Here is a 56,278-nt window from a genome sequence, read left to right on the forward strand (position 1 = left end):
CCCAGCATCTCCGCGGTCTCCTCGACCGAGTGGTCGAGGTAGAAGCGCAGGACGAGCACGGCGCCCCGGCCGCGGCGGCGACGCAGAGCCCGCGCAGCAGCCGGGCGTCGATCGTGCCGCCGCGCAGCTCGGTGCCGCGGCGGCCGGCGGCGTGCAGCTCGCGCCGCCGGGACCCGAGGATCAAAGCCGGTCCAATCCGCTAGATCTGCTCGATGCCGGTGGCCCACAGCGGCAGCCGGCCGTCGCACCGATCGCCGGTGGGGCCGGCGACGCCCGTCAGCCGCACCCGAAGCCGATCCCCAGCCGGTACGCATCGGCGGACATGCCTGCCAACCTAGCGGGCCAGGCCGTCGAAGACGATGGCGAGCATGCGGGAACGCACCTCCTCGTCGATCGCGGCCGCGCGGGACGTGGCGACCAGCAGGGCGTAGACCTCCGGCAGCTCGGCGTCGGCGCGGACGGCTCCGGCGCGCTGGGCACGCTCCAGCAGTACACCCACGGCCCGGCGCAGGCCGTTGGCGGCTTCGTGGGCCTCGCCGTCGCGGTCGCCGCCGGCGTCGAGCAGCGCCTCGCCGATCGCGATCTTCGTGGCCGCGTCGGCGACGAGGTGGCGGAAGAACGCGTAGAAGGCGGCGCCGGGGTCTTCGTGGCCGAGCAGCGTCCCGGCCTCGGTGCGCAGCCGGTCGTACCGCCGGATGAGCACGGCCTGCAGCAGTGCCGCCTTGGTGGGGAAGTGGCGGAAGACCGTCGCGATGCCGACCCCGGCCAGGCGGGCCACCTCCTCGGTCGACGCGGCCTCGCCGCCGCGGCCGAAGACGTCCTCGGCGGCGTCGAGGATGCGATCGCGGTTCGCCTTGCCGTCGCTGCGCATGCCCGTCCTTGCTAAACGAAGTCTGGACTCCGTAGCATCGGAGTCATGACTTCGGATCGTACCCCCCGTGAGGTCTTCCTGGCGCTCGTGGACGGCATCGCCGGGGAGCGCTGGGACGAGCTGCCCGGCCTCTACGCGGAGCGCACCGACGTGACGCATCCGCTCCACCCGCTGCGCGTACCGGCCCTGCGCACCCGCGACGACCTGCGCGAGCACTTCCGGCCGGCCGGCGCCGGCCCGCGGCTGCGGCGCCGGGTGAGCGACGTCGTCGTGCACGAGACCGCGGACCCGGAGGTGATCGTGGCCGAGTTCGCGTACCGCGGCGTCGTCGAGGACACCGGCGAGCAGTTCACGCAGCCGGCCATCCTGGTGCTGCGCGTGCGCGACGGGGAGATCGTCGAGTCCCGCGACTACCTCGACCACCTGACGTCCGCCCGCGTCCGCGGTCAGCTCGACGAGGTCATCGCGGCCGTCAAGATCGCCCCGCGTTGACGAAGGCGACGATCTCGTCGAGCGCGGGGCGGTAGTCGTCGCCGGTGTCGACGTCGATCTCGGGGACGTCGAGCCGGACGCGGTCGAAGCCGTCGTGCCCGGCCGCGTGCTCCTGCCGGGTGGCGAGGTGTGTGTCGGCGTGGGCGCGCCGCGTGGGGCTCTCGCCCTGCCGGCGCTGGATGCGGGCCCGGGCGGTCTCGGCCGGGACCTGGCAGTGGACGATCCGGATGTCGGCGAGTTCGCGCAGGGGTTGCAGGTGCGGGCGCCAGAGCCGGTCCTGGAACGCGGCTTCGGCCACCGTCGTGACGCCGGCGCCCAGGAGCAGCTCCAGCACCTGGAAGAACACCGGCAACGTGCGCCGGTTGAGCTCGTCGCCGGGCGCGGCGGCGTAGCTGCCGGTCGCGTGGACCATGCCCTCCTTGATCTCGTCCCGGCAGATCGCCGGGCAGCCGATCTTGCGGGCGAGCCGATGGGCCAGGGTGGTCTTGCCGGCGCCGGGCGGGCCGCTGACGACGACGAGGATCGGTCGTGTGCTCACTGCCTGGTTATAGCGGTGCTCGCGCCGTCCCGCTTGACACATTCGTGGCAAAATCAACGTTCGTCAATGGTATTCCATGGACGGAGGCCGCCAGTGTCCATCAACCGTCGTACCGTTCTAGCCGCCGGCGCGGGAGTCGCCGCCGGGCTGACCCTGCCGGGCGTCGCCCTGGCCGGAGACCGTGCCGTGGGCCTCACGCTCAACGCCGTGACGCTCGACGGTGGCGAGCAGGTCGTCTCGCTCACCCTCGACACCGCCCGGCTCGGCCCGATCGCCCCGGGCTCGCTGACCGCCGGGACGTTCACCGTGCACGCCAAGGCCACCAGCCCGATCCCGATCGCGCCCGGGGATCAGATCTTCAGCGAGTACGACCTCGATCGTGTCGTCACGGCCGCGCGCCTCGACCACCGCGGCAACATCGTGCTGGAGCTGAGCACCGCGGAGGGGCAGCTCGGCGGCGGCACGCTCGGCTACATCGCGAGCAAGGGCCGCAACGTGCGGCTGAACCTGGTGTACACGGTCATGCAGCAGGCGCCGCTGCGGCTGCGCAACGGCCGCGCGGTCACCATCGCGCGGTTCGAGCAGGGCCGGCTCGTCAACCCGGAGGTGGACGCGTTCAGCTACCACACCTCGGGCTCCGGGATGAAGTACCGGCTCTTCAGCGCCTCCGGGGCCGCCCGCCCGCTGATCGTGTGGCTGCACGGCGGCGGCGAGGGCGCGTCGCTGCCCGACAACTACTACGACAACGAGACCACGCTGCGGGCCAACCGCGGGGCGCTCGGGTTCGCCACGCCCGAGGCGCAGCGGATCTTCAACGGCGCGCACGTCGTCGTGCCGCAGAGCACCTCGTACTGGCTCGAGGACGGCGACCGCTTCGCCCCGCTCATCCGCGAGATCGTCGACGACGTCGCCCGCCGGTACGCGGTCGACCGGCGGCGCATCTATGTGGCGGGCTGCAGCAACGGCGGGTACATGAGCCTGAAGATGACGACGGTGTACCCGGACAGGTTCGCCGCGTCGGTGCCGATCTGCGGCGTCGTGACGGACGTGCTCACCGACGACGAGCTGCGCCACATCGACACCCCGACGTGGCTGGTCGCCTCGCGCGACGACGACACGGTGCCGCCGGAGGCCAACACGGTCCACGCGCACGATCTCGTCCCGCGGTCGCTGCTGTCGCTGTACGACCACGTGATCTGGAACGGGTATCAGTTCCCCGGGCACTGGTCGTGGATCTACGTGGCGCGCAACGATCCGAGCATCGGCGGTACCCATATCTGGCAGTGGATGTCACGGCAGCGCGGCTGACGGCAGGCGCACCACGCAGGCGCGCGGCGCGCCGAAGGGCTCCAGCACCGCCTCCTCGCCGAGCACGCCCCGGATCACGCCGGCGTGCAGCCCGCACATGGCGTCGGGCTGCGGCCCGACAAGTTCCAGGAACGGGCAGGTGTACAGGTGGATCTCTCCGGCGTGCCGCCGCGGCCCGAACCCCAGGCGGTCCAGGACCGTCACCAGCCCCGCCACCGGGTCCGCGGAAGCCGGCCCGGCCGCGCTCAGCTGCCGGCCCCAGTCGCGGCCGACCTCGCCCGCGCGGCTGCGGCCCTCGGCGTCGCGCGGCAGGTGCTCGAGCAGCGCGGCGGCGAGGGCCCGGTACGGCCCCGGGGCCGGATCCGCCGCGGCCGCCCGGTACCGCCAGGCCGGCCGCCCGGGCTGCCCGCCGCCGTCCCGGGCCTTGACCAGCAGGCCGGCCTCGACGAGCCGTTCCAGGTGGGCGCGCGTGGTGTTCAGGTGCTGGCCGGTGCCCGCGGCCACCTCGCCGGCGGTCAGCCCGCCCGCGGCCTCGCGCACCCGCCGCAGGATCGAGACCCGGCTGGCCGACCCGAGCGCGCGATGCCGGGGCGTGTCGATCGTCTCGCCGCTGGGCCCTTTCCACGGGGTTTCCATGGTGTTAGACGTTATAACGTCAGATGACGTCAAAACCAGGGACCCGGGAGCGCGCCATGTCACAGTCCGACCAGTCCGCCGCGGCCGCCATCGTCCGCCACTACGCCGAACTGTCCGCCGCACTCGGCGAGCTGGCCGCCGAGCTGATCATCGCGGCCGAGATCGGCGGCCTCCGGCCGGCCTACACCGCCCGCGACGCGCTGGTCGGCTGGGTGCGCGCCGAGCTGCTGCCGCACGCGTTCGCCGAGGAGGAGGCCCTGTACCCGGCCGCCGCCCGGCAGCCCGCGGGCCGGCTGCTGGTCGAGGGCATGCTCGCCGAGCACCAGGCGATCGCCGCGCTGGTCGACGAGCTGGAGACCGCCTCGTCGCCGGTGGTGGCGGCCGCGGCGGGCCGGGCGCTGCGCGCGGTGTTCGAGGCGCACCTGGCCAAGGAGAACGAGCTGGTCGTGCCGCTGCTGGCCGAGGCGCCCGGCGTCGACCTGGTCGGCCTGCTGGCGGGTATGCACGAGCTCATCGGCGAGGCCGAGGCCCCGGCGTCCGGCGGCTGCGGCTGCGGTGGCTGCGGCTGCGGCGGCGGCGATGTCCAGGTCCAGGTCACGGCCGGCCCGGGCCCGGAGTGACCGCCTCGACGCCGTAGGTGCTGGGGTGGTGACACAGCCCGCGTTCGCCCGCCGGTCGCTGTTCCTAGTGTCCTAGGATGGCTTACGCGCTGTGATGTCCAGCAGAACACAGGACGTGGGTCTGCGGGTCGCGGGTTCCGGACGCCGATCGTCCGGAACCGTCGGTACGGTCCTCGCCATGGCTATCGCACGTTATCCGGGTCTCGTGATCGACTGCCCCGATCCGGGGGCGCTCGCCCGCTTCTACGGGACGATGCTCGACTGGAAGGTCGACGTCACCGAGGACTGGGCCCACATCCAGGCGGAGTACGGCCACACCATCTCGTTCCAGCGGGTCGAGGGGTTCTCGGCGCCGGACTGGCCGGGGCAGGAGCACCCGCAGCAGATGCATGTCGACGTGACCGTCGACGATCTCGACGAGGGTGAGGCCGCGGTGCTCGCGCTCGGAGCGTTGAAGGACAAGCATCAGCCCGGTACGACCTTCCGGGTCTTTCTGGATCCGGCGGGTCATCCGTTCTGCATCTGTCTGCCGTAAGTGTGTACTGAGCCTTGTGGCTCGCCGCCGGCACCTTGAGGTCACCATTGTCATCGCCGCGCAGTGCGGGCTGGCGGCGGCGCTCTCGTGGATGGCGGCGCACCGGCTGTTCGGTGTGGCGATGCCGGTGTTCGCGCCCACCGCGGCGGTCGGCACCATCGTGGCCGCGCTCGGGCAGCGGGCGCGGCGCACGGCGGAGCTGCTCGTGGGGGTCGCCGGCGGCATTCTGGTCAGCGACGCGAGCAGTACGACCGCATCCGGGCGGCAGCCTGCGAGGTGGCGCGGCTGGCGGGGCGGGCCGACCGCGCCGGCGGCCTGGGGCCGTTCGGCGAGGGCATGGTGACGCGGCTGGCGACGATCGCGAGCGATCTGATCCGCGGTACGGGCGGCGGTCCGGCGACGGCCAACCGCATGGTCCGCGAGGCCGCCGCGATGTGAGTCAGGCGAGGGCGGCGCTCTTGCGGTCGGCGTACTCGCGCTCGGTCAGCAGTCCGGAGGCGTTGTCGTCGGCGAGGCGCTGCAGCACGGCGAGCCGGTCGGCGGTGCCGGGCTCGGCGATCGCGGCCCGGAGGCGGTCGTACTCGGCCTGGGTGAGCACGCCGGTGTCACGCAGCCGGCGCAGGTGGGCCCGGGGCGTGCCGGTTCCCGGATTGCGGCGCCGCCGGAGGAGTTCGCCGACGCCGAACGCGAGGCCCATCGGGATGAAGACGCCGCTCATGATGTATGCGCCGGAGCGTATGTCGGCCGCCATCGAGTCCTGCACGGCGGCCTTGATGAGCACGACCAGGCCGAGGCCGGCGAACCCGAGGGACCACAGCAGTTGCCCGGTGCCGGGTTGGGCGAGGCCGTGTCGGCTCAGGACGATTCCGGTGACCCACAGGAGGGTGGCGCCGATGAGCAGCAGGGTCCACCACATGGTGCCCGGGGGGCAGGTTCGGGTGCTGACGTAGGGGCCGCCGGAGCTGCAGCTACCGATGTTGAGCATATGATTCAGCCCGGCCGCGAGCAGGACGAGACCGGCCAGCCCGGCCACCATGCTCAGGGCGTCCCGCACCCTCGGTGTCATGCGGCGAGGGTCGCATACCGGGGTGCGGGAGCGCGCTGTCCGATTGGCGACCGCTATTCGAAGAACTTGAGTCCGAAGCCGGTGTCCGTGGTGGCGCCGGGGACGTTGGCGCGGCGGTACGTCACGCCGCCCCACCAGACGGCACCGGAGCGGCGGATGCGGGGCATGGCCGCAACATCTCCCAGCCCATGCATGCCTGTCAATAGAAGTCCACCAAACGGTAAGGTTCCCTTAACGAAGCATCGATGGGCTCGGGCCATGAAGCGTTTCGTCGCGCTGGCCCTCGCGCTGGCGGTGGTCGCCGTCCCCGGCACCGCGCAGGCGCACGGCCCGGCCCAGCCCGTCCCCAACTACACGACCAAGACGCCCTACGAGCCGCAACAGCGGCCCCGCGAATACCAGCCGGCCCCGCGCGGTTTCGTGCCGGTCTTCACCGAGAACGTCGCCCGGCACGGCTCGCGGGCCATGTCCGACAGCGACGACGGCGACGCGGTCCTGGCCGTGCTGCAGCGGGCCCAGGCCGGGCAGGGCCTGACCGGGCTCGGCGCCGGGCTCGTCCCGCAGGTGCAGGCGCTGCTCGCGGCCGGGGCCGCGGTCGGCTTCGGCAACCTCGCCGGCCTCGGCCGGCAGGAGCAGCGCGGGACGGCCCTGCGGATGGAGGCGCGGCTGCCGGGGCTCTTCGCCGACATCGCCGCCCGGCACCGGCCGATCGAGGTGCAGACCTCCGGCGTGACCCGCGCGGTGGACAGCGCGAACGCGTTCACCGGCGGGCTCACCGCGGGCAACCCGGCCCTGGCCGGGCTCGTCCAGGCTCCCGTCACGAACAAGGATCTGCTGTACTTCCACAAGCAGCCGCAGAACGCCGACTACCAGGCCTATGTGGACGGTGACCCCGACCTGGCGGCCGTGCTCGCCGGCATCGAGGGCCGCCCGCGCACCGCCGAGGTCGCCCGGCACGTCGTGTCGCGGCTGTTCACCCCGGCCTTCGCCGCGAGCCTGTCCACCGGCGAGCAGACGTCCTTCGCCCGGTCGCTGTTCGAGTTGTACTGCGCGCGCCCGGACCTGCGCGTCGAGGCGCCCGGCGTGGATCTGGCCCCGTTCCTGTCCGCGGCCGACGTGGCGTGGCTGGCGTACCTCGACGACGCCTCCGAGTTCTACGAGAGCGGCCCCGGGTTCGCCGGGCGCACCATCACCTACGCGATGGCCCGGCCGCTGCTCGACGACCTCTTCGCGCAGGTCGAGGCGGAGGCGGCCGGCACCAGCGCCAAGGGTGCGGTGCTGCGGTTCACGCACGCCGAGGAGATCGAGCCGCTGGCCGTGCTGCTGCAGCTGCCGGGCAGCACGAAACAGGCCCCGCGGGAGCGGCCGTACACGTACGACACCAACCCGTGGCGCGGCGCGAGCGTCGCCCCGATGGCCGCGAACATCCAGTGGGACCTGTTCGCGAAGGATGGGGTGTACCTCGTGCGCATGCTCTACAACGAGCGTGAGACCGGGTTCCCGCCGTCGTGCCGCCCGATCGCGAAGGGCAGCGTGTTCTACCGGCTGACCGAGCTGCGCCGCTGCTTCAACCGCTGAGCTGCCTGCTCAGTCGCGGCCTCGCCGCAGCTGGGTGAACACGGCCTCGCCGAGGGGTTCGGCGAGGGTGTAGCGGAAGTCCGCGGGCGCGCCGCCCGCGAAGAGCCGCTCGCCCTCGCCGGCCACGACCGGGAAGGTGATCAGCCGGTACTCGTCGACGAGGTCGGCGGCCGCGAGGGCGTGCACCAGGCTCAGGCTGCCGATCACGACGATGTCGCGGCGGGTGCGCTCGTCCTTGGCCCAGGCGATCGGGTCGCCGTCGATCGCGGCCGAGTTCGGCCACGCGGCGGCGTCGATGCCGGTGCCGGTGGCGACACGCTTCTGCGTGGCGTTCATGACTTTGGCGTACTCGCTGTCCCGGCCCGGCCACAGCCGCGCGAACTGCTCCCAGGTGCGCCGGCCGTAGAGCTGCACGCCGTGCTCCATGCGCTCGGCGAGCCGGAACTTGTCGTCGGTGACCGGCCCCGAGCCGAACCGGAACGCCCAGCCGCCGTAGCTGGTACCGCCGCGCCCGTCCGGGTCGGAGACCACGCCGTCGAGCGTGGTGAACTGGATGACGATGATGTCGCCCACCGTTGGGCTCCCCTCCGCTGTGCGGGCGGCGCCGGTGCGGCCGCCCTCACCCACCACGTACCGGCGGTGGCCGGCGAACTCATCGCTCCCGCCGGGAAAATGTTTGTAGGCTGCCCGGCGTGACGGAGTTCGAGGCGTTCCGCGGTGACCTGCTGGCGCACTGCTACCGGATGCTCGGGTCGTTCCACGAGGCCGAGGATCTGGTGCAGGAGACGCTGCTGCGCGCCTGGCGGGCCGCCGACCGGTTCGACCCGCAGCGGGCGTCGGTGCGCACGTGGCTGCACCGCATCGCCACGAACGCGTGCCTCAACGCCCTGGAGGGCCGGGCCCGGCGGCCCCTGCCGAGCGGGCTGGGCCCGGCCGGCGACGATCCGCACGCGCCGCTCACGCCGAGCCTCGACGTGCCGTGGCTGCAGCCGTTCCCGGACGACCCGGCGGCCACCCTGGAGCAGCGCGCCGGGCTGCGGCTGGCGTTCGTCGCGGCGCTGCAGCTGCTGCCGGCCCGGCAGCGGGCGGTGCTGCTGCTGCGGGAGGTACTGCAGCTGCCGGCGGCCGAGGTCGCCGAGGCCCTCGACACCAGCGTCGCGTCGGTGAACAGCAGCCTGCAGCGGGCCCGGGCCACGCTGCACGCGGCCGCCCCGGCCTGCGAGGACCTGCGCGACCCGGCCGACCCCGGTGAGCGGGCCGTGGTCGAGCGCTACCTGGCCGCGTTCGAGGCGGCCGACGTGCCGGGCCTGACGAAGCTCCTCGCCGACGACGTGATCATGGAGATGCCGCCGGTGGACCTGTGGCTGCGCGGGCGGGAGCACTACGGCACGTTCATGGAGCGGGTCTTCGCCATGCGCGGGCCGGGCTGGCGGCTGCGTCCGGTCGCGGCCAACGGGGGGCCGGCCCTGGCCGCCTACGCGCCGGACCCGGCCGGCGGCGGGGTGCGGGCCCACTCGCTGCAGGTGCTGACCGTGCGCGGCGGCCTGGTCCGGTACAACGTCACCTTCGCCGACCCGTCGGTGTTCACGGCGTTCGGGCTGCCGTCAGCGGTCGAGCGGTGCTGAGCGGGCCCACGGTCGAGCGGTGCTGAGCGGGCCCACGGTCGAGCGGTGCTGAGCGGGCCCACGCGGCCTTCACGGCATTCGGGCCGCCGTCAGCGTCCGGGCCGCGTTGACCAGGCCGACCATCCCGCCGGTGACGCCGTCGACGATGCATCGCGCAGGCGGAGCCACTCCTCGGCGATGACCTCGACGACGTGGGGCGAGAGCCGGCCGATCACCGGCAGGGCGACGGTCCAGCGGCCGAGGGCCAGGCATTCGGCGGCGAGGCGGCGCCCGTCGGCCGGGGGCACCAGCTCCGCGAGCCCGGCCAGTGCGTCGGCCCGGCGGTCGACGTTCGCGATCGACCGGGCGATGTCCTCGGCGGCCCGGTGGTTGCCGGCGGCCACGGCGCCGTCGAACCGGCGCTGCTGCTCCAGATCGAAGTGCGATCCGCCGGCCGGCGCGGCGGTGAAACGCGGCCGGCTGTCGTCGCCGGCCCGGCGGACGTCGGCGGCCGCACGATCGCGGGCGTCCGGATCGGCGATCAGTTCGGCGTACCGGCTCGCCCGGCCGAGGTCACCGGCCGTGACGGCGGCGCCCACGAGGTCCCCGAGCGTCCGGCCCGGCCACGCGGCGCCGGTGATGGCCACGGCCACGGCCTCGGCGCGGTCGTCGTGCCCCAGCGCGAACCACGCCAGGGCGACATCGTGCAGGACCCGGCCGACGCCGTCGGTGAGCTCGGCGCGCCGGGCGGTGCCCGCGAGCCGCTGGGCGACGTACTCGCAGTTGCGGGCCAGGTCCTTGGCCTGGTCGAGATCGGCCGCGGCGGCCGCGGCCCGGGCGGCGGCGAGCAGCGCGGCGGCCCGGTCCCCGTCGTCGGCGAGCCGGGCGATGAACAGCCGTGCGGCGTCGTAGGCCCGCCGGCGGGCGGCCCGTTCGCCGAGGTCGTGCAGGAGACGGGCGAAGGCGCCGTCGCCGCTGATGGTGTCGGCGAGCGTGCCGGCGACCGTGAACCGGCCGGCCGCCGCGGCCTGGCCGGCCAGCATGCCGATCGCGGCGACCCGCGCCGTGGGGTTGCGCATGAGCCCGACGGCCCGGACCGCATGGTCCTCCCGGCCCGCCTCGAGCAGCAGGGTCGCGGTTCGCTGGTGCTCGGGGGCGAACTCCGCGAGCACCGCGGATCGCAGGTCCAGGTCCGGCATCCCGTCGGCGATCTCCACGGCCGAGGCCAGCAGCGCCAGCGCCGCCTCGCCGTCGTCGGCGGCCAGCTCGGCCGCGTGCCCGGCGGCGGTCTTCGCGGCCAGGGTGAGCATCCGCATGCGGTACGCCGGGTCGGGGAGGCTCATGGCTACGGCCCGGGCCCGTCCGTGGCGTCCGTGGCGTGCGAACAGGCCGAAGAGATCCCGCCAGAGCATGGTCGCCTCGGTGGAGTCGCGAAGCTGCAGCGCGATCGCGGCCGCCTCGTCGAGCCGCCCGGCCGCGGCGGCCGCGCGCCCGACGGCGGCCGTGCGGCCCTGGGCGCCGGTGATGAGGTCGATGATGGGCCGGGCGTTGTCGTACGAGTCCCGCGCCGCCACCGCGACGGCCGTGTCGGCGAGCGCGACGTCCCGGGTCCGGGAGAGCCCGACGCCGGTGAAGAGCGCCACGGCGCCGGCGTAGTCGCCCTTCGCGGCGACCGCCGTGGCCAGGGCGAGCGCCGCGGAGTCCCGGTAGACCGGGTCGCGGATGTCGTCCAGCAGGCGCGGCCACCCGTCCGTCGATCCGTGTTCGGCCGCGAGGACGATGATGCTGCGCAGGCGCTCGTCGGCGGAGTACCCCGGCAGCCGCCGGACGACCGCCGCCGCCTCCTGCGGATCGCCGGCCACGGCCGCGGCCTGGCCCAGCATCTCGAGGAGCTCCCGCTCGGTCGCCGACGCCCACCGCCCCTTCCGCCCGAGCCCGCCGTCGAGGGCGTCGGCGGCCTCCCGGGCCATCGCGACCGCCCGGTCGCCCCGCCCGGCCCGGCCGAGTGCGGCGGTCAGCTCGCTGAACAGCCGCGATCGTACGGTCGAGTCGCCGACGAGCTCCGGCAGCAGCGCGGCCTCGTCGAGCTCGCCGAGGTCGACGGCCAGCCGGAACACGTCGGCGATCGCCGTGGTCAGATCGTCGGGTCGGGTGTCCCAGGGCCACCGGCGCACGGGCGGCGCGAGGGCGTCCCGGTGCGGCGGCAGGGCGCATCCGCGGATCAGCGCGACGCTGTGCGGCAGGTCCCGGGCGGCGACGGTCGCGCGTGACAGGCTCAGGAACGTCGCGCCGATCCGGTCGCGTTCACCGGCGGTCCGGATGAGCTCCTCGGCCTGCTGCGCCAGGTCCGTGGCCCAGGCGTGCTCGCCGGCGACGGCGGTCGCCCGGGCCAGCCGGGCCAGCGCGTGGGCCCGCTGGCGGCGATCCTCGATCGAGCGGACGACCGACCACGCCTCGTGGGCCAGGGAGAGCGCCAGCCGCTGCTCGCCGAGCTCGGCGGCCACCTCCACCAGGTCGGCGATCGCGCCGCTCTTGACCGGAGCGTCGGTGATCGCGGCGATGGCCGGCTCGGCGGCGGCGAGCAGCGTCGCCGCCGGCCGGCCGTCGTCGATGCTGCCGGCCAGGCGGGCCAGCGCAATGGTGGCCCGGGCGCGCCGCTGCGGGTCGTCGATCCCGGGCAGCCTTCGCCGGACCTCGCCGGCGATCTCGCCGGCCACCGCGGGGCTCGCCGCGTAGTAGGCGGCGGATGCGAGCACGGCCGGCCCGGCGCCCCCGAGGAGCTCGGTGGCCAGCGCCCTCGCCTCGGCCCAGGCGCCGATCGCGGCGTTGGCCCGCACCAGCGCCCCGGCGGTGTCCTCGTCGGCCCCCGGCCGGCCGCCGGGGTGCGGGCCGGCGGCGAGGAACAGTGTTCGCTGGCTGCGGTCGGCGAACGCCCGGGCGAGCCGGTCGTCCCCGACGTCGGCCATGGTGGCGGCGGCGATCGCCAGCGCCCGGGCGCGGGCCTGCGCCTCGGTGATCGCGTGCGCGGCGGTGGAGCTGTTCTGGGCGAGGGCGACGGCGGCTCGGTGCTCGTCGAGCAGCTCCAGCACGTGGACCAGGTGCTGGATGAGCGCCACCTTGGTGCCCGCGTCGGCGACCTGGTCCAGCGAGCCGATGCCGTGCTCGACGAGGATGCGCGCCCGCTGATGCTCGCCTCGCGCGGCCAGCTGCTCGGCGACGAGCGACACCGCCCGGCACTGGCGGGCCGGATCGCCGATGCTGCGCGCGACGGCCTCCGCTCGGACCGGGTTGCCGAGGTGTACCCACACCGAAGGCAGATCCTCCGGGAGATGGGTACTCCGCGCGGCCAGATCCTCGCGGTGCAGGGCGAGACGAGCGGCGGTGAGCAGGTCGGGATCGGGCCGGGTGCAGACCAGCGCCTCGGCGGCCGTGATCTCGGCGACGGCCAGCGCGTCGCCGCCCGTGACGTCCAGCATCCGGTCGTGCCGCACCGGGTCGATCGCCAGGCGCACCAGGCGGTCGACGTCGGCGCCGTCACGCAGCATTCGCGGGTAGCCCCGCAGCAGGTAGGCCGGCGTCGCCCCCGGCCAGCCCTGCCCGCGGTAGTGATCGCACCACTCGTGGACGCGGTCGCGGTAGCGGCCGAGCTGCTCGTCGCCGAGGTGCTCCAGGGCGCTGGCCCGCAGCGTCTCGTGCGTGAAGAGGAAGACCCGATCGTGCCGGCTGCTCTCCGGGTCCGGCCGTCCCGCGATCGTGCGCCCGACCACCCCCGCGAAGAGCGCGTCGAGATCGCCGCGCGCGCGGCCGGTGAGATGTTCGAGGTCCGCGCGGGTCAGCCCGCCCCCGCAGGCGGCGGTCAGGCCGATGACCTCACGCGCGAGGACGTTGCGGCCCGAGGCGTCCGGCGCCAGGATGCGATCGAGCTCCTGCCGGGCCAGCTCGGACTTGCGGCGGGCGTGCGGCGAGTCGGCGAGCGCACGGATCGGGGCGGACCGCAGCGGATGGTCCTCCGGGACGTCACCGGGCAGCTGGGGGTCGGGGCGGCTCGACACGATCACCCGCAGCCGCGGGTCGGGCCGGCGGGGCAGCAGCGACGCGACGCTGGCCAGGCCGGACAGCGGGTCGACGCCGCAGTCCTCGTCGAGCCCGTCCACGACGAGCACGAGCCGGTTGCCGGAGCGGGACGCCTTGGCGACCGCCTCCGACAGCCAGCGCCGGCGCAGTCCGTCGCGCGCGGACGGCAGGACCACCGACGGCGACCGCTCGTTGATGATCGCGGCGAGCTGGTCGAGCAGAGCGTCCGTGTATGCGGAGCTGTCGGCCTGGGCGGCCAGCCGGGCGGTCACGAAGAACGACAGAACCCAGGTCCGGGGCGGCGGATGCAGCGTGAACCAGGACATGAGCGCCGTCTTGCCGGCGCGGGCGTCAGCCCGCCACCAGACGTATGCCTCCTCGCCCGCGCAGAACGCGGCGAGCTCCGCAAGCTCCCGGTCCCGGTCGAGCAGCTCCGGGGGAGCGATCTCGTGGATCTGCTCGACGTAGTTCGAACGCAGCCACCAGTCGGGCGGGCCGGCCGGCGACTGGTTCGCCTCCAGCAGCGCCCCGCGGTACAGCCGCAGGCCCTTCGCGATCTCGTCGCTCGTGCCGCCGAGCGCTTCGAGCAGCTGCGAGGCCTGCCGGTCGTCGGTCGGCAGGGTCAGGCCGCGCAGCATCATGCCGACCCGCGTGGCCGCGCTCAGGTTCATCCGGGGCGCGATCGTGCGCTGGCTCGGCATCCCGTCCGCCCGGTGCAGGTGGTCCAGGCAATCGAGCCAGGCGCGCCGCGGTCCGGAAGGTGGCCAGGCCGCCCGATCGATCGGCTGACCTCGTCCCATCGACGCTCCCGCGGTCGCTGCAGGGTGCTGTCCACTGGTCGTCCACTGCCCGTCCTGTCCGGAATCGGGCCGGGCGCTGCTCAGACCATGTTCGTCCGGCCAGTCAAGCAGGTCAGCACGCGAGAGTACACGCACTCCCACCGACGGGGTCACACGCTTGGGCGGCGCCGGCGGCCCGGCCGGCGCCCTCGACTCCCGCAGTGAGGAGACTCCGATGTACCTGCAACAGTGGCTCGACCTCGGCGAAGAGGTGCTCCGGTTCGCCACGACCGGATTCGCGCTCACGCTGGCGGTGCTCGGGCGGCGGTCGCGTCCGCAACGCCCCGGCCGCCGGGCCGATTCCTTTCGGCGCCGCCGCCGGTCTACACCGGCATGGATGACATCTACACGCTGGACAGCTTCTACCGGCGCAGCAACGGCCTCTCCCAGGCCGACCCGCCGCTCACCTTCGAGCAGCGCCGGGTCGTCGACTCCCACTGGGGCGACGTGACGGCCGAGCCCGGCGGCGTCGACTACACCGAACGCGAGCTCGGCGGGGTGCCCGTGCTCTGGGCGGTGCCGCGGGACGCCGCGCCGGACCGGGTGCTGCTGTGCCTGCACGGCGGCGGGTACGTCGGCGGCTCGATCTACACCCACCGCAAGCTCTACGCGCACCTGGCCAAGGCCGCCGGCGTCTCCGCCGTGCTGCCGTCCTACTCGCTGACCCCCGAGCGGCAGTACCCCACCCAGCTCGACGAGGTGACCGCCGTCTACCGGGCGCTGCTGGAGCGGTACGAGCCCGGGCACGTCGCGGTCACCGGCGACTCGGCCGGCGGTGGGCTGACGCTCTCGGTGCAGCTGCGGGCCCGGGCCGAGGGCCTGCCGCTCGCCGCCGCGCTCGTGCCGATCTCGCCGTGGACGGACATGACCCAGAGCGCCGCGTCAATCGTCACGAACCGGCCCACCGACCTGCTCTTCGGCGACCCGTACCCGATGTCCATCGACGGCCTCGTCGCCATGCTCCTGCCCGAAGGGGTGAAGCCCGACGACCCGCTGGTCAGCCCGCTCTTCGCGGACCTGTCCGGCCTGCCGCCGATGTACGTGCAGGCGGGCGGGGCGGAGATGCTGCTCGACGACGCGGTACGGCTGCAGCGGGCCGCTCACGAGCACGGCGTCGAGGCCGAGCTGGACGTGACCGCGGGGGAGCAGCACACGTTCCAGATGTCGGCCGGGCGTAGCGCGGCGGCGGACGCGGCGATCGCTCGCGCGGCGGCCTGGCTCCGGGTCAAGCTGGGACTGTGACCGACGACCGGGAGGCGTTCACGGCGCGCGCCGAGCCGCTGCGCCGTGAGCTCCTCGCCCACTGTTACCGCATGCTCGGCTCGCCGGACGAGGCCGAGGACGCGGTCCAGGAGACATACCTGCGCGCCTGGCGGGCCTACCCGCGGTTCGAGGAGCGGGCGTCGATGCGCGTGTGGCTGTACCGCATCGCCACCAACGCCAGCCTCGACGCGCTCGACAACCGGGCCCGGCGGCCGCTGCCGTCCGGGCTCGGCGCGCCCGCCGACGACCCGCACGCCCCGCCCGGCCCGGCGGACCTGGACGTGCCGTGGCTGCGGCCCATCCCCGACGCGCTGGTCACGCCGGAGTCCGCGGACCCGGCGGTCGTCGCGGCGGCCCGGGCCAGCCTGCGGCTCGCGCTCGTGGCCGGGCTGCAGTACCTGCCACCGCGGCAGCGGGCCGTGCTCATCCTGCGCGAGGTCCTCGGGTTCCCGGCGGCCGAGGTCGCCGAGATGCTGGGCTTGTCGGTCGCGGGGGTCAAGAGCCTGCTGCAGCGGGCCCGGGCCCGCCTCGACGAGGTGGCCCCGTCGGAGGACGACGCCGACCTGGCCGAGCCCGCCTCGGCCGCGGAGCATCTGCTGCTGGAGCAGTACATCGCCGCCTTCGAACGCAGCGACATCGAGATCCTGGAGCGGGCCCTGCGGGCCGACGCGTCGCTGGAGCTGCTCCCGTCGCGGACCTGGTTCGCGGGCAAGGCCACGTGCGTGCCCTATCTGCGCACGGTGCTCGGCGCGCCCGGGGACTGGCGCCTGACGCCGACGCGCAGAAACGGACAGCCGGCGGCGAGCGTCTCGTACCGCGGCGTGCCGTTCGGGGTGGCCGTTCTGACCATCACGACGACGGGCATCCGGCGGATCGTCGCGTTCGGCTTCCCCGAGCTGGCGACGCCGCCGTGAGCGCTATCGTGCCGTGAACGCGGCCGGGGCCTGCCCGTACGCGGGGGGCAGCCTCGGCCACGCCAGCGGCGCGCCGTCGAGCCGCCCGGGCGGGGCGATGCCGCTCCACCCGTTGCCGAGCCCGACCCGGTAGGCGTCGGGGTCGACGGGCGCCCCGGCCCGGCCCGCGGGTTGTTCGAGCAGCCACCGGGCGGTACGGGCCAGGGACACCGACACGTGCGCGCCCTCGCCGGTGGCGAGCGCCCGGAGCACCCCCGCCGCCAGCAGGTACCCGGTCGCGTGATCGAGCAACTGGCACGGCAGCGCACCGGGCCGCTCCCCGTCGGGACTGCACCTCCAGCCGATGCCGGTCGCGACCTGCACGAGACTGTCGAAGCCCCGGCGATTTCCCCATTCCGCTTCGGTACCCCAAGCGGACAGCGTCGCCACCACCGTCCCCGGATACCGCTCGGCGATCTGATCCGGGTCGAGCCCGAGCCGGCGCATGGCCCCGGGCCGGTACCCGGTAACGATCACATCGGCGTCGCCCGCCAGCCGGTGGAGCGCCTCGGCCCCGCCCGGCGTGGCGGCGTCGAGCAGCGTACTGGCCTTGCCGATGACCCCGTCGACGGCGTGCAGCGGCAGCTCGGGCCGGTTGGGGTCATCGACGCGCAGCACGTCGGCGCCGAGTGCGCCAAGCATCCGAGTCCCGACCGGCCCGGCGATGACCCGGGTGAGGTCGAGCACCCGAGGCGTCGCCCGCGGCTCCCGGCGCCCGCCGGTCGGCCAGATCCCGATGAGCGGCCCGTCATCGCCGCCGCCGCGTTCACCGTGCGCCTGTTCGTTTCGGTGCACGGCGTCGGCGGGTCGGGCGGACTCGACCACCGCTCGTTCGGCGTGTTCCTGTTCGGTTGTGCGCGCGGCGTCGGCGAGTCGGCCGGATTCGGCCGCTGCTCGCTCGGCGCGCCATTGTTCGGTTGTGCGCGCGGCGACGGCGAGTCCGCCGGACTCGTACACCAACCGCTCGACCTCCAGCGCCGGCCGCTCGGCGATCGCGTGCTCGATGTCGTCGCCGAGTGCGCGTACGAGCGCGGCCCGGTGCCACGGATAGTTCGCGTGGGTGCGCACCCAGCCGTCGGCGGCCCGCCACAGCCGCGACAGCGGGGCGAATCCCTCGATGCCCCGCCCGGCCGGATCGCGTAACAGCGTCTCGCTGCGCACCGCCGCCGCCACGTGCGCAGGGTCCAGCGTGACCTCCGGCCGGCGCCCGCCGCGCGCCTCGGCCAGGTCCGCGGCCGCGTCCAGGCATGCGGACACGGCCGCCAGTGCGCATTCGTCCACTGCGAGCGGTGCTGTGTCCATTCGCTCATTGTGCGTTCACGACTTCCGGTCCGAACGTGAGCGACCTTCGTGGGCGCGGTGTTCCTGATCACCGGAAGGCCGTTCCTGCGGGTCGGTGGCGGAGCCGGACGCGCTGTTCCGGATTACGGACACGCCGTTGCGTTGGTCGGCAAGCAGTGACGTGCGCGCTCGGAACGGGACCTCAGATGTGGGTGAGTCCTGGGCGGCGTCGCCTTGCTGATCATTGGTCGTGTGCCGTGGCCGGAGATGCACCGGCCGCCGCTGCCGGATCGCTGTCCGCCGCCGCGGCGGGCTCGTCGTCGACCGGCGCCGGCGGCATCGGGAAGGCGTAGCAGCGGATCCCGACCTCGCGGGTGTCCGCCTCCGGGTCGGGGTGCAGCAGCCGGTACCGCGAAACGAGCTCTCGGTATTCGACCGCAAATCGCGCCACCTCGTCGGCGCGCAGGTGCGCGACGACGCGCTGGCCGTAGCCCCAGGCGCCGAACTCGGCGCGGTGCGTGTCCGCCCAGGCCAGCAGCTCCTGCTCGCTCTGTCGCCGCGCTTCGAGGCGGCCCGGCAGCGCCCATCGGCCGTCGCGCCGCCGTTGGACCAGGCCGAGCCGGGCGCCCTGGTGCAGCCGCGCGGCGACGAGGGCTTCGTCGGCGCCGATCTCCTCGGCGGCCGTGCGCACGTCCGTCGGTCCGAGCCGGTCCAGCGCCTGCACGGCGCGCTGGAACCACGGGTCGCCGCGCAGCCGCAAGTGGCGTCGCATGAGTCGTTCGGTGCGCACGTCCCCGCTGATCAGCCGGCGGCCCCACCCGAGCAGCAGGAGGCCGAACGGCACCTCGACCAGCATCGCCGGCAGCAGGCTCGCGGCCTCGTCGGCCGAGCCCCAATCGAGCGCCACGTCGAACCAGGCGTCGCAGAACAGCAGCGCCGCACTCGCCGCGAGTAGCGGGACCGCCGCTCGATGCCGGCGCCGGCCGGACCAGACCCCGCCGGCGAAGGACACCACCAGCGCGGCGTCGAACCCGACCCAGGCCACCCGCCACTGCCCGGTCACGAACCGGTCCGGCAACGTCTGGGCCAGGTACAGGCTCCACGGCACCAGCAACACCGCGGCGACCGCAATGCTCAGCAACAGAATCCGGCGTCTCACCCGGCCGACGGTACGGGCCGGTGCCAAGGCCCGGATCGGGAATGCCAGTGTTGTTCGAGCGGTGTGCGAACGCGCAGCGGTCCTCAGCCGGTGGCGTGCTGTTCGAGCAGTGCGCGAATGCGCAGCGGCATCTCCTCGTTGAGCGAGATGACGGTACTCGTGCGCACGACGTCGGGCACCGCGAACAAGGCGTCCACGATGCGGTGCAGATCCTGCGTGTCGCGCGCCACCACCTTCAGCAGCAGGTCGGCGTCGCCGGTGGTCGAGTGGATCTCGATCACCTCCGGGATGTCGTGCAGCGCCGTGATGGACCGCCGGCCCTGCGGCTGCGACAGCGACACCGACACGAACGCCGTGAGCGCGCGGCCGAGCGACGCCGGGTCGACGCGGCGGCTGAAGTCGCGCAGTGCGCCCGCCGCGCGCATGCGTTGCAGCCGGGCGTGCAGGGTGTTGCGCGCCACGCCGAGGCGCTGCGCCAGGGCCAGGCTGGTGGCGTCGGGGTCGTCGTCGAGCGCGAGCAGGATCCGGGCGTCCAGGCTGTCCATTTGAGCATTCTGGCATGCGCGGCGAACACAAAGTTGCAATGTGCGCAGTCAGAACAGTGTCTGTTGCGCAAGCGCCAAGTGCGCGGCACGCTCGCCCCATGAGCGCGATGACGAGTACACCCGCAGTCCTCCGGCACACGCTCGTGGACGACGTGCTCGGCATCGTCACCGGCGCGTTCCTGGCGTCCGTGGGGCTCTTCCTGCTCGACGCGGGCGGGGCGGTCACCGGCGGCACCGCCGGGCTGGCGCTCCTGGCCGGGCGGCTGACCGGGTGGCCGTTCGCGATCGTGTACGTCGGTGTGACGCTGCCGTTCGTCGCGCTCGCCATCGCGCGCAAGGGCTGGCGGTTTGCTGTTCGTTCGGGCATCGCGGTCGGCCTGCTGGCCCTGTTCTCCCTCGGGCACCCGCACGTGCTGACGCTGCAGCACATCAACCCGGTGTACGCCGTGCTCGCCGGCAACCTCGCGGTCGGCGTCGGGCTGCTGGTGCTGTTCCGGCACCACTCGAGCCTCGGCGGGTTCAACGTCGTCGCGCTGGTGTGCCAGGAGCGGCTGGGCTGGCGGGCCGGGTGGGTGCAGCTCGCCCTCGACGGCTCGGTGATCGCGCTCGGGGCCCTGGTCGTGCCGGTGCACACGGCGCTGCTGTCCGCCCTCGGCGCGGTCGTGCTCAACGTCATCATCGCCCAGAACCATCGCCCGGGGCGCTACATCGCCGGTTGACCAAGCCGGTCCCGGGTCAGCGCAGCAGGTCGAGCAGGCCCGGGAAGCGGCGCTCCAGCTCCTCGTACCGCAACATCATCAGCCGCCGTGTCCCCTGCACCCGCGTGCGGATCAGCCCGGCGTCACGCAGCACCTTCACATGATGCGACAACGTCGACTTGCCGATCGTGAAGCCGCTGTCGCGCAAAACGTCGCTTCCGCACGTCCAGTCGCCCGATGCGTCCAGCGCGCGCACGAACGTGAGCCGGATCGGGTCGGCGAGCGCGCTCAGCACGCTGTCGATCGTCACCGACTCGAGGGCGGGCTCCATGACCTCACTCACGGAACCCACTCTAGCGCATGTTCGATCTGCGTCGTACTGTTCGATGCGAATCGAACCAAGCGAGGAGACGGACCCATGCAGGCGATCATCTACACCGAACACGGCCGCCCCGACGTGCTGCGCACCGTGGCGCGCGACCGGCCCGAGCCCGGCCCGGGCGAGGTGCGCGTGCGCGTCGCCGTGTCCGGGGTCAACCCGACCGACGTGCAGGCCCGCGCCGGCATCGGGCACCCCATGCAGTTCCCCGAGATCACCCCGCACCACGACGGCGCCGGCGTGATCGACGCCGTCGGCGCGGACGTCGACCCGGCCCGCGCCGGCGAGCGGGTGTGGCTGTTCATGGCCGCGGCCGGGCGTGCGGGCGGCACCGGCGCCGAGTACTGCGTGGTCCCCGCCGACCGGGCCGTCCCCCTGCCCGCCGGGATCGCCTTCGAGGCGGGGGCCGCTCTGGGTGTACCGGCACTGACGGCGCACCGCACGCTCACCGTCGCCGAGGACGGCCCCCGCCGCCTGGCCCCCGGGGCGCTGGACGGCCGCGTCGTGCTGGCCGCGGGCGGCGCCGGAGCCGTCGGGCACGCGGTGATCCAGCTCGCCCGCTGGGCCGGCGCCACCGTGATCGCCACCGTCAGCGGCCCGCAGAAGGCGCGCCTGGCCACCGCCGCCGGCGCGCACCACACGGTGCTGTACCGGGAGGGCGACCCGGCCGCCGCCATCCGTGCGGCCGCCCCGGACGGCGTCGACATCGTCGCCGAGGTGGCACTCGGCGCGAACCTGGCCTTGGACCTGGCCGTCCTGCGCACGGGCGGCACCATCGCGACGTACGCCAACGAGGGCGGCCACCCGGTCGACCTCGACGTCCGCCGCCACCTGGTCCTCAACACCCGGCTGCAGTTCCTGGTCCTCTACACCGCCGGTCCGCACGTGCGGGCCGCGGCCGTCGAGGACGTCGCCGCCGCGGTGGCCGGCGGGGCCCTGCCGGTGGGTGAGCCGCACGGCCTGCCGCTGCTGCGCTTCCCGCTCGCCCGCGCCGCCGACGCGCACCGGGCGGTCGAGGGCGGGGCCGCCGGCAAGGTCCTGCTGGACATCGACGCACCCGTATAACTGCCTCTTGCCGCCGGTGTCACGCTCCTCTATGTTAATAGAAAATCACATGTCCGGACCGTTCGGAACCTGTGTGTCCGGCCAACCGGGAAGCAGGCGAGCGAATGCAAAATCTCAGCCGAAGAGGCGTACTGACGCTCGGGGCCGCGCTCGGCCTGGCGGGTGCCGCGGTCCCCGCCAACGCGTGGGCGTGGTCCTCCGCCGGCTCGATCGCGGGGACGGACACGGTCACCGACCCGTGGGCGGTCTGGGACGACGCCACCGACCCGCTCGTGGCCTCGCTGCTGGACAACGGCCAGATCCCGGCGGTCAACACCGCGTTTCAGTCGTGGGTCGACAACGGCGACCCGCTGCCCGCGGGCCTGCCCGGCGCCCTCACCACCTACCTGCAGGACGTCAACCGGCTGCCGTCGTGGGCCGACCCCGTCAAGCTGGCCGCGGCGGCCAAGTTCAACAAGCGGATGAGTCTGTACCTGTTCCTGCTGTACGGCCTGGGCAGCGGGATCATGAGCACCGTCATCCCGCGCGAGGCCCGCAACGTGTACTACTCCGCCGGCGGCGCCGACATGAAGTCACGCGCGGCCAAGACCTTCACCTACGGCTACGACCTGAGCGCGGAGAACGCCTTCCTGCCGTCGGGTCACTTCGTCACCACCTCGAACAAGACGCGCCTGACCCACGCGGCGGTCCGCCACCTGCTGCCGAAGTCGGCGAAGTGGCGGTCGGTCACGGACAACCCGATCCCGATCAGCAACGGCGACATTCTGATCACCTTCCACAGCCTCGGCACGTTCGTGCACCGCAAGCTCAAGTCCTGGGGCATCCGGATGTCGGCCGCGGAGGAGGCCGCCTACCTGCACCAGTGGCAGGTCGGGCTGCACCTGCTCGGCGTGCGCGACGATTTCATCCCGGCGACCTGGGCCGCCGCCGACGACCAGTCGAACTACGTGCTGACGCCGCTGCTCGGCCCGACGTCCGAGGGCATCGACCTGGCCAACATCCTGCTCGGCCTGGTCGCGCAGGTCGACGGGGGGCTCACCCGGGGCATCCAGCGCGAGTTCGCGCGGTACGTGCTCAGCGACAAGATCGGCGACTGGCTGCGGCTGCCGCGGGACTTCGTCGCGCGGGGGCTGATCGAGGTCGGCTGGCCGGCGTACGTCGCCTTCCAGGAGGGGCTGTCACCGATCGTCCCGGCCGGGTTCGACGTCATCGACAAGCTCGTGCGTGGCATCGCGATGCTGTTCCTGAACAACGGCACCTCAGCGACGTACACCCCAATCACCATTCCGACCGGGAACCGGCCCGGCGCCTGAGTCCGGCGCCTGAGCCGGCCGCCCCGGCCTCAGAGCGTCAGCGCGGCGGTGACCAGAGCCGTCACCGTGTCCCGCCGGCCGGGCGCGTCCTGCCAGCGCAGGGCGCGCCCGGCCTCGACGACGACGCCGAACCCGGCGTGCACCAGCAGCCGGGCCTGGCGCGGGTCGAGCTCCGGGCGGACCGCGCGTAACTGCTGCTCCCACACGGCGATGTGCTCGCGCTGCGCGAGGATCAGTGGCCGCCGCAGGTCGTCGGGCAGGCCGGCGACCTCGGCCTCGGCGACGCTGGTGAGCGCGTTGTGCTCGAAGCAGTAGGCCACGTACGCCGCCGCCAGCGCGTCCACGGCCTCCCGCGGGTCGGTCACCCGGTGCAGGGTCCGGTCCACGGCCTGGGCCAGCAGCGCCGCCGCCTGCAGGCACGCGGCCACCAGGATGTCGACCTTGCCGGGGTAGTGGCGGTAGATCGCGGACGGGGCCAGGCCGACCGCCTGCGCGATCTGCCCGTTCGTCACGTTGGCGAACCCGTCCCGCGCGAACAGCGGGATGGCCGCGGCCAGGATCTCGGCGCGGCGGGTGCGCGGCACCGGCGGGGCGGGCAGCTCCACCGGCGGCGTGCCGCGCGCGGCCGCCGCCGGATCGGTGGCGGCCACGCGCAGGGCCGAAGTCAGCAGCAGCTCCTCGACCCGCCGCTGGGCGATCGACGTGTGGTGCATCGTGATCGACCCGATCGCGCCGAGCGCGGCCACGGCCCGCAGACGCTCGTCCGCCCCCGGGTGCTCGCGCCGCACCAGCCCCGTCACCCGCTCGACCACGTGCCCGAACTTCGCCCGGAGCACCTGGCGGTCGGCACGCTCGAGGTAGCGTGCCTCCCACCGGTAGAGGCCGCCCGACGTGCGGTGCGAGACCGTGACCCGGACGAGGGCGAGCAGCACGTCGGGCAGCGCGGCCTCGGCCGGCCACTCGTCGAGCACCTCGACGAGCTCGTCCACCATGCCGTTGGCGCACTCGGCGAACAGCGCGTACTTGTTCGGGAAGTGCCGGTACAACGCCGCCGCGCTGATACCCACCCCGGCCGCGATCTCCTCCATCGACGCCGCGTGGTACCCGCGCGCGCTGAACACCTGGCCCGCCGCCTCGACGATGATCTGCCTGCGGTTGTGCGGACGGGTCGCGGCGGCCGACCCCGCGGTCACCGGATCACTCGGGCAGGCGTGGACGGACACAAGGCCATACGTGCTAGTCAAGCACAGCACCGCGGCCGCCCCACCGCCTGTCGTTGGCTATCCGACGACGCCGGTCGCCGCGTCGTCGTCCGTCAACCGCCCCCACGGGCCGGGCGGTTTCTGCCAGGATCGGCACCGTGAAACGACTGGTGTCAATGATCGTGGCCGTCGCGCTCGCCGCCGTGGCCGGATGCGGCGGCGACAAGAGCGCCCCGGCCGCCGCGACCGAGCAGTTCACGCAGGGCGGCGGCAGCATGGAGCCGGGGATCAAGCCCGGTCAGGTCATCACGGCGCGCCGGGTCGCCGACTACACGCCGAAGCGGGGCGACGTCGTGCTGTTCCACCCGCCCGCGGACTGGTCGGCGAAGGACACGCCGATGCTCAAACGCGTCCTGGCCGTCGGCGGCGAGGTCGTCGCCTGCTGCACCCCGGCGGGCAAGGTCACCGTGAACGGGGCCGCGCTCGACGAGACGTACCTGGGCGAGGACGGCCCGCTCGACGCCCAGCCGGACCCCCGCTCCTGCCTGGCGCGCCGCTTCGGGCCGGTGGCCGTGCCGCAGGGCAGCGTCTTCCTCGCCGGCGACCACCGCGTGGCGTCGAACGACTCCCGTTGCCTCGGCCCGATCCCGGCCTCCGCGGTGTTCGCGGTCGTCGCCGGCTGACCGGCAACCGGGTCACGAGACGGAGTTGTTGTCGGGGACGTACAGGTTCAGGATCGTGTCGCGGTGCGTGAACCCGGCCCCGACGAGGGTGAGCCGGTAGTCGCCCTTGGCCTTCGGCGTGTCGATCGCGAGGCGGTGGTTGGGCGGAATGGTCAGGCCGGGGGAGCGCAGCCGGTCGGGTCCCTTCGCGCCCGCGTCGCAGTCGCCGCTGATGCCCAGGCAGATCGTGATCGGCGCGGCGGTGGTGTTGTAGAACGAGAAACGACCGTCGACCGAGGTGCTGTACCACTCGTAGCCGAACCCGTCCGCGACGATGTCCGCCTCGTCGTGCGGGGCGTAGAGCCCGAGCGCGAACACCCCGCCCAGAGCGAGCAGAGCGGCGGCACTGTACATCGGGACGCCCGACTCGGAGACGTAGCCGCGCACGACACAGACCAGCGCCGCGACGCCGAGCACGATCAGCAGCACGACGAGGCCGTGCACCCGCGCCGCGGTCCGGTACGGGCCCGCGCCCTCGTCGGCGGGCATGACCCAGCTCCAGCGGCAGAAGCACCCGGCGGTCGTGACGAGGATGGCCGCCGTGGCGAGCACGGCCAGACCGTCGTCGAAGAGCTCCAGGCCCTCCGTCAGCCTGCTTCTGCGCCTACCGGTTCCCATGGACCCACGGTATCGACCAAGGTCAAATGCACCACGGCGTCGGAGGTCTCCGGCCCCGGTAGCTGACACCCCGACCGCCCATTTTGCGGGCGCTCCGGTGTCGAAGATGGGCATGACCAAGACAACGATCACGACGACGCAGCGGTGGGTGCTCGGGCTCAGCGCCCTCGCCTCCTTCATGGTGGTGCTGGACCTGCTGGTGGTGGCCACCGCGCTGCCGTCGATCCGCCGCGACCTCGGGGCTTCCCTCGAGGACCTGGAATGGACCGTCAACGCCTACACACTCAGTTTCGCCGTGCTGCTGATGACCGGCGCCGCGCTGGGCGACCGGCTGGGCCGCCGCCGGATGTTCGCCGCCGGCTTGGTCCTGTTCGCGGCCGCCTCGGCCGCCTGCGCCCTCGCTTCGTCGGTCGGCGCGCTGGTGCTGGCGCGCACGGTGCAGGGCGCCGGCGCGGCAATGATCATGCCGCTGGCGCTGACACTGCTCAACACCGCCTTCCCGCCCGACCGGCGGGGCTGGGCGACCGGCGTGTACGGCAGCGTGACCGCGCTCGCCGTGGTGCTCGGTCCCGTTCTCGGCGGGGCGGTCACCGAGGGCATGGCCTGGCCGTGGATCTTCTGGATCAACGTGCCGATCGCCCTGCTCGCCGCAGCGCTGGTGGTCTTCCGAGTGCCGGAGAGCCGCGGCGGCGCCATCCGCGTCGACCTGGCCGGCCTGCTGCTCGGCGGCCTCTCGGCCACCGGCCTGGTCTGGGCGCTGGTCCGCGGCAACAGCGCCGGTTGGGGCAGTGCCGAGACGATCGGTGCCGCTGTACTGGGCGCGGGCACGCTGGTGGCCTTCATCGCATGGGAACGCCGGGCGCCGGTACCGATGCTGCCTCTGCGGCTGTTCGGGTCCCGGTCGTTCTCGGCCGGGAACACGGCGATGTTCTTCCTGAGTGCGACGACCACCGCGGCGATCTTCTTCACCGCGCAGTTGTTCCAGGTCGGCCAGGGCCTCGGCCCGCTCGCCGCCGGCTTGCGGCTGCTGCCGTGGGGAATACTGCCGGTGGTGCTCGCACCGTCCGTCGGGGCGCTGGCCGACCGGATCGGCGCCCGGAACCTGATCGCGCTGGGCGCGGCGGCGTTCGCGGTAGGCACGGCCGGTTTGGCGCTGACGGCCGTACCGCACGTGTCCTATCTCGTCTCGGTGATGCCGCTGCTGCTCAGCGGGGCCGGCCTCGGCGTTGCCATTCCGGCGGTCACGCGCTCGGCGGTTAGCCTGGTCGCGCCGCCGGACCTGGCCAAGGCGTCGGGCGCCTTCAGCACCATGCGCCAGCTGGGCGGCGCCTTCGGCGTCGCGATCGGCGGGGCGGTGTTCGCGCAGACCGGCGGGTACGGATCGGCGGCGCGGTACATCGACGGATACACGCCCGCCGTGCTGGTCGCGGCGGCGCTGGCCCTGTGCGCGTGTGCTGCCGGGCTGACCCTTCCCCGCACGGTCATGGCCGCGCCGAGCACACCGCCGCCACCGGCCGTCGAGCGGGTTTGATCGAGCCGCTGACCGCTGCGGCCTCGCCCGGGGTGGCGCCGACATGATCGCAGCACGGACTACCTGAGTCGTACCGATTCCGGCCAGCCCGGTTCTCCGTAGCGTTCCCGGCATGGAGCTGATCGAGACGTACCTCGCCATCTGGAACGGGACAGCGCCTCCCCAACGGCCCGCACGGGTGGCCGTGGTGGTGGTGCGGGTCACGCCGTCGCGGCGTCACATCGGGCGGTGCCAGCTCGTCTCAATATGCGAACGGACGTCGCGCGACGAACTCGCGCGGCGCAACTTCGCGAACGAGGGCGTGGCCATGAGCAAGCGCGCAACGGGCAGGGCCGGCAGTGTGACGGAGCAGCGGCTGGGGGCGGCCACACCGCTGCGCGGCCTGCTCAACAAGGTCTTCCCCGATCACTGGTCGTTTCTGCTGGGCGAGATCATGTTGTACTCCTTCGTCGCGCTCGCCGTGACCGGCGTGGTCCTGGCGCTGTTCTTCGATCCGTCGGCGAGGGACGCGGTGTACGACGGGTCGTACGCGCCGCTGCGGGGCACGCACATGTCCGCGGCGTATGCGTCCACAGTGGACATCTCGTTCGACGTCCGCGGCGGCCTGCTGATGCGCCAGATGCACCACTGGGCCGCGCTGCTGTTCATCGCGGCGTGCATCGGATACCTGCTGCGGGTCTTCTTCACCGGCGCGTTCCGGCGGCCGCGGCGGCTGAAGTGGACCGCTGGTCTGCTCGTGTTCTGGATCGGCGTGGCCACCAGCTACACGGGCTACATGATGCTCGACGACGGTATGTCGGGCACCGGGATGCAGATCCTGCAGGGCATCCTGCTGTCGATCCCCGTCGTCGGCACGTGGCTGGCGTCGTCGATCTTCGGCGGCGAGTTCCCGGGCGATGTGATCATTGGTCGCTTGTACCTGCTGCACGTGCTGCTGCTGCCCGCGCTGCTGGTGGTGCTGCTGTCCGTCCTCATCGGACTGCGGCTGCGGCTGCGGCCGGCGCGGTGGCGGGGTGCGCGCGGCGGTGTGCGGTTCTTCCCGCAGTACACCATCCGGCAGGGCGGCCTGCTCGTGTTCGTCTTCGCGGTGGTCGCGCTCCTCGGCGGCCTGTTCGGGATCAACCCGGTGTGGATCTTCGGGCCGGCGCGGGCGGCGGACGTATCGGCACTGTCGCAGCCGGCCTGGTACGTGATGTTCCTCGACGGCGCGGTCCGGCTCATGCCGCCCTGGGAACTGACCATCCCGATCGGCGCCGGGTACACCGTCCCGCCGATCTTCTGGGCGGCGGTGGTGCTGCCCGGCCTGCTCGTGGCGCTGCCCATGGCGTACCCGCGCATCGAGGCCCGGGTGCGCCGGGACCACCGGGTGCATCACCTGCTCGACCGCCCGCGGGACGCGCCCGGCCGCACCGCGCTGGGCGCCATGGCCGTCACCTTCTACCTCGTGCTGACCGCCGCCGGCGCCGCCGACGCCATCGCCCTCACGTTCAACATCAGCACCAACGCGCTGACGTGGGCCGGCCGGATCGGCCTGGTGGTCCTGCCACCGCTGGCGTACCGGGTCACCCACCGCATCTGCCTGGGACTGCAGCAGCACGACCGGCAGGTGCTGGCCCACGGCGTGGAGACGGGCATCATCCGGCGCCTGCCGGACGGCGGGTTCACGGAGCTCCACCAGCCGCTCGCGACGCCGTACGCGGGCTTGCCGGTCCCGAAGAAGACGAACCACCTCGGCCCGGTGGCCCCGGCCCCGCGTCCGCTCGACCGTCACCGGAAAGCCGCGTAGGACCGCACATATGCTCGATGTGCGGCCGCCGAACCGGAGACCGGCGCCGACGGCGTGCGGGTGCTGACCCTCGACGACCCCGACCGCCGCAACGCGCTGAGCCCGGCCATTGCGGCCGGCCTGGCCGACGCCCCGACGTCGCTCGCCGCCGACCCGGACGCCCGCGTGCTGGCCGCCGACGCGGACCTCGACACCGTGGTGCAGTTCGAGTCCGGGGCCCAGGCCGCGTCGGCTACCACGTCGCCCCAGCTCCGGGCGGCGGTACAGCGCTTCCGGTAGTTCGGACGCCGGGCTCAGCCGCCCAGTTGGCGCACCATGTTCATGATGGTCTCGAGCTGGGCCCCGCCCTTGATCGGGTAGTTCGTGGCGCCCAGGTACCCCCACCAGTCCCAGCATCCGTTGGGGTTCACGGCGGAGGCGGCGGCTTGCGGGTACAACACGATGATGTTGTTTGTGTCGGCGTATTGGTCGAGGTTCGCCCGGTCCACAAAGGACGTGCCGACCGCGCCGTAGCCCTGGACGCAGCCGTGCAGGGCCACCAGCAGGCGGCACGTCTGGCCGGCGGTGCAGGCGGCCGGGACGTACGCGAACCCGGACGCGTCCATGCTCAGCCCGGGCGCGTTGCCGTTGACGGCGTACGCGCTCTGGCCGAACTTCACCAGCCGCCCACCGAGCGGCCCGGGGTTGGGGCCCGCGACCCCGCCCAGCAGCTTGGTGAGCAGCTCGCGCTGCGGGTCGGTACCGCAGTCGTCGAGGTACGGCGACGCCGTTGCCGAACACGCGACGGTCCCGTACGGCGTGACCCAACTGTGCCCGGCGGCCGATCCGCTGTTGTACTGCACCGACGCCCCGAAATCGCGGAAGTAGCCGGCGAGGTCGTCGGTGACGGACTTCCTGACGCTGGTGTCGCTGCCGCCGTGGTAGACGTAGACGGGCTTGCCCGACAGGTTGCGCACCGGGTCGATCCAGCCGTACGAGGCCCAGAGGCGGGTGTAGTACTCGAGGTTGCTCAGGTACGTCGGCGAGATGTTGTTCCCGCACCCGTTGAGGGCCTGGGCGACGTTGTTCTGCGCGCAGTAGTAGGGTCCGGCGGCGAAGACGGCGGTGCCCGCGATCCGGCTGGAGTACGCGACCTGCAGCTGCGTGGCCATGTACCCGCCGGCCGAGACTCCGGCGACATAGACGCCGGAAACGTTGTACCGTCCGAGCGACCCGGGCACCGGGGCGGCGGTGTACGGGTTTCCGGCCGCGGCCGCGGGCGGCGCGGCGGCTAGCGTGACGAGCAGCAGCGCGGCGGCGGCCACGACGGCTCTGGCGAGGTGTCTCATGGCCGGACGCTAGTCAGCGACGCCACCGGATAGTTATCCGTCCATGTCACATGATTCGGCGGCACGACATGTGGGCGTCCTTGCGCACCCCGGACGGAATCAGGGCCGCCGATCGGGGTATCCCTGGATGTCCGTTCGCCGGTGGGCTGTGAGGCCCGCCGTATGACGCAACGCGGGCGTCCGCCAGAAAGCCGGCCGGTCCAGGGACGGTGGCCTGGTGGCGCCCTCACCCGGAAATGGGCGTCAGTACGGTAGAGGTGGGGGTACGACCGTCCGCGGAGGTGTCGGATGGGAGTAGGCGAGGCGCTGCCGGGCCGGGTTCCACCGGACCGCGGACTCCACGAGAGTGAGCGCACGCGGGTCAGCCGGGTGTCGGTTGGCGCGCGCGTGGTCATCCGCAAAGAGCCGCTGGGACCGGAGGCGTCCCGGCGGGTGCAGCATGAGGTGGCGATCCTCGAGCGCCTACGCGGTGTCTGGGGCGTCGTACAGCTGGCGGATGCGCCGCGGTGTCCGGGGTCGGTCATCATGACCGATGTTGGCGGCACGAGTCTGAATGCGTTGGCGAAGCCCCTTGCCGTTGCCGATCTGATCGCGCTTGCGGCGGGACTGGCCCGCGCGGTGGCGGGGATGCACCGTCAGGGCGTGCTGCACGGCGACATCACCCCGGCGAACATCCTGATCTGCCGGGACGGCGCGCCGTGCCTGGTCGACTTCGCCCTGGCCTCGTCATCGGCGCAGATCCGCCCGGAGTTCACCCACCACAGTGAGATCGTGGGGACGCTGGCGTACCTGGCGCCGGAGCAGACCGGGCGGACCGGCTGGCCGGTGGATCAGCGGGCCGACCTCTACGCGTTGGGTGCGACGTTGTACGAGCTGGCGACGGGTGAGCCACCGTTCGGCTCCGGGGACCCGCTGCGGCTGACACACGATCATCTCGCGCGGGTACCGGTGCCGCCGGCTCGGGTGAACCCGGCCCTGCCGGCGCCGTTGTCCGAGATCGTCATGCACCTGCTGGAGAAGGAGCCGGACAACCGGTATCAGACGGCCGATGGCCTGATGTACGACCTGGAGCGGTTGCGTGACACCGGCCCGGCGGCGGCCGGGCTGCGGGTCGGCGAGCGTGATGTCCCGCTCCGGCTGGTGCCGCCGTCGCGGCTGGTGGGACGCGATGCGGAGGTGGCGGCGCTGGCGGCGGCATTCGAGGAGGCGCTGGCCGGCCGGTGCCGCGGGGTGCTGGTTAGCGGGGTGCCGGGGGTCGGCAAGACGGCCCTGGTCGATGAACTGCGCCCAGTCGTGACCGGCGGCGACGGCTGGTTCGTGACGGGCAAGTTCGACCAGTATCGGCGCGATCTGGAGTTCGACGCGTTGCATCAGGCGTTTCGCGGGTTGGGTCAGCTGTTGCTGGCCGAACCGGAGGACGAGCTGGCCGAGGTCCGCGAGCGGATTCTGCGGGCGATCGGGCCGTACGCCGGCCAGTTGGCCGCGGTGGTACCCGAGTTCGCGGCACTGCTGGGGGTGCCGCCCGATCCGGGTGATCCGCTCACCGCGCAGGCGCGGGTGCAGCGCACGTCGGTGGAGGCTTTGCGGGCGGTTGCCTCGCGGAAGCGGCCGATGGTGGTGTTCGTCGACGACCTGCAGTGGGCGGGGCGCACGCCGCTGGGCATGGTCGATCTCATGCTGAGCGAGGAGCCGGTCGAGGGCCTGTTGCTGGTGGTCGCGTATCGGGAAGGCGACGTGGACGCGGCCCATCCGCTGGCAGCGCCGCTGACGCGGTGGCGGGAACAGGCCGGAGTGCGGCACCTGCGGCTGGTCAACCTGCCGGTACCCGACACGGTCGCCGTCGTCGCGGAGATGCTCCGCGTGCCGCGGGCCGAGGCGGCCGGCCTGGTGGAGCTGGTTGAACCGCATGTGTCCGGCAATCCGTACGAGACGGTGGAGCTGCTCAATTCGCTGCGGCGCGACGGTGCGCTGGCCGCGACCGCTGCCGGGTGGCGATGGGATTCGCCATCCGTGCGGGCTCAGTTGGACCGGTCGGAGGTGGCCGGGTTGCCGGCGGCGGGTGTCGTGGCGGTGCCTGGGCGGTCGCGGCGTGTGGTGGAGGCGATGGCGTGTCTTGGCGGGCAGGGCGAGCTGAGCCTGTTGCAGGCCGCCACCGGCGTACCCGCGGACGTGCTGGAACAGCGGCTGGCGCCGGCGCTCGACGAGGGTCTGCTGGTGATGGTGCCCGGTGCGCATCAGGCCGTGCGGTTTCGTCACGACCGGATCCGTGACGGGGTCCTGGGCGGGCTGGCGCCGCGGCGGCGAGCCGTGTTGCAGTTGGACATGGCACGGCGGCTGGCGTGCGTGCCGGAGTTGTTCGCGGCGGCGGCGGAGCAGTATCTGCCGGTGATCGACGCCGTCGAGGATGCCGCGGAGCGCCGGCGGGTGGTGGGACTGCTGCGGCGAGCGGCCGGCCAGGCGGCCCTGATCGGTGACTACGTCCTGGTCAACGCGCTGCTGGCCGCCGCGGTGCCGCTCATCGATCCCGGCGACGCCACCATGCTCGTCGAGGTCCGCACCGCACGCCACCGCGCCCTGTACAGCGTGGGGCGCCTGGAGGAGGCGGATGAGGAGTACCGCATGATCGAGGGGCTGTGTCCCACGGCCCTGGGTCGTGTGGACGCGACGGTGGTGCAGGCGCGCAGCCTGACGCACCGCAACCGCTGCCCGGAGGCGATCGGGCTCGGCCTGGAATCGCTGCGTGAGCTCGGCCTCGCCGTTCCGGCCGCGGATCGCCTCGCCGCGGACCTCGACCACCAGATCAGCTTTCTGTACCGGTGGCTCGATCACACCGAAGGCACCGATGAGCTGGCTCGGCCGGACCTGACCGACCCGACGCTGCTCGCCGCGGCCCGTCTGATCGGCGCGATCCTGGCGGCGGTCTACTTCGCCGCCGACCAGGCCACGTTCGACTGGTTGAGCCTGGAGTCGCTGCGGATCTGGCTCGAGCACGGTCCCGCTCGTCCCCTGCTCGGCCCGGCCAGTCACACTGCCTTCACCGCCATGGCGACCTACGGCGACTACGCCGCCGGGTGGCGGGCGATGCGGCGGGTCCTGGCCGTGGGTGAGGCGCGCGGCTATGAGCCCGAGACCTCACAGGTGCGCTTCCTGTCCTCGCTGGTGTGCTGCTGGTCCGAACCGGTCGAACGCAGTGTCGAGGAGGCTCGGCGGGCCCGGGAGGGGCTGATCGTCGGGGGCGAGCTGACCAACGCCCTGCACACGTACTTCGTGATCAGCGGGGCCCTGCTGGACTGCGCACCGCTGGACGCCTGCCTGGCCGAGGTGAAGGCCGGGCTGGCCTTTGCGCAGCAGACGGGCGGCGCGCACATCGGCGAGACGCTCGACAGCTACCGGTGGCTGGCCGGCGTCCTGCGCGGCGACCGCTCCGGCACGGCCGGCGGGGCGCTCCCGGCGGAAAGGTACGCCGACAACCCGCTGGCCGAGCTCCACGCGCATGCGACCCGCGCGCTCGCCGCCGCCATCTTCGGTGACCCGGCCGGCCTGACCCGGCACGCCACAGCGGCGACGCCGCTGCTGCCGGCCTCCCCCGGTGTCTACACCGCGGCCTTGGTCCACCTGCTGCACGGGCTGGCGCTCGCCGGGCAGGTCCGCGCCGCCGCCGGGGGAGAGCGGGACGGTCCGCTGCGTGAACTGGATGAGGAGGTGCGCTGGATGGCCGCCCGTGCCGGGGAAGCGCCCGCCAACTTTCAGCACCTGCTGCGGCTGCTCGAGGGCGAGCGGGCCTGGGCGGTCGGTGACTTTCGCGCCGCCGTCCTCGCCCTTGACGCCGCGCTGCGCGACGTGGCCGAGCAGCAGCGCCCATGGCACCGGGCCTTGATCTCCGAACGCGCGGCCCGGTTCCTCCTCGACCACGGCGTCGAACGCGCCGGCTACGGCCTGCTCGTTGAAGCCCGCCACGAATACCTCGAATGGGGCGCCACCGCGAAAGTCAACCAACTGGACTGGGCATACCCGGGACTGCGGCTCCAACCCGGTCCGAACGCCGGCCCGGCGGCCGACCTGTCCCGCCGCCGCTCCACCGTCACGACCGGAACGATCGACCTGCTCGGCATCCTCTCCGCCTCCCAGGCACTCAGCTCCGAAACCAGTATCGACGGACTCCACACCCGCCTGGTCAGCGTCCTCAGCGCGTTGGCCGGCGCCACCGGCGTATCTCTCCTGATGCACAGTGACGACCAACACGAATGGCTCCTACCCGCACCCGGTGGCGTCGTCCCCGTCACCGGCACCGGCCACGAACAACTCGTGCCACTGTCCGTCCTGCGATACGCCCAGCGGATACACGCCCCGCTCGTCGTCGACGACGCCACCTGCGACGACCGCTTCTCCCGCGACCCCTACTTCATGGACGTCACCTGCTGCTCCCTGCTCGCCGTGCCGATCGTCAGCCGCGGCACCCTCCGCGCCGTGCTCCTGCTGGAGAACCGCCTCATCCGCGGCGCCTTCACCACGGAACGACTCGACGCCGTCGAGCTCATCGCCGCCCAACTCGCCGTCTCCCTCGACAACGCCCACCTCTACGCCGAACACCGCCGCATCGCCAACGAACAAGCCGCCCTCCGGCGCGTCGCTACCCTCGTCGCCCAAAGCGTCGGCCCCGGCCCCGTCTTCACCGCGGTGGCCGAGGAGGTCGCCGCCCTCTTCGGCGCCGACAGCACGGCAATCGTTCGGTTCGAGCCGGACGGCGAGGCGACCGTCATGGGCGGCTACCCGCCCCGAGACCCACCATTAGCTCCACGTGCGAAACTCGACGCCGGCTCGGTAATGGCAAAGGTCCAGGCCACCGGCCAGGCGGCCCGCCGCGACGCGGGCCCGCCCAACTGGCGGGAGCTTCCCCTCCCGGGCCGGTGCGCGGTCGCCAGCCCGATCGCGGTCGAGCGCGCGCTCTGGGGCGCCATCGGCGTCGGAACCCGGCAGCAGCGGCTGCCCCAGGACACCGAACAGCGTTTGGCTGACTTCACCGAGCTCGTGGCCACCGCGATCGCCAACGCCGAGAGCCGCACCGAACTCACCACCTCCCGCGCCCGCATCGTCGCCACCGCGGACCAGACCCGCCGACGCATCGAACGCGACCTGCACGACGGCGCCCAACAATGCCTCGTCGCGCTCGCCCTGCAACTGCGCGCAACCCAGGCAACGCTCCCATCCGACCTGCACACGGTCGCCCGACAACTCGAACAAGCCGTCGCCACAGCCACCGCAGCCGCCGCCGAGCTCCGCGAAACCGCGCACGGCATCCACCCCTCGATCCTCACCGACGGGGGACTCGGCCCGGCCCTGCGCACACTCGCCCGCCGCTCCCCGATCCCCGTCGAGCTCAACCTCCACACGGGGGGACGGCTACCAGAACCAATCGAAGTCAGCGCCTATTACATCGTCGCCGAAGCACTCACCAACGCCGCGAAACACGCCCACGCCTCAACCGTCACCATCACCGTCACCACCGACCCCGCCCTGCACGTCACAGTCCACGACAACGGCATCGGCGGCGCCGACTTCACCCACGGCACCGGCCTCATCGGCCTCAAAGACCGCGCCGAAGCACTCGGCGGCCGTATCACCCTGCGCAGCCCACACGGCGCCGGCACCCGTCTCACCGTCGACATACCAGTCACGGCCGCGGACGGCGACCCCGATCAGTGACCGGCCCGCGGACCATCGTGGTTGGATTGTTACCAGCGTCGGCACGCCTGGCTGGGATTCCCGCTGGCGGTGGTCTGGCCGCAGCCCGTGGCGACGGCCGGTTTCAGCCCACGCCCTGGCAGGGGCTGGCGTCGATGCGGCACGCGGTCGGATCGGCGTCGAGCAGGGCCGCGCCGCTGACCCGGAACGACACCGTGACCGAGCCGGCCGGGCCGACCTTGACGGTGGCCGCCGTCGGGATGAACGTCCACGCGGCGCCGTCGCGCGTCACCGTCGCGCCTTCGACGTCGGAGATGCCCAGGGTGACGCGCGGCAGCGTCAGCGTGACGGTCCAGCCGCTCACAGTGGCCGCGCCCTGGTTGGCGACGGTGACCGTGGCCGGGTAGCCCGCCAGGCCGCCGTCGGAGCCGCGGGCGAAGCGAGCGGTCAGGGGTACCGCAGCGGTCCTGGACTGGGCGGACCCGGCAGGGCGCGGCGGCGCGCCCGACGGCGGCGGCGCGGGCGCCGACCCGATCTGCTGTGCGACCGCGTCCGGGCGCCCGGCCGGCGACGGGGCAGCGGCGGTGCCCGGCGGCCGGGCCGCGGACGTCGGCGCGGAGGACGGCCACAGGAACGCCTCGACCAGCGCGCCGGTGCCGAGCACGGTGACCGCCGCGGCGGCGAGCAGTCGGCCGGAGAGCCCGTAGCGGTGCAGGGCTTTCACAGCGCACGCAGCCCGGTGAGGACCTTGTCCAGCAGCCCCTTCGACGGCGCCTCGCCGGTCCGGGCCGGCCCGGCAGCGAGTAGCCCAGCGCGGTGCAGGTCGGATACCAGCACCCGCGCGGAGTGCAGTGGCAGCCCGAGCCCGGCGGCGACCTCGGCGAGCGACACTGGCCGCGCGCACAGCCGCAGGATCTCTGATTGCTCCGGGGTCAGCTCCTCCAGGCCGGTGGGCGCCGGCCCAGCGGTCAGCACCGCGGCCGGGTCGAGGGGTCCGGCGCCGCTGGCGACGCGGCCGCGGGTCAGGGCGAACAGCCGGACCACGCGACCGGCGTCCTCGTCGTACCAGACCTCGTCGGCCAGGTCGCGCGTCATGGTGCGGTCCTTTCCGGCTCGCACTCCGCGTCGTCGCACTGCATGGGGATCTCCAAGGTGCCGGCATCGGTTGGGACGATCAGCGTGAGAGGGAGCCGTGCCCGGGCCACGATGCCACCGCGGGGCGCCGCACTGAGGTCGACCTCGATGTCGTGCTCGCGGGCCAGGCGGCCGGTCAGGCGCAGGCCGGTGCGGGGAGCGTCGCCGGCGGCGGGCGGGCGGTAGGGCCGGGCGAGGGCGTCATGCGCCGCGGCCAGCTCCGCCACGCCCAGGCCGGGGCCGCGGTCCTGCACCAGGATGGTGTACGTCGTGAGGCCCAGCTCCCCGGTCACCCACACGGTGGCATCGCCGGTCACGGCGCGGGTGGCGTTATCGATGAGCTCGGTCAGCAGGTGGGTGACGGCGCCGACGGCCGGCCCGGCGAGGGCGGCGGCGTCGACGGTGGCGACCATCACCGCGGCGTGCCGCTCGACCGACGCGGCGGCGGCGCGGGCCACGTCGACGATCGGGACCGGGCGGCGCCAGCGGCGGCCGGGCTCGGCGCCGGCGAGCAGGATCGCCCGTTCGGCGTAGCGGCGCAGCTGGGTCGCGAGGTGGTCGGCGCGAAACAGTGCGGCCAGGTCGTCGGCGTCGCGGTCGCGCCGCTGCAGGTCGTCCAGCAGGGCCAGTTGGCGGTGCAACAGCGCCTGGCTGCGCTGCGCGAGCTGCACCAGCACGGCCGCATCGGCGTCCGCGGCGGCCGGGGGCGCCGTGTACCGCCGGAGCCGGTGCGTGGCCAGCACCGCGACCAGCCCCAGGCCGGTGTAGAGCCCGGCCAGGGCGACGGACCAGGCGCCGGGCCCGGCGGCAGCGTCGGCCTCATGGCGTACCGCCGCCGCCACCGCCGCGAGGTCCGCGGACAGTGCGGGGTCGGCGGCCGCCCGCCAACCCGCGGCGTCAACCGTCCCTTCGCCGCGCAGCAGGGCATCCTCGGCGGCGACCAGCGCGGCCGGCGGCGCGTCGCCGGCGCTCAGCATCCGCCGGGCGCCGACGAACCGGGCCAGTTTCGCCCGATCGGCGTCGCCTGGCCGCGGCGCGGCCGACACGAGGGCGTCCTCGCGGGCCAGCAGCTCCTCGGCGCGGGCCCGGTCGGCCGCTGCGCGGGGCAGCACCGCCGCGCCGAGGTCCAGGCCGGCGTCGACGGCGGCGTCGTAGGCGGCCGCGGCGCGGTCCCGGTCCAGCGAGCCGGCGTCGGCGCCGGCGCGCACCGCGGGAAGGGCGGCGACCCGCTCCAGCAGCCGGTCCGCATCGCCCGCGGCGGCCGGGCGGCTCCACGTGACCCGCAGCCGGCCGGCGGAGCGGCGCAGCCCGGCGGCCAGCTCGTCGGTGTGCCGGCGTAGCCCGGAGAGCCGGTCGCGCACGTCGGTGCCGGCGAGGGCAACTGCGGTGAGCCGCCGCTCCTCCTGCAGCGCGGCGACGACCGGTTGGGCCGGTTCGGCCAGGTCGACCGTGGCCGCCCGGTCGCGGATCGCCGACAGCGCGGTGTGTCCGCCGTGGTACGCGCCGAACGACCAGAGGGCGAGCAGCAGCAGCAGCGGGGTGTACCGCCGCAGCGAGATCATCACGGCGACTCCTCATCGGCGGTGAGCACGCGCAGCCTTGCGAGCAGGTCGGCCCGGGTCGCGCAGCCGAGGCGCTGGCGCATGCGGGCCATGTGGTGCTCGACCGTCTTCGCAGCGATGAACAGGCGGTCGCCGATCTCGCGGTACGTGAGCCCGTCGAGCACCAGGCGCGCCACCTCCCGCTCGCGGTCGCTGAGTACCGCCTCGGCGGCCCGGGCCGCGGCCTCGGCCGGGCGGCCGGGTGAGCGGCCCTGCAGGGCGCGGGCGCACTCCAGCAGGGCGGTCATCGCGCGCCGGTCGGTGGTGCGGATCGCGGCCTGGCCGGCGAGGCGGGCCGCGTCCCAGCGGAAGCCCACCTCGTGCAGGCCGCGCGCCGCCGACTCGACCGCGGCCGGGCTGACCCGGCCGTTGAGCACCTCCAGCCAGCTCGCCGCGGCCGCCGCGGCCGCCGCGGCGTAGGCGGTGTGACCGGCGTGCGCGGTGAGCGCGGTGACCTGGCGGGCGGCCAGCGCGGGCTGCTCGGCGATGACCGCGGCGTGCAGCGCGCTCCAGTGCAGCGGCACCGCCCACAGCGGCGGCTCGCCGAGCGCGGCCAGCAGCTGGTCGGCGTCGCGCAGGTGCGTGGTGAGCCAGCGCTGCTGGCCCAGGCGGGCCGCGGCGATCGCGAACTCGCCGAGCGGAAGCAGCGTGAACAGGTCGATGGGGTGGCGGACCAGCGCCTCGCAGGCGATGGGCCAGGCGCGGTGCAGCGCGGCGAGGTCGCTGCGGCGGCGGGCCAGGCCGATGCCGAGGGCGGCGGCGAAGACCAGGTCGCGCGCCTCCGGGCGGTCCGGCCCGGCGCTCGCCGCGGCCAGCCGCGCCTGGGCGCCGGCCAGGTCGCCGCGCACCAGGTCCAGCCATGCGCGTAGCAGCACGTGGCGGCGGGCCAACAGCGCGCCGCCGACGCCGGCGGCGGCCGCCCGGGCCAGCACCGACTCGCCGATGTCCAACTCGCCGCAGTGCAGGGCGACGAGGGCGGCCAGGGCGGCCGGGCTGTCCGGCAGGGCCACCCCCGGCCCGGCCGACTCGAGCAGCGCCGCTGCCTGCACGAGCGCCGACAGCGCGCCGGTGGCCGGACCGGAGACGGACGCCCGCACCCCGCGCGCCATGAGCCCGGCGGCGCCGGCCAGCAGCGTCGGCGGCCCATCAGCGGGCGATTGGCGCAGCGCGGCGTCGGCCTCGGCGGGCTGGCCCACGCCGAGCAGGCCGATCGCGGCGAAGGCGGGGGAGGGGCCGTGGTCGGACCAGCGGTACAGCTCGGCGGAGCGGGCCAGCTGCCCGCGGTGGGCGATGACGGTCGCGGCCAGCAGCGCCGCCTCGGCCCGTTCGGGCGAGCCGGGAGTCGCCATGACTTGGTCGGCCAGGCGCAGCGCGGTGTCGAGGTCGCCGGCCAGCGCCGCTGCCTGGGCCTGCCTGACCGGCGCGGGGCGGCCCGCGGCCGCCGCCGCGGCGAACAGCTCGGCGGCCAGCGCCGGCTCGCCGTCGAACGCCTCCTCGGCCGCGGTGTGCAGGGCCGCGGCCATCCCGGCCCCGCCGGAGCGGTCCAGGTCGCCCGCGCGGGCGGCGAGCAGCGAGCGGACCAGCGGCAGCACCGGCCCACGCCGGTCCAGCTGCAGCTCGGTCAGCCGCCGCCACACGGTGACCCGCTCGGCGGCCGGGGTGAGCGCGGCCAGCGCCAGCCGGGCGATCGGCACCAGCTGCCCGTCCCTTCCGACCAGCCCGGTCGCGCGGGTCGCCGCGAGCGCCTCCTCGGCTTCTCCGTCCACCAGCCCGGCCAGCAGGTCGATCTCCAAGCCGAGACCGGCGTCGGCGGCCAGCAGCACTCGGCGCACGTCCGGATCGAGCTCGTCGAGCTCCGCGGTGAACGCCGCGACCGCCGCCGCCGGCACCTCCAGCCGTGCACCGCCGGCCCGGGCGAGGGCCGCGCCGAGCCGGGTGACGTACGCTGGCACGCCCCCGGTCTGCGCGGCCACGAACGCGGCCACCTCCGGGGCCGGGGTCGCCTCCCACGCGGCGGCGAGGCAGGCGCGCACCTGTTCGGGGCCGAACGGGGTCAGCGTGAGCGGCGGCACCGGCCGGGGCAGCGCCCGGGCCAGCTCGAGCAGGGCGGCGGGGCGGGGCCATGGCCGGTAGGCCAGCACGAGCCGGGGCCGCCCGCGGCGCACCCGCTCGAGCAGCGCGGCCAGCCGCGCCGGGTCGAGCAGGTGGGCGTCGTCGACGAGCAGCACCGCGTCGGCGTCCGGCTCGGGGCCGCCCTGCCAGGGCGTGCGCACAGGCACGCCGGCCGCGCCGAGGGCGTCGCTCAGCTCGCGCAGGAGCGCCGTCTTGCCGTGGCCGCCGACCGCGCGTACCTGGGCGCAGGCCACCTCTTCGGGTCCGGCCGCGGCCGCCTCGACGACGGCCTCGACCAGGCGCCGGGCGGGCGCGGACAGCACCAGGCGGCGCGCCACCGCGGGCGTCCGGTTCACGCCGCCCCTCCGCAGGCGGCGCGGGCCACCAGGGCGGCGCCGCGGGCGGGGGCCGACTGGGGATCGTCGTCGGGCAGGATCGGCAGCGCCAGGCGCCCGGCGATGAGGTCGGTGACGAGCGGGGTGCGGGCCGCGCCGCCGACGAGCAGGACGCCGGCGACCTCCTCCGGGTCGTGGCCGCCCTGCCTGACCAAATGGGCGAGGCTCTCGACCGTGCCGCGCAGCAGCGGCCGGGCCATCGCCTCCAGCTCGGTGCGGGTGACGTGCAGGGCGGGGCCGGCCTCCTGGGCCCACCACGGCAGGGGCACCTCCGCCTCGCCCGCGTCGGAGAGCCGCTCGCGGGCCTCGGTGCAGTCCCGGCGCAGCAGCACGGCGACCGGGCCGGAGTCGGCGTCCGGCGGCGCCTCGGCGACCGCTCGGCCGATCGCCGCGCGGACGTGGGCGACCAGCGCGTCGTCGAGGTCGGCGCCGCCGACCGCGTGCTCCTCGTGGACGAGCACACCGGCCGGTCCGCGCGGCGGGCGCCGCACCAGAAACGTCGTGCAGCTGCTGCCGCCCAGGTCGTAGCCGGCCAGCAGCGCGGGGCCACGGCGGGTGCCGGCGGCTTCGGCGGCCGCGGCGGGACCGGGCAGCAGGATCACGTCGTCGAGCCCGACCTCGCGCAGCGCCTCGTCGAGACGGCCGAGGCGGTACGGCCCCCAGCCGGTCGGGTGGGTGAGCGCCACCTGGGCGCACCGCTCGCCCTCCTGCTCGCGCAGCCGATCGACGACCAGCCGGACCAGGGCCGCGAGCAGGTCCTGCGGCCGGTACGAGCGGCCCTCGTCGCCGACGACCAGCGGCACGTCGTCGCCGATGCGCCGCATGAAGCCGCGCAGGACGCGCCCGGAGCCGGCGGCCTCATCGGCCCGCACGCCGTCGCCGGTGAGCAGAGCGCCGGCCGGCGTGAGCTCGATCAGCGAGGCGGCGGCCGGCGAGCGGGCGCCCAGCCGGACGGTCTCGGGCTCGCCCCAGGCGCCGTCGCGGCGGCACACGGCGGCGGAGGTGAAGCTTTCACCGATGTCTACTCCCAGGGCGTACGACATGATGTCGATCCTCGATGCGCTGTGCATTTCACCGGACCGTTGGTACCAGAATCGGCATCGACAATCTCCCCTACAAATGGGCCCTAGCGCAAATTCCCCTAATGCCCCTAACCGCAGCTCGGGGCCATCCCCCAAGGAGTCGTCCGGTCACTGGGAGCAATCCCCGATTTGCGGCGCCGCCGCGCGACCTACCTTCGGCGGCGGCGCTGGACGAAGGCATCCAGCCCCGCATATGTTGTTCGGACGCTGCGAGGAGAACCGTTCATGTCGACACCGACGCTGCACGACTTCGTGCTCAACCTGCTCACTGACCCGGACGCGCGGGCCGCGTTCGAGCTCGACCCGCACGGCGTTCTCGCCGATGCTGGCCTGGGAGACATCTCCGAGGCCGACGTCCACGAGGTCATTCCGCTGGTGATGGACTACGCGCCGGCCGGCGACCTGCCGGGCCTGGCCGGGCTGCCCGCGGTCGACGACGCGTCCGGCGGGATCGACGGCGACGTGTCCGGCGCGGTGCGCCAGCTGCAGGACATCACCCAGTTCGCGGTGGTGAGCCACGCCAGCGGCTCGGACTACAACGTCACGGTGGCGACCGCGGCCGGCGTGTCGGCCACCGTCGGCGGGCTGCCGCTCACGCCGGTCGGCGGCCCCGAGCTTTCGCTGTTCGCCGACCCGGGCAATACCCTCGACGCGGTCGATCCGGCTCACCCGGTCCTCGGCGTCGTCGACCCGGTCGTCGGCGTGACCGACCCGGTCCTGCACACCGCCGACCCGTTGGTGGGCACCGTCGCGGATCCGGTGCTGCACACCGCGGACCCCGTGCTGCACACCGCGGACCCCCTGCTGCACACGGCCGACCCGTTGCTCGGCACGATCACCAATGTGGCACCGGTCACCGGGGTGACCGACACCGTGCACCACACGGTCTCCGGTGTGACCGGCGGAATCCTGCCGGCGGGCCACGACGCTGGGCCCGCGGACGGGCACGACGGCGGCCTGCTGGACCACCTGCTGCACTAGGGACGGAAGTCGCACGTTGATGGACATCTGGGAGGCCGGGCTCGAGGCCCAGTCGCGTCCGGCTTCTCCCCGTGCACCGCAGCCACGCTGGCTGGACCTGCTCGAGCGCACCACCCGGATCTGCGCCGACCACGAGCGGCCCGACCTGGTGCGCCGGCTGGGCCGCCGGCGCGCTCGGCTGCTCGACCCGCAGCTTCGGGTCATGGTCGTCGGCGAGGCCGGGCGGGGCAAGAGCCGGCTCATCAACGCGCTGCTCGGCGCCGAGGTGTGCCCGGTCGGCGACGACCCGCCGCAGAGCGTGACCATGGTGGTCCAGCACGCGTCCGCGCCCGGCGCCCACCTGATCCACGGCCGGGCGTCCCGCTTCGAGGACGAGCCCCGCGAGGACCGCCGGCCGGTGCCCGTCGAGGGCCTGGCCGAGCGGCTCGGCGGCGCCGCGGGCGGCGACGTGCTCTACGCCGAGATCGGGCTGCCCCGCGCGCTGCTGGCCGGCGGGCTGGCGCTGATCGAGGCGACCGGCGTGGACTGGTCCGACCCGGCGCCGGCGGTCGCCGGGATCGCGGCGCTGACCCGCGCCGACACCGTGCTGTTCGTCACCGAGGCGACCCGCGAGCTGTCCGCCACCGAGCTGGGCGTGCTGGCGGACCTCGGGCGGACCTACCCGGGCCTGGCCGTCGCGCTCACCAAGACCGACCTGACCCCGGACTGGCGCGGCGTCCTGGAGCGCAACCGCCGCCTCCTGCAGAACGCGGGCGTGCCGGCCGTGCTCCTCGGGCTGTCCGCCGCCCTCCGGCTGCACGCGGTCGCCACCGGCGACCAGGCGCTCAACGCCGAGTCGGGGTTCGGGCACCTGGTCGCGTACCTGCGCGAGCTCGCGTCCGGCAAGAGCGAGCGCCTGGCGCCCGCCGCGTCCGGGCTCGCGGCCCGCACCGCGCTCGAGGATCTGGCCGTCGCCCTGCGCGCGGAGCAGTCCGCTCCCCGGCCCAACCCGCCCGACGCCATGTCGCGAGTGCACGCCGCCCAGCGCGCCCTGGAGGAGCTGCGCCGGTGCACCGCCCGCTGGCAGTACACGCTGGCTGACGAGGTCGCCGACCTGGTCTCCGAGATCGAGTACGACCTGCGCGACCGGACCCGGACCGTGCTGCGCCGGGCCGAGGAGAGCCTGGACGCCGAGGATCCGGCCCGCAACTGGCGCTCGTTCGCCGAGTGGCTGGACGGCTCGCTGCGCGACACCGCCGAGGCGAACCTGGGCCAGCTGGCCGAACGCCTCGCCGGCCTGGCCGAACGCGTCGCCGCCGAGTTTCCGCCCGGCGCCGGCGCCTACCCTCCACAGTGGACGTCGCCCCGGCTGCGCGACGCGCCCGGGCGGCTCGGGCACCTCGACCGGCCCGCGCTGGACCGGCTCTCGATCGGCCAGAAGGTGTTCACCGGCCTACGCGGCTCCTACGGCGGCGTGCTCATGTTCGGCCTGGCCACCGGCCTGGCCGGGATGCCGCTGATCAACCCGGTATCGCTCGGCGCCGGCGCCCTGTTCGCCGGCAAGAGCATTCGCGACGAGAGCCGTTCGGCCCGCACGCGGCGCCAGGCCACCGTGAAGCTCGCCGTGCAGCGCCACGTCGACGACATCTTCACCCGGCTCAACAAGGACGCCAAGGACACGATCCGGCAGGCCCAGCGGGCGCTGCGCGGGCACTTCACCGAGCTGTCGGAGCAGCGGCAGCAGGAGATCGTCGAGTCGGCGCGCCACGCGCAGCGGGCCGTCGACGACGACGCCGCGGTGCGCGAGCACCGGGCCCGGCACATCCAGCGCGAGCTGGCGCAGCTGGCCGGGCTCTACCGGCAGGCGACCGCGCTGAGCGCTGGCCGCCCGGCGCCGATCCCCGCCCAGCGCGGGCCGTCGGCGTGAGCGCCGGCGTGCGCGAGGAGGTGCGCGCACTGATGGGGGAGGCGCTGTACCTGTACGGCGACAGCCCTCGCGTCACGACCTGGCTGCGCGACCACCTCGACCGCGTCGACGGGCCGCTGCGCCTCGCGGTCGCCGGCCCCGAGGGCGCGGGCAAGTCGACGCTCGTGAACGTCCTCCTCGGCGAGGACGCCGCGCCCGTGCCGACCGGCCTGACCGGTTTCGGCGGACGCCCGATCGTCTGGTACCAGGACGGGCCCGCACCCCGCGTGACCGTCTTCCCTTCGGAGGGACCGGCGCACGAGCTCACCGCGGCGCGCACCGGCGACGGCCTGCGCCTCGAGCCCGGCCGCCCGCCCCCGCCGGACGCCGCCGAGGTCATCGTGGAGCTGCCCGTCCGGGCGCTGCGCCACGTCCGGCTCGCCGACGCCCCGCCCGTGCGGGTCAGGCCGGGCGACGGCGACCTCGCGCCGGCCCGGCGGGTGCTGCGCGACGCGGACGCGGTGCTGTACCTCACCCGCCAGGTCGACGACGCCACGCTGCGCTTCCTGCGTCTGGCCCGCCAGGGTGCGGTCGCCGCCGCCGCGCCGGTCGGTGTGCTCACCGTGCTGTCCCGCGCGGACGAGGTGGCCGGCGGCGGCATCGGCGCGCTCGTCGAGGCCAAGCAGATCGCCCGCCGGCACCGCCGCGACCCGGTGACGGGTCCGCTCGCGCACCACGTCGTCGCCGTCTCGCCGCGGCTCGCCCGGGCCGCCGCCACGCTCACCGCCGCCGAGCACGCCGCGCTGGCCGCGATCGCCATGGTGCCGCGCGCTGCCGTGGAGCCGCATCTGCTTTCCGCGGACCGCTTCGCCGCCGCGCAGTTCCCGGCCCCGGTCGATCCACCGACCCGCCGCGCACTGCTGGGTCGCCTCGGCCTGCCCGGCGTGCGCCTGTGCGTCACGCTGGTGCGCACCGGCGAGGCGACCCGCGACCGCCTCGCCGCGGCGCTGTCCCGCCGCGGCGGCCTCGCCGACCTGCGCGAGTCGGTCCGCGAGCTGTTCCTGGACCGCCGCGATGCGCTGCAGGCCCGCTCGGCGCTGATCGCCCTGGAGTTCGTGCTGCGTGCCGAGCCGCGCCCGGGCGCGGACTACCTGCTGGGCGAACTCGAGCGGATCGCGGCCAGCGCGCACGACTTCCGTGAGCTGCGCCTGCTCGCCGCGCTGCGCGCCGGCCGGGTGAGTCTGCCGGGCCCGCTGGCTGCCGACGCCCGCCGCCTGGCCGGCGCACACGGCACGAGCGCCGCGGCCCGCCTGGATCAGCCCGAGGGGGCCGGCCCGACGCAGCTGTGGCCGGCCGCCCGCGACGCGCTGCTGCGCTGGCGGCCCGCCGTGGAGGACGTCGCGCTGACCGCGGCCCAGCGCCGGGCCGCCGCCGTCGTGGTCCGCACGTGCGAGGGCCTGCTCGCCGAGCACTGAGCACAACACTTCTCACACCGCGAGGAGCATCGCTCACCGGCGGTCGAGCAACTGCTGCTTGAGCGTGGTGTCGACACCGGCCACGTCACGGTCTTCCGGTGGGTGCAGCGCTTCACGCCGCTGCTAGCTCGCGCTCGGCGTCGATGACGGAGACGGCGCCGTCGTGTCGGACGGGGCTGGGCCGTCGCTGGGACTGACCACGGTCGGTGACGGGGATGCCGACGCGGGCGGGGCTGAGGTCGCGGCGGGCGGGGCCGAGGTGCCAATGGGCGCGGCCGGTCCCGTGGCGGGCCCTGTGGTGCGCATCGGCGACGGACCGCGCACCTTCGGTACCTGTGCGGGCTGCTGGATCGGTGAGGGATCGGCCCGGGTGGCGGGCGGCACCGCCGGAAGCTGGTCGCCGGGCCGCGGGTCCGTGCCGGACGAGGGGTTCTCGACGAGCGCCGTCTGAGCGGTGCCGTGCTGCGCCGCCGCGGCGGCCTGTGCTACGTCATCCGTTCTGCCTGCCCGGGACGACGACACGCACGCCGAACCGATCGCCGCGGCTGCGAGGACCGCCGCAGCGGCGTACAGGCCGGTACGCCGCCGGTGCGCCGAGTGCCGGCCGCGCCGGAAGTACTGCAAGTGACGAGGAAGATACTTGCGGGCCGCCGGCTGCTGGTTCGGATTCTCCGCAGAAACCGCAATGCTCCTTCCGAAACCGTCTACCGGGTCAGCTGACGGGTTCGGACGGGAGGGTCGCCCTACCTCGCGACGCGACGCCGCTCGGATTCACCCCGGTGGTACCTGTTTCCCCGGCCCATGCGAGCACGATGCAACGGGTCCGCCGTGACGTCACCCCGGATTGGCGACGGCCAGCCACAGCGAACGCTACGACCATAGTGGCTGCACATTCGTACGTGACGCCGGCACTCGTTGCGGCCGACGAGCAGGCGGCAGCCTTGCAATCAGACCGTGGTCAGCGTCCGCGGCGACGGCTCTGACCAGGTCGCCCGGGTACGGCGTCGGCACAACCGGTTGATCGTCCGACCCCCGGTCGCTTCGCCAACTCGCGCATCATCACAGGCCCGTCGGCGATGCGGCGCAACGCCATGCCCTTCAGGTGCAGCGAACGGTACCGCTTCGTTCAAGAAGGCGGCTTGTCCAAGAAGGCGCGCAGCTTCCGCAGCGGCCACGTATTGATGACCTCGTCCGCGGTGAGCCAGCCGCGCTGGGCGGTGCCGACCCCGTAGCGCAGGTTGGCCAGGTGCGTCGTCGCGTGCGCGTCGCTGTTGATGGCGAACCGTACGACGTGCCGGCGGGCCTGGATGAGGTGCTCCGCCGACAGGTCGAGCCGCTCGGGGGAGGCGTTGAGCTCCAACGCAGTGCCGGTGCGCGCGGCCGCCTCGTACACCTCCTCGAGGTCGACGTCGACGGGCTGCCGGCGGCCGATGAGCCGGCCGGTGGGGTGACCGATGATGTTGACGTGCGGGTTTTCGCAGGCCCGCACCAGCCGCCGGGTCATTTCCTTCCGCGACTGGTTGAAGTGCGAATGCACCGACGCCACGCACACGTCGAACCCGGCGAGGAAGGCGGCCGGCCAGTCCACCTCGCCGTCCGGGTCGATGTTCAGCTCGGTGCCGTGCAGCAGCTGCAGCTGCGGGCGCTCGGCCGCGAGCGCCCGCAGCTCCTCGCGTTGGGCGAGCATCTTCTCGTCGGACATGCGCTGCATGAACAGGTTCGGCGCGTGGTCGGTGATCGCGAGGTAGGCGTGGCCGAGCCGCGCGGCCGCGCCGACCATCTCGGCGAGCGAGGCCACGCCGTCGGTGAGGTTGGTGTGCGTGTGCAGATCGCCGCGGAGGTCCTTCGTCCGGATCAGGTCCGGCAGTTCGCCGCGCAGGGCGGCTTCGATCTCGCCGCGGTCCTCGCGCAGTGGCGGCGGGATCCAGGGCAGGCCGAGCCGGTCGTACACCTCCTCCTCGGTCTGCGACACGATGAGGGTGTTCGTCGGCGCGTCGAACAGCCCGTACTCGGAAAGCTTGAGCTTGTGCCGCACGGCGATCTCGCGGGTGCGGATGTTGTGCGCCTTCGCGCCGGTGAAGTACTGCAACGCGGCGCCCCATGCGCTCGGCGGCACCACCCGCAGGTCGACCTGCAGGCCCCTCGCGGTGCGGATCGACGTCTTCGCCGCGCCGTGGGCGATGACCTCGGCGACCAGCGGCAGCTCGACGAACGCGGCCATCAGCGCGTCGGACCGTTCCGCGGCGGCGAGGACGTCGACGTCACCGATCGTCTCGCGCATCCGGCGCAGGGATCCCGCGTACGTACAGCGGACGCACCCGTCCACGGCGGACAATGCGGCGACGACGGTCTCCGCGACCTCCATCGCCGCGTTGATCAGCAGCCGGTCACCAGCGTGGTGCAGCAGCTCGATGCCGTGGCGCAGGTTGTCCTCGCTGCGGGCGCCGAATCCCTTGAGCCCCTGGAGCCGGCCCTCGTCGAGCGCCGCCGACAGCTCCTCGACCGAGGAGACGTGAAGCTGCTCGTACAAAGCCATCGCGCGCTTCGGCCCCATGGTGGGAATCTCGATCAGGCGCCGAACACCGGCCGGAATCTTGGCGCGCAGCTCCTCAAGCGCAGCGAACGTCCCACCGTCATGGAAGTACTCGACGATCTTGTCCGCGATCGACGCGCCCACGTTCGGGATGCCCCGTAACGTCTTCACGTCGGCGGCGGAAATGTCTTCCGGGTACCCGGCGACGGAACGCGCAGCCTTCTCGTATACGCGCGCCTTGAACTGTTCCTCACCCGTGATCGAGATGAGGTCGGCGTACTCCTGCAGGAGCGCCGCGACCTCCTCGTTCGACCGAGCCATACATCCCAGCGTAGGTCTCTCGAGGGTCAGGAGGCGGGGTCAGGCTGCGGGTCAGATGTAACCCTTGTTCGGTGCTCGGCGTCATCGGCGGCCCGGCTCGTTGTCAGCCGAGGGCGCGGTCGAGGTTGAACGCGGCGCTGATGAGCGCGAAGTGCGTGAAGGCCTGCGGGAAGTTGCCCTGTTGTTCACCGGTGCGGCCGATCTGCTCCGCGTACAGGCCAAGGTGGTTGGCGTAGGTGAGCATCTTCTCGAAGGCCAGCCGGGCCTCGTCGAGTCGCCCAGCCCGGGTGAGCGCTTCGACGTACCAGAACGAGCAGATCGAGAAGGTGCCCTCCTCCCCGCGGAGGCCATCCGGGCTGGCGGTGGGGTCGTAGCGGTACACCAGCGAGTCGGACACCAGCTCCGCGGTGAGCGCGTCGAGGGTGGCGAGCCATCTAGGGTCGGTGGGGGCGATGAACTTGGTCAGGGGCATCATCAGGACCGCGGCGTCGAGGACATCGTTGTCCTCCTGCTGGACGAACGCCCGCCGGGTGGGCGACCAGCCGTGGCGCATGATGTGGCGGTAGATCGTGTCGCGGGTCCGCCGCCAGTGTTCGATGTTCGCAGGCAGGCCGCGGTGGTTGGCCATTCGCATGGCCCGTTCGATCGCCACCCAGCACATCAGCCTTGAGTACAGGAAGTTCTTGCGCCCGCCGCGGGTCTCCCAGATGCCTTCGTCAGGCTGGTTCCAGTGGTCGCAGACCCAGTCCACCAGGCGGGAGATCGCATCCCAATGGTCGCTGGAGATGGGCTGTCCCCACTTGTCGTAGAGGTAGACCGAGTCGATGAGCGCTCCGTAGACGTCGAGTTGAAGTTGGTCGGCGGCGGCGTTGCCGATGCGTACCGGGGAGGAGCCCTGGTATCCGTCCAGATGGTTCAAGTCGTGTTCGGGCAGGTCGGTGCGGCCGTCAATGCCGTACATGATCTGCAGTGGCCCGGACTGGCTGTCGTCATGCCGGGTGGTGCGATCGGCCAGGAAGGTCATGAAGGCTTCGGCCTCGCCGCTGAAGCCCAGTCGCAGCAAGGCGTAGGCGCAGAAGGCAGCGTCGCGGATCCACACATACCGGTAGTCCCAGTTACGCTCGCCGCCGATCCGCTCGGGCAGGCTGGTCGTCGGCGCGGCCACGATCGCGCCGGTCGGGGCGTAGGTGAGCAACTTGAGCGTCAGCGCGGAGCGGTGGACGGTCTCGCGCCACCGGCCGCGGTAACGGGAGGCGGACAGCCATCGCCGCCAGAACGCCACCGTGGCGGCGAATTCCTGCTCGGCCTCGGCTCGCGGGCATCCGCGCGGCGCGACGTCGTCGCCGACCCGGTCGAGCGCGAACACCGCGGACTCGCCTTCCAGGAGTTTGAACGACGCCGTCGCGTCCAGGGCGTCGTGTTCGACCGGTACGGTGGCGGTCAGGGCGAGTGTAAGGTCGCCGGACTCGAAGCGGGTCTGGCCGGCTTGCCACCGGACGGTGTGCGGCTGTCTGGCGTAGTCGAAGCGGGGCGCCACCTTTGCCCGGAACGGGGTCGCGCCGCGCACGCACAAGACGCGTCGGATCAGCCGGTGGCGGCCGACCTCGCTGGAGTCGCCGGTGATCGGCATGAAGTCTTGGACCTCACCCACGCCGTCCTCGGTGAAAAATCGGGTGATCAGCACGTTGGTGTCGGGGAAGTAGAACTGCTTGGTTTTCGCCGGCGCATCGACGGCCAGCTCGAACGACCCGCCCCGGTCGGCGTCGAGGATCGAGGCGAACACGCTCGGGGCGTCGAAGCAGGGACAGCAGTACCAGTCGATGGTACCGTCGGTGCCCACCAGGGCCACGGTGCGCAGGTTGCCGATCAGGCCGTGCTCGGCGATCGGCAGGTAGCCGGAAGCCGCACCCGGCTGTCGCTTGCCGCTCATGCGTGTCTGCTTCCCGCTCGGGGTCGGGCTAACCCGCCATCCCGGTGGCGATCGCCGCTGCTGCGTGCTCACGGACATCCAGGTGGAAATGGCCTCGACCCCGCCCGGCCACCGGTGGCGCGCCGGTGGCATCGACGCTGGCCAGGTACATCAGCCGCAGGTCGCCGCGGTACCCGGCGTATCCCCGGATGCCTTCGTAGCCGGTGACGAAGTCGCGGGCCGAGGAGGCCGTTCCCGCTCGGTCAATGCCGCGCCGGAAGTCCTCCACGCGGGCACTCGCGCGTGTACTACGGCTTGTAGACGGTCGCCTCATGGGAGGTCTGCCGGATGCCATTGGGACCGTCGAACACTCGCTGGCCCCACCAGGTGAGCGACTTGGCGTTGAACTGGGCCACCATGTCGAGGTTGCTGACGTCTCCGCTGTTGCCGCTCCAGGACCACGCGAGATAGCCGACGCGGTCCGCCTGCGCCTCGGACATGATTGCGTCTTCGTCGATGTCGCCGTCGTGATGCGTGTACGCGAATTCGGTCACCGCGATGGGTAGCTTCGCCTGGATGTACCGGTCGAAGTAGTCGTGGACGTTCGTGGCGCGGAAGAAAGCGCCGTACATGTGAATGGAGAAGACGGTGTTCCGATCCGGATCGCTGGCGAAGACGCCGGCGGCGTGGTCCCGCATGGTGAATGACAGGTCCTGACCCCAGTCGGGCGCGTCGACCATGAGGGTGTGATGGATACCCGCCCGGCGCAGCCGGCGGATCGAGTCCATCGTGTCGCCGGGCCAGGTGCGGACGTTGTCGAGGACGTAGGGTTCGTTCGCGACGTTGATGATGGCGTACTTCTCCTGGCCGACCAGCGCCTGGCGAATGCTGATCCAGTAGTCCACCGCCCGCGCTTGCGGAACGGCTTCCTTGCGGTAACCCCACCCTGTGGTGTCGTGTACCACCAGGACGCAGATGAGGTGGTTGCGCCGGCACAGCCCGATCAGGCGCGCGACATCGGCGGCGTCGTCTCGTTTCGCGGTGACTCCGGTGGACACCTCGACGCGTACGGTGTTGGCGCCCATTGCCTTGACGTCACTGAGCATCCGGGCCGTTCTCTGCGGATACACGGCATAACTGTGGCCCACACCACGCATGACGAACTCATGGTTGTTGGCGTCGTAGAGACGCCCGTCGTCCACGTGGAACCCGGTTCGTAGCAGTGCCCCGGTCGAATGATCCAGTCGCCCCGCGAGATCCGAATCGTGCAGCCGCCTCACGAGGAGGATCGAGACGACGACGGCAATGAGCATCGTGCCCACGATCATGGTGCGCATTCTCATGACCCACCTCGGACCGGATCTCGTGGCGCTGACTCCTCACCCTGCTCACCCATGAAAGCCCGACGGGCGGGCGCAGTACGACACTTCCCCGGCTCTGCCGCGCCAACCCCTCCCGCAGCGATCTCTCCCGCACAAGTGATCTTCGCTCGCCACGTCGGCTGTCGGTAGCGGGGATGGTTCAGGGCATGGCAGGGACCCCCAAGACCAGCCTTTCTGTCGTGACAGCCCCCTGCGCCCGCAACGCGGCGGCGCCCGACGCCTTCTCTGCGTGCCCGGAAAATGTATGATCGTCGTACGATCTGAATGAGGCGCAGGGCCGGGAAGGCGAACATATGGAGCTGAGCGCTGTAGTCACGGGGGCCGCGCGGGGGATCGGGCGGGATGTGGTGGTCCGGTTGCGGGGCGCGGGTTACCGGGTGGTGGCGGTTGACGTCTCGCCCGCCGTGGCCGATCTGGCCGAGGACGGCTGGGTGGTGCCGATGGTCGCCGACGTCGCGGCGGACGCGGCGCCGGGCGCGGTGGTCGAACGGGCGACGGCCGAGTTTGGGCGACTCGATCTGCTGGTCAACAACGCGGCGCGGTTCTTGCGGCGGCCCATTCTCGAGACGAGCGATGAGGACTTCGACGCGTTGTTCGCCACGAACGTGCGGCCGGTGTTCCGGTTTTCGCGGGCCGCGCTGCCGCAGCTGGCGCAGCGCCGCGGCTGCATCGTCAACACGGCGTCGATTTCCGGGCTGGTCGGTGTACCCAACCAGGTCGTCTATGCGATGACCAAGGGTGCGGTCGTGCAGCTGACCCGGCAGCTTGCTGTGGAGTGGGCGGCCCGCGGCGTGCGAGTCAACGCCGTCGCGCCGGGGGCCGTCGACACCGGGTTCATGGACGAGGCCAGGAGCGCCGATCCGGATCCGGCGGCCAGCCTGGCCGTCACTCTGGGCAATCACCCCAACGGGCGGCTGTCGACGCCCGATGAGGTGGCCCGCGCGATCGTGTTCCTGGCCTCGCCGGAGTCGGCCGGCATCACCGGCGCGATTCTGAGCGTGGACGGTGGCTACGTGGCGCGGTGAGCTTCCATCTCCTCCAGGAGGATCGGCGCCGCCGCGGTCACGCCGTGGATGCCCAGCACCGACGCGATCTCCATGACCTCCAGGATCTCGCGGGCGGTGGCGCCGTGGCCGATGGCGTTCTCGATGTGCAGTTTGAGGCCCTTGACGTACAGGTGGGTGGCCGCGGTGTCGAAGGCGATGTAGACGAACTCCTTGACCTTCGGCTCCAGCACCCCGGTGCGCCACGGCACCGAGGAGAACTCGGTGTAGGCGGCGAACATCGCCGGGTCCAGTTCGAGCATCTCGTCCCAGAAGGCATGCCAGTAGCCGCGGGTCTTGGTGAAGTCGGCCTTGAGCCGCTCCTGCTCGTCGGTGAGCGGCGCCGGGCCGGTGCGCAGGCCCTTCTCCTGCAGCACTTCGACGAGGACCGGCACGCCGATGTTCATCGCGTGGATGCCCAGCGTCGCCGACAGCTCCAGCACCTCCATGATCTCCTGCGGGGTGGCACCCAGCTCCAGGGCGGTCCTGATGTGCTGGCGTACGCCCGGCAGGTACATGTGGGTGGCGTTCGCGTCGATCGCGATGTAGATGAATTCCTTGACCTTCGGCTCCAGCACGCCGTTGCGCCACGGGACGGCGGAGAAGTCGAGGTACGCCTTCAGGAACTCGGGGTCCAGCCGGAGCACTCCCTCCCAGGTTTCGCTCCAGGTTCCGCGTACGCGGATGAACTCGTCCTTGATCTCCTGTTGCCGGGCGGTGAGCGTCATCGGCGGTCAGTCCTTCGCAGCCAGTTGACGATTTCGGTGTGATCGGCGGACGGTTCGAGCGCCTCGGCGGCCCGCGCCCACAGGTCCACCGCCGCGTGGCCCAGCGGGTCGGGGGCGCCCACCTGGTCGGCCAGGCCGGTGGCGATGCGCATGTCCTTGAGCATCAGGCGCAGCCCGAAGCCCGAGTCGTACGTGCCGGGCAGGACGAAGCTGGGCCACTTGTGCTCGGTCGAGCCGCTGCGGCCGCTGGAGCTGTTGAAGATGGACAGCATGGTCTCCGGGTCCAGGCCGAACCGCTCGCCGGCCAGGATCGCCTCGGAGGTGACCAGCAGGTGGGTCGCGGAGAGCAGGTTGTTGAGCGCCTTGACGGCGTGGCCGCTGCCGACGCTGCCGGCCCGTGTGGTCGTGCCGAGGCAGGCGAGCACTGGTTCCACACGATGGAGGTCGGCGGGTTCGCCGCCGGTCATGATGGTCAGCGTTCCGGTGCGGGCCCGGGCGACCCCGCCGGACACGGGGGCGTCCAGGAGCGTGATGCCCCGGTCCGCCAGCTCGGCGGCCAGGGCCCGCGTGCGCGCCGGTTCCGACGAGCTCATGTCGATGACGGTCGTGCCACGCTCGACGACGAACAGGTCGTCGCGGACGGTGCTTTCGACGACGTGGGAGTTCGGCAGCATCAGCACGACGACCGTGGCGCCGCGCACGGCGCCGGCCAGGCTGTCGGCCGCGATGCCGCCCGCCTCGGCGAGCGCCTGCCGGGCCGGTGCGGCCGGGTCGTACCCCTGGACGTGGTAGCCGGCGCGGACCAGCAGAGCCGACATCGGGCTGCCCATGTTGCCCAGACCCACGAAGCCGATCATCCGGGCACCGGCGCCGCGTAGTCGGCCGGCGTGACTTCCTCGGCCCACACGGTGGTGCCGAGCGAGATCGCGGTGTGGGTCATCGACGAGTCGTGCGCGGCGCCGTGCCAGTGCCGCTCGCCGGCCGGCACCCAGATGCTGTCCCCGGCCTGGATCACCTCGGGCCGGCCGCCCTCGGAGCAGACCAGCCCCCGCCCGGAGACCACCTGGAGGATCTGGCCGTGCTCGTGGCTGTGCCAGTACGTGCGCGCACCCGGCGCGAAGGTGACCGTCGCGATCGTGGTGCCGTCGGTCGCGGGCAGCACCGATTCGAACCAGGCCTGGCCGGTGACCGTCGCGCGGTGCTCGGACGGGCCGCGCCGGTCGTGGCCGTGGACGATGTTCATGCGGCGGGGTTCTCCTTCGTGTGCAGCCGTACGCCGCCGGACAGGTCCCCGAGGGCGTCGACGACGGTGTTGCTGATCTCGTCGGCGTAGCCGAGGGCGCGGGCCAGGCCGAAGCTGGCCAGCGGGCCGGCCGAGTTGGGGCTCGCCACTCCCAGCCGGGCGGCGAGTTCGACGTACAGGTTGACGTCCTTGAGCATCAGCGTGTTGGTGAGCCCGCCCGTGAGGTAGTCACCGTGAATGATGCTGGGGAAGCGGTTGCGGGTGGCGAAGTTGACGCCGGAGCTGGCGTTCAGCACGGCGAGGACGGTTTCGAGGTCGAGGTCCGCCTTCTTCGCGGCGACCATCACCTCGGCGGTGGCCGAGAGCGCGATCGCGTTGAGGAAGTTGTTCAGCAGCTTGACGGTGTGGCCGGCCCCGCTCGGTCCACAATGGAAAATCTTCGCGGCGAACAGGTCCAGCACCGGGCGGGCACGGTCGAGCACGTCCGCCTCGCCGCCCACCATCAGGGTCAGCGTGCCCTTCTCGGCCGCGGCGGCGCCACCGGAGATGCCGGCGTCGAGGTATGCCGCGCCGCGCTCGGCGAGCATCGCGTTCAGCCGGGTGGTCGAGGCGGGTGCAGCGGTCGACAGGTCGACCACGATCAGGCCGGGGCGGGCGTGGGCGAGGACGCCGCCGTCGCCGAGCACCACCGCCTCGACGACGCTGCTGTCGGGCAGCGAGAGCAGCAGGATGTCCGAGCCGTCGGTCACCTCGCCGACCGACGCCGCC

Annotated in this window: 49 protein-coding genes, 1 pseudogene and 1 riboswitch (1 of these 51 cut by a window edge); of the genes and pseudogenes, 24 read left to right on the top strand and 26 right to left on the bottom strand. The window is 73.3% G+C overall.

Translation table 11 applies throughout. The features are described 5' to 3' along the window. Positions 1–203 (top strand): hypothetical protein (locus AB0B76_RS44075; protein WP_360387392.1); only part of this gene is annotated, 203 nt, incomplete at its 5' end. 131 nt (positions 204–334) lie between these two features. On the opposite strand, the gene AB0B76_RS44080 is transcribed toward AB0B76_RS44075, so the two are convergent. Then, positions 335–871, bottom strand: coding sequence for a helix-turn-helix domain-containing protein (locus AB0B76_RS44080; protein WP_360387395.1), 537 nt, complete (start codon positions 869–871; stop codon positions 335–337). Positions 872–916: 45 nt separating this feature from the next. On the opposite strand from AB0B76_RS44080, the gene AB0B76_RS44085 reads away from it, so the two are divergent. Next, entirely contained in the window at positions 917–1,363 is a 447-nt protein-coding gene (locus AB0B76_RS44085) for a nuclear transport factor 2 family protein (protein WP_360387398.1), read from the top strand. Here AB0B76_RS44085 and AB0B76_RS44090 read toward each other — a convergent pair. Further along, positions 1,344–1,901 carry an ATP-binding protein gene (locus AB0B76_RS44090; protein ID WP_360387401.1) on the bottom strand — a complete coding sequence of 186 codons (558 nt, stop codon included), beginning with the start codon at positions 1,899–1,901 and terminating at the stop codon, positions 1,344–1,346. The two genes, AB0B76_RS44085 and AB0B76_RS44090, sit on opposite strands and share 20 nt — an antisense overlap. A gap of 93 nt (positions 1,902–1,994) precedes the next feature. Here AB0B76_RS44090 and AB0B76_RS44095 point away from each other — a divergent pair, with 93 nt between their 5' ends. Then, positions 1,995–3,209, top strand: a complete 1,215-nt coding sequence (locus tag AB0B76_RS44095; protein WP_360387404.1) for a prolyl oligopeptidase family serine peptidase — start codon at positions 1,995–1,997, stop codon at positions 3,207–3,209. Here the strand turns inward: AB0B76_RS44095 and AB0B76_RS44100 are convergent. Next, entirely contained in the window at positions 3,192–3,845 is a 654-nt protein-coding gene (locus AB0B76_RS44100) for a helix-turn-helix domain-containing protein (protein WP_360387407.1), read from the bottom strand. The two genes, AB0B76_RS44095 and AB0B76_RS44100, sit on opposite strands and share 18 nt — an antisense overlap. A gap of 56 nt (positions 3,846–3,901) precedes the next feature. On the opposite strand from AB0B76_RS44100, the gene AB0B76_RS44105 reads away from it, so the two are divergent. From AB0B76_RS44105 to AB0B76_RS44115, 3 genes are all read left to right on the top strand, one after another. Then, complete coding sequence (locus AB0B76_RS44105; protein WP_360387410.1) at positions 3,902–4,465, top strand: hemerythrin domain-containing protein; 564 nt, start codon at positions 3,902–3,904, stop codon at positions 4,463–4,465. Positions 4,466–4,643: 178 nt separating this feature from the next. After that, complete coding sequence (locus AB0B76_RS44110) at positions 4,644–5,000, top strand: VOC family protein (protein ID WP_360387413.1); 357 nt, start codon at positions 4,644–4,646, stop codon at positions 4,998–5,000. Positions 5,001–5,016: 16 nt separating this feature from the next. Next, positions 5,017–5,343: a hypothetical protein gene (locus tag AB0B76_RS44115; RefSeq protein WP_360387415.1), complete on the top strand. Its 327-nt coding sequence runs from the start codon at positions 5,017–5,019 to the stop codon at positions 5,341–5,343. Positions 5,344–5,439: 96 nt separating this feature from the next. Here the strand turns inward: AB0B76_RS44115 and AB0B76_RS44120 are convergent, their stop codons facing one another. Then, the gene (locus AB0B76_RS44120; protein WP_360387417.1) at positions 5,440–6,066 is read right to left on the bottom strand and encodes an SHOCT domain-containing protein; all 627 of its coding nucleotides are present in this window, start codon (positions 6,064–6,066) and stop codon (positions 5,440–5,442) included. Positions 6,067–6,324: 258 nt separating this feature from the next. On the opposite strand from AB0B76_RS44120, the gene AB0B76_RS44125 reads away from it, so the two are divergent. Further along, on the top strand, positions 6,325–7,644 hold the full coding sequence (locus AB0B76_RS44125; RefSeq protein WP_360387420.1) for a histidine-type phosphatase: 1,320 nt from the start codon (positions 6,325–6,327) through the stop codon (positions 7,642–7,644). Positions 7,645–7,653: 9 nt separating this feature from the next. On the opposite strand, the gene AB0B76_RS44130 is transcribed toward AB0B76_RS44125, so the two are convergent. Further along, positions 7,654–8,217: a dihydrofolate reductase family protein gene (locus tag AB0B76_RS44130; RefSeq protein ID WP_360387422.1), complete on the bottom strand. Its 564-nt coding sequence runs from the start codon at positions 8,215–8,217 to the stop codon at positions 7,654–7,656. Positions 8,218–8,336: 119 nt separating this feature from the next. On the opposite strand from AB0B76_RS44130, the gene AB0B76_RS44135 reads away from it, so the two are divergent. Continuing rightward, positions 8,337–9,269, top strand: a complete 933-nt coding sequence (locus AB0B76_RS44135) for a sigma-70 family RNA polymerase sigma factor (protein WP_360387424.1) — start codon at positions 8,337–8,339, stop codon at positions 9,267–9,269. A gap of 89 nt (positions 9,270–9,358) precedes the next feature. Here the strand turns inward: AB0B76_RS44135 and AB0B76_RS44140 are convergent, their stop codons facing one another. Next, positions 9,359–14,122: a hypothetical protein gene (locus AB0B76_RS44140; protein WP_360387426.1), complete on the bottom strand. Its 4,764-nt coding sequence runs from the start codon at positions 14,120–14,122 to the stop codon at positions 9,359–9,361. A 372-nt stretch (positions 14,123–14,494) separates the two neighbouring features. Here AB0B76_RS44140 and AB0B76_RS44145 point away from each other — a divergent pair, with 372 nt between their 5' ends. Both AB0B76_RS44145 and AB0B76_RS44150 read left to right on the top strand, forming a co-directional pair. After that, positions 14,495–15,403, top strand: coding sequence for an alpha/beta hydrolase (locus tag AB0B76_RS44145; RefSeq protein ID WP_360387429.1), 909 nt, complete (start codon positions 14,495–14,497; stop codon positions 15,401–15,403). Further along, positions 15,400–16,338 carry an RNA polymerase subunit sigma-70 gene (locus AB0B76_RS44150; RefSeq protein WP_360387432.1) on the top strand — a complete coding sequence of 313 codons (939 nt, stop codon included), beginning with the start codon at positions 15,400–15,402 and terminating at the stop codon, positions 16,336–16,338. Before AB0B76_RS44145 ends, AB0B76_RS44150 begins: the two co-directional genes overlap by 4 nt. Before the next feature lie 3 nt (positions 16,339–16,341). Here AB0B76_RS44150 and AB0B76_RS44155 read toward each other — a convergent pair whose 3' ends face one another. The 3 genes from AB0B76_RS44155 to AB0B76_RS44165 all read right to left on the bottom strand — a co-directional run bounded on the left by AB0B76_RS44155 (position 16,342) and on the right by AB0B76_RS44165 (position 19,362). After that, positions 16,342–17,679 (bottom strand): CoA transferase, encoded by a 1,338-nt coding sequence (locus AB0B76_RS44155; protein ID WP_360387435.1) that lies wholly within the window; start codon positions 17,677–17,679, stop codon positions 16,342–16,344. 220 nt (positions 17,680–17,899) lie between these two features. Further along, the gene (locus AB0B76_RS44160) at positions 17,900–18,817 is read right to left on the bottom strand and encodes a hypothetical protein (protein WP_360387438.1); all 918 of its coding nucleotides are present in this window, start codon (positions 18,815–18,817) and stop codon (positions 17,900–17,902) included. An 83-nt stretch (positions 18,818–18,900) separates the two neighbouring features. Next, positions 18,901–19,362 (bottom strand): Lrp/AsnC family transcriptional regulator, encoded by a 462-nt coding sequence (locus AB0B76_RS44165; protein WP_360387441.1) that lies wholly within the window; start codon positions 19,360–19,362, stop codon positions 18,901–18,903. A gap of 98 nt (positions 19,363–19,460) precedes the next feature. Here AB0B76_RS44165 and AB0B76_RS44170 point away from each other — a divergent pair, with 98 nt between their 5' ends. Then, positions 19,461–20,081 carry a YitT family protein gene (locus AB0B76_RS44170; protein ID WP_360387443.1) on the top strand — a complete coding sequence of 207 codons (621 nt, stop codon included), beginning with the start codon at positions 19,461–19,463 and terminating at the stop codon, positions 20,079–20,081. A 16-nt stretch (positions 20,082–20,097) separates the two neighbouring features. On the opposite strand, the gene AB0B76_RS44175 is transcribed toward AB0B76_RS44170, so the two are convergent. Then, the gene (locus AB0B76_RS44175) at positions 20,098–20,403 is read right to left on the bottom strand and encodes a helix-turn-helix domain-containing protein (RefSeq protein ID WP_360387445.1); all 306 of its coding nucleotides are present in this window, start codon (positions 20,401–20,403) and stop codon (positions 20,098–20,100) included. A gap of 75 nt (positions 20,404–20,478) precedes the next feature. Between AB0B76_RS44175 and AB0B76_RS44180 the strand changes: the two genes are divergently transcribed. Beyond that, positions 20,479–21,504, top strand: a complete 1,026-nt coding sequence (locus AB0B76_RS44180) for an NADPH:quinone reductase (RefSeq protein WP_360387447.1) — start codon at positions 20,479–20,481, stop codon at positions 21,502–21,504. Positions 21,505–21,608: 104 nt separating this feature from the next. After that, positions 21,609–22,817 carry an oxygenase MpaB family protein gene (locus AB0B76_RS44185; protein WP_360387449.1) on the top strand — a complete coding sequence of 403 codons (1,209 nt, stop codon included), beginning with the start codon at positions 21,609–21,611 and terminating at the stop codon, positions 22,815–22,817. A 29-nt stretch (positions 22,818–22,846) separates the two neighbouring features. Here AB0B76_RS44185 and AB0B76_RS44190 read toward each other — a convergent pair whose 3' ends face one another. Then, a complete protein-coding gene (locus tag AB0B76_RS44190) occupies positions 22,847–24,010 on the bottom strand; it encodes a TetR/AcrR family transcriptional regulator (RefSeq protein ID WP_360387451.1) in 1,164 nt (387 codons plus the stop codon). 167 nt (positions 24,011–24,177) lie between these two features. Here AB0B76_RS44190 and lepB point away from each other — a divergent pair, with 167 nt between their 5' ends. Continuing rightward, on the top strand, positions 24,178–24,702 hold the full coding sequence (lepB, locus tag AB0B76_RS44195) for a signal peptidase I (protein ID WP_360387453.1): 525 nt from the start codon (positions 24,178–24,180) through the stop codon (positions 24,700–24,702). 12 nt (positions 24,703–24,714) lie between these two features. Here the strand turns inward: lepB and AB0B76_RS44200 are convergent, their stop codons facing one another. Next, a complete protein-coding gene (locus tag AB0B76_RS44200; protein ID WP_360387455.1) occupies positions 24,715–25,359 on the bottom strand; it encodes a hypothetical protein in 645 nt (214 codons plus the stop codon). 112 nt (positions 25,360–25,471) lie between these two features. On the opposite strand from AB0B76_RS44200, the gene AB0B76_RS44205 reads away from it, so the two are divergent. From AB0B76_RS44205 to AB0B76_RS44215, 3 genes are all read left to right on the top strand, one after another. Further along, positions 25,472–26,890: a DHA2 family efflux MFS transporter permease subunit gene (locus AB0B76_RS44205; RefSeq protein ID WP_360387457.1), complete on the top strand. Its 1,419-nt coding sequence runs from the start codon at positions 25,472–25,474 to the stop codon at positions 26,888–26,890. A gap of 307 nt (positions 26,891–27,197) precedes the next feature. Then, the gene (locus tag AB0B76_RS44210; protein WP_360387639.1) at positions 27,198–28,676 is read left to right on the top strand and encodes a cytochrome b N-terminal domain-containing protein; all 1,479 of its coding nucleotides are present in this window, start codon (positions 27,198–27,200) and stop codon (positions 28,674–28,676) included. Between the two features lie 60 nt (positions 28,677–28,736). Then, positions 28,737–28,955: a hypothetical protein gene (locus AB0B76_RS44215; protein ID WP_360387460.1), complete on the top strand. Its 219-nt coding sequence runs from the start codon at positions 28,737–28,739 to the stop codon at positions 28,953–28,955. A 14-nt stretch (positions 28,956–28,969) separates the two neighbouring features. Here the strand turns inward: AB0B76_RS44215 and AB0B76_RS44220 are convergent, their stop codons facing one another. Then, positions 28,970–30,004, bottom strand: coding sequence for a PHB depolymerase family esterase (locus AB0B76_RS44220; protein WP_360387462.1), 1,035 nt, complete (start codon positions 30,002–30,004; stop codon positions 28,970–28,972). 288 nt (positions 30,005–30,292) lie between these two features. Here AB0B76_RS44220 and AB0B76_RS44225 point away from each other — a divergent pair, with 288 nt between their 5' ends. Then, entirely contained in the window at positions 30,293–35,707 is a 5,415-nt protein-coding gene (locus AB0B76_RS44225) for an AAA family ATPase (RefSeq protein ID WP_360387464.1), read from the top strand. A 103-nt stretch (positions 35,708–35,810) separates the two neighbouring features. Here the strand turns inward: AB0B76_RS44225 and AB0B76_RS44230 are convergent, their stop codons facing one another. From AB0B76_RS44230 to AB0B76_RS44250, 5 genes are read right to left on the bottom strand one after another with little or no spacing between them, the layout of a single operon-like run. Beyond that, on the bottom strand, positions 35,811–36,410 hold the full coding sequence (locus tag AB0B76_RS44230) for a cellulose binding domain-containing protein (protein WP_360387467.1): 600 nt from the start codon (positions 36,408–36,410) through the stop codon (positions 35,811–35,813). Continuing rightward, positions 36,407–36,781 (bottom strand): DUF742 domain-containing protein, encoded by a 375-nt coding sequence (locus tag AB0B76_RS44235; RefSeq protein WP_360387470.1) that lies wholly within the window; start codon positions 36,779–36,781, stop codon positions 36,407–36,409. The genes AB0B76_RS44230 and AB0B76_RS44235 overlap by 4 nt, the downstream gene beginning before the upstream one ends. Further along, positions 36,778–38,382: a nitrate- and nitrite sensing domain-containing protein gene (locus AB0B76_RS44240; RefSeq protein ID WP_360387641.1), complete on the bottom strand. Its 1,605-nt coding sequence runs from the start codon at positions 38,380–38,382 to the stop codon at positions 36,778–36,780. The genes AB0B76_RS44235 and AB0B76_RS44240 overlap by 4 nt, the downstream gene beginning before the upstream one ends. Then, on the bottom strand, positions 38,382–40,889 hold the full coding sequence (locus tag AB0B76_RS44245) for a helix-turn-helix transcriptional regulator (protein WP_360387473.1): 2,508 nt from the start codon (positions 40,887–40,889) through the stop codon (positions 38,382–38,384). The genes AB0B76_RS44240 and AB0B76_RS44245 overlap by 1 nt, the downstream gene beginning before the upstream one ends. Then, positions 40,886–41,971, bottom strand: coding sequence for an Hsp70 family protein (locus AB0B76_RS44250; RefSeq protein WP_360387476.1), 1,086 nt, complete (start codon positions 41,969–41,971; stop codon positions 40,886–40,888). The genes AB0B76_RS44245 and AB0B76_RS44250 overlap by 4 nt, the downstream gene beginning before the upstream one ends. Positions 41,972–42,235: 264 nt before the next feature. On the opposite strand from AB0B76_RS44250, the gene AB0B76_RS44255 reads away from it, so the two are divergent. The 5 genes and pseudogenes from AB0B76_RS44255 (at position 42,236) to AB0B76_RS44275 (ending at position 46,802) form a co-directional block, all read left to right on the top strand. After that, complete coding sequence (locus AB0B76_RS44255) at positions 42,236–42,991, top strand: IniB N-terminal domain-containing protein (protein WP_360387478.1); 756 nt, start codon at positions 42,236–42,238, stop codon at positions 42,989–42,991. Between the two features lie 19 nt (positions 42,992–43,010). Then, complete coding sequence (locus tag AB0B76_RS44260; protein ID WP_360387481.1) at positions 43,011–44,897, top strand: dynamin family protein; 1,887 nt, start codon at positions 43,011–43,013, stop codon at positions 44,895–44,897. Beyond that, the gene (locus AB0B76_RS44265) at positions 44,894–46,351 is read left to right on the top strand and encodes a hypothetical protein (RefSeq protein WP_360387484.1); all 1,458 of its coding nucleotides are present in this window, start codon (positions 44,894–44,896) and stop codon (positions 46,349–46,351) included. Before AB0B76_RS44260 ends, AB0B76_RS44265 begins: the two co-directional genes overlap by 4 nt. 42 nt (positions 46,352–46,393) lie before the next feature. Continuing rightward, positions 46,394–46,492, top strand: a pseudogene (locus AB0B76_RS44270) (IS6 family transposase); the annotation flags it as partial. Between the two features lie 22 nt (positions 46,493–46,514). Further along, positions 46,515–46,802, top strand: coding sequence for a hypothetical protein (locus AB0B76_RS44275; RefSeq protein ID WP_360387486.1), 288 nt, complete (start codon positions 46,515–46,517; stop codon positions 46,800–46,802). A gap of 235 nt (positions 46,803–47,037) precedes the next feature. Beyond that, a riboswitch (cyclic di-AMP (ydaO/yuaA leader) is annotated at positions 47,038–47,181 on the bottom strand. A 296-nt stretch (positions 47,182–47,477) separates the two neighbouring features. On the opposite strand, the gene polX is transcribed toward AB0B76_RS44275, so the two are convergent. The 4 genes from polX to AB0B76_RS44295 form a co-directional block, all read right to left on the bottom strand. Further along, positions 47,478–49,205, bottom strand: a complete 1,728-nt coding sequence (gene polX / locus AB0B76_RS44280; RefSeq protein WP_360387489.1) for a DNA polymerase/3'-5' exonuclease PolX — start codon at positions 49,203–49,205, stop codon at positions 47,478–47,480. Positions 49,206–49,308: 103 nt separating this feature from the next. Then, on the bottom strand, positions 49,309–51,135 hold the full coding sequence (locus tag AB0B76_RS44285) for a glycoside hydrolase family 15 protein (RefSeq protein ID WP_360387492.1): 1,827 nt from the start codon (positions 51,133–51,135) through the stop codon (positions 49,309–49,311). Between the two features lie 28 nt (positions 51,136–51,163). Next, complete coding sequence (locus tag AB0B76_RS44290; RefSeq protein WP_360387495.1) at positions 51,164–51,403, bottom strand: hypothetical protein; 240 nt, start codon at positions 51,401–51,403, stop codon at positions 51,164–51,166. A gap of 19 nt (positions 51,404–51,422) precedes the next feature. Continuing rightward, a complete protein-coding gene (locus tag AB0B76_RS44295) occupies positions 51,423–52,457 on the bottom strand; it encodes a cellulase family glycosylhydrolase (RefSeq protein ID WP_360387497.1) in 1,035 nt (344 codons plus the stop codon). A 332-nt stretch (positions 52,458–52,789) separates the two neighbouring features. Between AB0B76_RS44295 and AB0B76_RS44300 the strand changes: the two genes are divergently transcribed. Continuing rightward, positions 52,790–53,521 carry an SDR family oxidoreductase gene (locus AB0B76_RS44300; protein WP_360387500.1) on the top strand — a complete coding sequence of 244 codons (732 nt, stop codon included), beginning with the start codon at positions 52,790–52,792 and terminating at the stop codon, positions 53,519–53,521. Here the strand turns inward: AB0B76_RS44300 and AB0B76_RS44305 are convergent. The 4 genes in view from AB0B76_RS44305 to AB0B76_RS44320 are tightly spaced (each overlapping or abutting the next) and all read right to left on the bottom strand, a layout consistent with a single transcriptional unit that may run on beyond the window. Continuing rightward, entirely contained in the window at positions 53,506–54,267 is a 762-nt protein-coding gene (locus AB0B76_RS44305; protein WP_360387503.1) for a carboxymuconolactone decarboxylase family protein, read from the bottom strand. The genes AB0B76_RS44300 and AB0B76_RS44305 overlap by 16 nt on opposite strands. Further along, positions 54,264–55,124, bottom strand: a complete 861-nt coding sequence (locus tag AB0B76_RS44310) for an NAD(P)-dependent oxidoreductase (RefSeq protein WP_360387506.1) — start codon at positions 55,122–55,124, stop codon at positions 54,264–54,266. The genes AB0B76_RS44305 and AB0B76_RS44310 overlap by 4 nt, the downstream gene beginning before the upstream one ends. Continuing rightward, positions 55,121–55,510, bottom strand: coding sequence for a cupin domain-containing protein (locus tag AB0B76_RS44315; protein WP_360387509.1), 390 nt, complete (start codon positions 55,508–55,510; stop codon positions 55,121–55,123). The genes AB0B76_RS44310 and AB0B76_RS44315 overlap by 4 nt, the downstream gene beginning before the upstream one ends. Continuing rightward, positions 55,507–56,278 carry the 3' portion of an NAD(P)-dependent oxidoreductase gene (locus tag AB0B76_RS44320; RefSeq protein WP_360387511.1) on the bottom strand. It continues 128 nt past the right edge of the window, so only the last 772 of its 900 coding nucleotides appear in the window; the start codon falls outside the window, past its right edge; the stop codon is at positions 55,507–55,509. Before AB0B76_RS44320 ends, AB0B76_RS44315 begins: the two co-directional genes overlap by 4 nt.

This window comes from Dactylosporangium sp. NPDC049140 (genome assembly GCF_040648435.1).

What these genes read in the sequence shown, in the direction of transcription:
- AB0B76_RS44180 (WP_360387447.1), top strand. Translation starts at nt 20,479, where the DNA reads ATGCAGGCGATCATCTACACCGAACACGGCCGCCCCGACGTGCTGCGC.
- AB0B76_RS44105 (WP_360387410.1), top strand. Translation starts at nt 3,902, where the DNA reads ATGTCACAGTCCGACCAGTCCGCCGCGGCCGCCATCGTCCGCCACTAC.
- AB0B76_RS44220 (WP_360387462.1), bottom strand. Translation starts at nt 30,004, where the DNA reads ATGAGACACCTCGCCAGAGCCGTCGTGGCCGCCGCCGCGCTGCTGCTC.
- AB0B76_RS44305 (WP_360387503.1), bottom strand. Translation starts at nt 54,267, where the DNA reads ATGACGCTCACCGCCCGGCAACAGGAGATCAAGGACGAGTTCATCCGC.
- AB0B76_RS44140 (WP_360387426.1), bottom strand. Translation starts at nt 14,122, where the DNA reads ATGGGACGAGGTCAGCCGATCGATCGGGCGGCCTGGCCACCTTCCGGA.
- AB0B76_RS44285 (WP_360387492.1), bottom strand. Translation starts at nt 51,135, where the DNA reads ATGAGCGGCAAGCGACAGCCGGGTGCGGCTTCCGGCTACCTGCCGATC.
- AB0B76_RS44240 (WP_360387641.1), bottom strand. Translation starts at nt 38,382, where the DNA reads ATGATCTCGCTGCGGCGGTACACCCCGCTGCTGCTGCTGCTCGCCCTC.
- AB0B76_RS44205 (WP_360387457.1), top strand. Translation starts at nt 25,472, where the DNA reads ATGACCAAGACAACGATCACGACGACGCAGCGGTGGGTGCTCGGGCTC.
- AB0B76_RS44165 (WP_360387441.1), bottom strand. Translation starts at nt 19,362, where the DNA reads ATGGACAGCCTGGACGCCCGGATCCTGCTCGCGCTCGACGACGACCCC.
- AB0B76_RS44310 (WP_360387506.1), bottom strand. Translation starts at nt 55,124, where the DNA reads ATGATCGGCTTCGTGGGTCTGGGCAACATGGGCAGCCCGATGTCGGCT.
- AB0B76_RS44080 (WP_360387395.1), bottom strand. Translation starts at nt 871, where the DNA reads ATGCGCAGCGACGGCAAGGCGAACCGCGATCGCATCCTCGACGCCGCC.
- AB0B76_RS44300 (WP_360387500.1), top strand. Translation starts at nt 52,790, where the DNA reads ATGGAGCTGAGCGCTGTAGTCACGGGGGCCGCGCGGGGGATCGGGCGG.
- polX (WP_360387489.1), bottom strand. Translation starts at nt 49,205, where the DNA reads ATGGCTCGGTCGAACGAGGAGGTCGCGGCGCTCCTGCAGGAGTACGCC.
- AB0B76_RS44255 (WP_360387478.1), top strand. Translation starts at nt 42,236, where the DNA reads ATGTCGACACCGACGCTGCACGACTTCGTGCTCAACCTGCTCACTGAC.
- AB0B76_RS44260 (WP_360387481.1), top strand. Translation starts at nt 43,011, where the DNA reads ATGGACATCTGGGAGGCCGGGCTCGAGGCCCAGTCGCGTCCGGCTTCT.
- AB0B76_RS44125 (WP_360387420.1), top strand. Translation starts at nt 6,325, where the DNA reads ATGAAGCGTTTCGTCGCGCTGGCCCTCGCGCTGGCGGTGGTCGCCGTC.
- AB0B76_RS44170 (WP_360387443.1), top strand. Translation starts at nt 19,461, where the DNA reads ATGAGCGCGATGACGAGTACACCCGCAGTCCTCCGGCACACGCTCGTG.
- AB0B76_RS44295 (WP_360387497.1), bottom strand. Translation starts at nt 52,457, where the DNA reads ATGAGAATGCGCACCATGATCGTGGGCACGATGCTCATTGCCGTCGTC.
- AB0B76_RS44250 (WP_360387476.1), bottom strand. Translation starts at nt 41,971, where the DNA reads ATGTCGTACGCCCTGGGAGTAGACATCGGTGAAAGCTTCACCTCCGCC.
- AB0B76_RS44110 (WP_360387413.1), top strand. Translation starts at nt 4,644, where the DNA reads ATGGCTATCGCACGTTATCCGGGTCTCGTGATCGACTGCCCCGATCCG.
- AB0B76_RS44145 (WP_360387429.1), top strand. Translation starts at nt 14,495, where the DNA reads ATGGATGACATCTACACGCTGGACAGCTTCTACCGGCGCAGCAACGGC.
- AB0B76_RS44100 (WP_360387407.1), bottom strand. Translation starts at nt 3,845, where the DNA reads ATGGAAACCCCGTGGAAAGGGCCCAGCGGCGAGACGATCGACACGCCC.
- AB0B76_RS44210 (WP_360387639.1), top strand. Translation starts at nt 27,198, where the DNA reads ATGAGCAAGCGCGCAACGGGCAGGGCCGGCAGTGTGACGGAGCAGCGG.
- AB0B76_RS44085 (WP_360387398.1), top strand. Translation starts at nt 917, where the DNA reads ATGACTTCGGATCGTACCCCCCGTGAGGTCTTCCTGGCGCTCGTGGAC.
- AB0B76_RS44235 (WP_360387470.1), bottom strand. Translation starts at nt 36,781, where the DNA reads ATGACGCGCGACCTGGCCGACGAGGTCTGGTACGACGAGGACGCCGGT.
- AB0B76_RS44185 (WP_360387449.1), top strand. Translation starts at nt 21,609, where the DNA reads ATGCAAAATCTCAGCCGAAGAGGCGTACTGACGCTCGGGGCCGCGCTC.
- AB0B76_RS44155 (WP_360387435.1), bottom strand. Translation starts at nt 17,679, where the DNA reads ATGGACACAGCACCGCTCGCAGTGGACGAATGCGCACTGGCGGCCGTG.
- AB0B76_RS44315 (WP_360387509.1), bottom strand. Translation starts at nt 55,510, where the DNA reads ATGAACATCGTCCACGGCCACGACCGGCGCGGCCCGTCCGAGCACCGC.
- AB0B76_RS44200 (WP_360387455.1), bottom strand. Translation starts at nt 25,359, where the DNA reads ATGGGAACCGGTAGGCGCAGAAGCAGGCTGACGGAGGGCCTGGAGCTC.
- AB0B76_RS44225 (WP_360387464.1), top strand. Translation starts at nt 30,293, where the DNA reads ATGGGAGTAGGCGAGGCGCTGCCGGGCCGGGTTCCACCGGACCGCGGA.
- AB0B76_RS44120 (WP_360387417.1), bottom strand. Translation starts at nt 6,066, where the DNA reads ATGACACCGAGGGTGCGGGACGCCCTGAGCATGGTGGCCGGGCTGGCC.